The 57,311-nt window shown below is 68.8% G+C and carries 48 protein-coding genes and 1 pseudogene (2 of these 49 running past the window's edge); 16 read left to right on the forward strand and 33 right to left on the reverse strand.

Going from position 1 to position 57,311, the window contains the following annotated elements; genetic code table 11:
• The 9 genes from H9656_RS07385 to H9656_RS07425 form a co-directional block, all read right to left on the reverse strand.
• Positions 1–1,222: the 5' end (the start) of a bifunctional [glutamine synthetase] adenylyltransferase/[glutamine synthetase]-adenylyl-L-tyrosine phosphorylase gene (locus tag H9656_RS07385; RefSeq protein ID WP_191743510.1), read on the reverse strand. It extends 1,664 nt beyond the left edge of the window; the window shows 1,222 of its 2,886 coding nt (coding positions 1–1,222); the start codon lies at positions 1,220–1,222; its stop codon lies off the left edge, out of view.
• Positions 1,219–2,634 (reverse strand): sensor histidine kinase, encoded by a 1,416-nt coding sequence (locus H9656_RS07390; protein ID WP_191743511.1) that lies wholly within the window; start codon positions 2,632–2,634, stop codon positions 1,219–1,221. The genes H9656_RS07385 and H9656_RS07390 overlap by 4 nt, the downstream gene beginning before the upstream one ends.
• Before the next feature lie 9 nt (positions 2,635–2,643).
• The gene (locus tag H9656_RS07395) at positions 2,644–3,315 is read right to left on the reverse strand and encodes a response regulator transcription factor (RefSeq protein WP_046651685.1); all 672 of its coding nucleotides are present in this window, start codon (positions 3,313–3,315) and stop codon (positions 2,644–2,646) included.
• A gap of 65 nt (positions 3,316–3,380) precedes the next feature.
• A complete protein-coding gene (locus tag H9656_RS07400) occupies positions 3,381–4,928 on the reverse strand; it encodes a Do family serine endopeptidase (protein WP_191743512.1) in 1,548 nt (515 codons plus the stop codon).
• Between the two features lie 171 nt (positions 4,929–5,099).
• Entirely contained in the window at positions 5,100–5,579 is a 480-nt protein-coding gene (locus tag H9656_RS07405; RefSeq protein WP_191743513.1) for a cytochrome c-type biogenesis protein, read from the reverse strand.
• A complete protein-coding gene (locus tag H9656_RS07410) occupies positions 5,576–7,585 on the reverse strand; it encodes a heme lyase CcmF/NrfE family subunit (RefSeq protein WP_191743514.1) in 2,010 nt (669 codons plus the stop codon). Before H9656_RS07410 ends, H9656_RS07405 begins: the two co-directional genes overlap by 4 nt.
• Positions 7,586–7,589: 4 nt before the next feature.
• Positions 7,590–8,081 (reverse strand): cytochrome c maturation protein CcmE, encoded by a 492-nt coding sequence (gene ccmE, locus H9656_RS07415; RefSeq protein WP_191743515.1) that lies wholly within the window; start codon positions 8,079–8,081, stop codon positions 7,590–7,592.
• A gap of 67 nt (positions 8,082–8,148) precedes the next feature.
• Complete coding sequence (gene ccmI, locus H9656_RS07420; protein ID WP_191743516.1) at positions 8,149–8,967, reverse strand: c-type cytochrome biogenesis protein CcmI; 819 nt, start codon at positions 8,965–8,967, stop codon at positions 8,149–8,151.
• A gap of 18 nt (positions 8,968–8,985) precedes the next feature.
• Positions 8,986–10,329 carry a hypothetical protein gene (locus H9656_RS07425; RefSeq protein ID WP_191743517.1) on the reverse strand — a complete coding sequence of 448 codons (1,344 nt, stop codon included), beginning with the start codon at positions 10,327–10,329 and terminating at the stop codon, positions 8,986–8,988.
• A gap of 234 nt (positions 10,330–10,563) precedes the next feature.
• On the opposite strand from H9656_RS07425, the gene H9656_RS07430 reads away from it, so the two are divergent.
• Complete coding sequence (locus H9656_RS07430; protein ID WP_263598609.1) at positions 10,564–10,962, forward strand: acetyltransferase; 399 nt, start codon at positions 10,564–10,566, stop codon at positions 10,960–10,962.
• Here the strand turns inward: H9656_RS07430 and trhO are convergent.
• Positions 10,959–11,888, reverse strand: a complete 930-nt coding sequence (gene trhO, locus H9656_RS07435) for an oxygen-dependent tRNA uridine(34) hydroxylase TrhO (RefSeq protein WP_225212265.1) — start codon at positions 11,886–11,888, stop codon at positions 10,959–10,961. The genes H9656_RS07430 and trhO overlap by 4 nt on opposite strands.
• 212 nt (positions 11,889–12,100) lie before the next feature.
• Between trhO and H9656_RS07440 the strand changes: the two genes are divergently transcribed.
• The gene (locus H9656_RS07440) at positions 12,101–13,792 is read left to right on the forward strand and encodes an MFS transporter (protein WP_191743519.1); all 1,692 of its coding nucleotides are present in this window, start codon (positions 12,101–12,103) and stop codon (positions 13,790–13,792) included.
• Positions 13,793–13,945: 153 nt separating this feature from the next.
• Positions 13,946–15,226, forward strand: a complete 1,281-nt coding sequence (locus H9656_RS07445) for a D-amino acid dehydrogenase (RefSeq protein WP_404821557.1) — start codon at positions 13,946–13,948, stop codon at positions 15,224–15,226.
• A gap of 32 nt (positions 15,227–15,258) precedes the next feature.
• Here H9656_RS07445 and H9656_RS07450 read toward each other — a convergent pair whose 3' ends face one another.
• The 12 genes from H9656_RS07450 to H9656_RS07505 are packed head-to-tail and all read right to left on the reverse strand — an operon-like array spanning position 15,259 to position 24,982.
• Positions 15,259–15,711, reverse strand: a complete 453-nt coding sequence (locus H9656_RS07450; protein ID WP_191743521.1) for a chemotaxis protein CheE — start codon at positions 15,709–15,711, stop codon at positions 15,259–15,261.
• Positions 15,708–16,295, reverse strand: coding sequence for a response regulator (locus H9656_RS07455; protein WP_191743522.1), 588 nt, complete (start codon positions 16,293–16,295; stop codon positions 15,708–15,710). The genes H9656_RS07450 and H9656_RS07455 overlap by 4 nt, the downstream gene beginning before the upstream one ends.
• A gap of 4 nt (positions 16,296–16,299) precedes the next feature.
• Positions 16,300–16,677, reverse strand: a complete 378-nt coding sequence (locus H9656_RS07460) for a hypothetical protein (RefSeq protein ID WP_191743523.1) — start codon at positions 16,675–16,677, stop codon at positions 16,300–16,302.
• Positions 16,677–17,222: a chemotaxis protein CheD gene (locus H9656_RS07465; RefSeq protein ID WP_191743524.1), complete on the reverse strand. Its 546-nt coding sequence runs from the start codon at positions 17,220–17,222 to the stop codon at positions 16,677–16,679. Before H9656_RS07465 ends, H9656_RS07460 begins: the two co-directional genes overlap by 1 nt.
• Positions 17,219–17,608 (reverse strand): response regulator, encoded by a 390-nt coding sequence (locus tag H9656_RS07470; protein ID WP_191743525.1) that lies wholly within the window; start codon positions 17,606–17,608, stop codon positions 17,219–17,221. The genes H9656_RS07465 and H9656_RS07470 overlap by 4 nt, the downstream gene beginning before the upstream one ends.
• Before the next feature lie 8 nt (positions 17,609–17,616).
• A complete protein-coding gene (locus tag H9656_RS07475; protein WP_191743526.1) occupies positions 17,617–18,654 on the reverse strand; it encodes a protein-glutamate methylesterase/protein-glutamine glutaminase in 1,038 nt (345 codons plus the stop codon).
• The gene (locus H9656_RS07480; protein WP_191743527.1) at positions 18,651–19,517 is read right to left on the reverse strand and encodes a CheR family methyltransferase; all 867 of its coding nucleotides are present in this window, start codon (positions 19,515–19,517) and stop codon (positions 18,651–18,653) included. Before H9656_RS07480 ends, H9656_RS07475 begins: the two co-directional genes overlap by 4 nt.
• Complete coding sequence (locus tag H9656_RS07485) at positions 19,514–19,996, reverse strand: chemotaxis protein CheW (RefSeq protein WP_191743528.1); 483 nt, start codon at positions 19,994–19,996, stop codon at positions 19,514–19,516. The genes H9656_RS07480 and H9656_RS07485 overlap by 4 nt, the downstream gene beginning before the upstream one ends.
• 4 nt (positions 19,997–20,000) lie before the next feature.
• A complete protein-coding gene (locus tag H9656_RS07490) occupies positions 20,001–22,322 on the reverse strand; it encodes a chemotaxis protein CheA (protein ID WP_191743529.1) in 2,322 nt (773 codons plus the stop codon).
• 19 nt (positions 22,323–22,341) lie between these two features.
• Positions 22,342–22,707 (reverse strand): response regulator, encoded by a 366-nt coding sequence (locus tag H9656_RS07495; RefSeq protein WP_003169188.1) that lies wholly within the window; start codon positions 22,705–22,707, stop codon positions 22,342–22,344.
• 11 nt (positions 22,708–22,718) lie between these two features.
• Positions 22,719–22,985: an STAS domain-containing protein gene (locus tag H9656_RS07500; RefSeq protein ID WP_191743530.1), complete on the reverse strand. Its 267-nt coding sequence runs from the start codon at positions 22,983–22,985 to the stop codon at positions 22,719–22,721.
• Positions 22,985–24,982 carry a methyl-accepting chemotaxis protein gene (locus H9656_RS07505; protein ID WP_191743531.1) on the reverse strand — a complete coding sequence of 666 codons (1,998 nt, stop codon included), beginning with the start codon at positions 24,980–24,982 and terminating at the stop codon, positions 22,985–22,987. The genes H9656_RS07500 and H9656_RS07505 overlap by 1 nt, the downstream gene beginning before the upstream one ends.
• A 756-nt stretch (positions 24,983–25,738) precedes the next feature.
• Between H9656_RS07505 and H9656_RS07510 the strand changes: the two genes are divergently transcribed.
• The 5 genes from H9656_RS07510 to H9656_RS07530 all read left to right on the forward strand — a co-directional run bounded on the left by H9656_RS07510 (position 25,739) and on the right by H9656_RS07530 (position 34,694).
• Positions 25,739–27,019 (forward strand): two-component system sensor histidine kinase NtrB, encoded by a 1,281-nt coding sequence (locus H9656_RS07510; RefSeq protein WP_318240606.1) that lies wholly within the window; start codon positions 25,739–25,741, stop codon positions 27,017–27,019.
• Positions 27,016–27,618: a response regulator transcription factor gene (locus H9656_RS07515; protein ID WP_191743532.1), complete on the forward strand. Its 603-nt coding sequence runs from the start codon at positions 27,016–27,018 to the stop codon at positions 27,616–27,618. Before H9656_RS07510 ends, H9656_RS07515 begins: the two co-directional genes overlap by 4 nt.
• A gap of 67 nt (positions 27,619–27,685) precedes the next feature.
• The gene (locus H9656_RS07520; RefSeq protein ID WP_191743533.1) at positions 27,686–29,131 is read left to right on the forward strand and encodes an NAD-dependent succinate-semialdehyde dehydrogenase; all 1,446 of its coding nucleotides are present in this window, start codon (positions 27,686–27,688) and stop codon (positions 29,129–29,131) included.
• A 404-nt stretch (positions 29,132–29,535) separates the two neighbouring features.
• Positions 29,536–31,191 carry an MFS transporter gene (locus tag H9656_RS07525; RefSeq protein ID WP_404821558.1) on the forward strand — a complete coding sequence of 552 codons (1,656 nt, stop codon included), beginning with the start codon at positions 29,536–29,538 and terminating at the stop codon, positions 31,189–31,191.
• Positions 31,192–31,304: 113 nt separating this feature from the next.
• Complete coding sequence (locus H9656_RS07530) at positions 31,305–34,694, forward strand: hybrid sensor histidine kinase/response regulator (protein ID WP_191743535.1); 3,390 nt, start codon at positions 31,305–31,307, stop codon at positions 34,692–34,694.
• 25 nt (positions 34,695–34,719) lie between these two features.
• Here the strand turns inward: H9656_RS07530 and H9656_RS07535 are convergent, their stop codons facing one another.
• Positions 34,720–35,334, reverse strand: coding sequence for a response regulator transcription factor (locus H9656_RS07535; RefSeq protein ID WP_191743536.1), 615 nt, complete (start codon positions 35,332–35,334; stop codon positions 34,720–34,722).
• Positions 35,335–35,516: 182 nt separating this feature from the next.
• Here H9656_RS07535 and H9656_RS07540 point away from each other — a divergent pair, with 182 nt between their 5' ends.
• Both H9656_RS07540 and acs read left to right on the forward strand, forming a co-directional pair.
• Positions 35,517–36,875, forward strand: coding sequence for a DcaP family trimeric outer membrane transporter (locus H9656_RS07540; protein ID WP_191743537.1), 1,359 nt, complete (start codon positions 35,517–35,519; stop codon positions 36,873–36,875).
• Positions 36,876–36,910: 35 nt separating this feature from the next.
• Positions 36,911–38,848, forward strand: coding sequence for an acetate--CoA ligase (gene acs, locus H9656_RS07545; protein ID WP_191743538.1), 1,938 nt, complete (start codon positions 36,911–36,913; stop codon positions 38,846–38,848).
• A gap of 25 nt (positions 38,849–38,873) precedes the next feature.
• On the opposite strand, the gene H9656_RS07550 is transcribed toward acs, so the two are convergent.
• Positions 38,874–40,454 (reverse strand): bifunctional GNAT family N-acetyltransferase/carbon-nitrogen hydrolase family protein, encoded by a 1,581-nt coding sequence (locus tag H9656_RS07550; protein ID WP_191743539.1) that lies wholly within the window; start codon positions 40,452–40,454, stop codon positions 38,874–38,876.
• A gap of 89 nt (positions 40,455–40,543) precedes the next feature.
• Between H9656_RS07550 and H9656_RS14115 the strand changes: the two are divergent.
• The 4 genes and pseudogenes from H9656_RS14115 to alaS form a co-directional block, all read left to right on the forward strand.
• A pseudogene (locus H9656_RS14115) lies at positions 40,544–41,890 on the forward strand (CYTH and CHAD domain-containing protein); the annotation flags it as partial.
• 324 nt (positions 41,891–42,214) lie between these two features.
• Positions 42,215–43,294 carry a recombinase RecA gene (gene recA, locus H9656_RS14120; RefSeq protein ID WP_225212388.1) on the forward strand — a complete coding sequence of 360 codons (1,080 nt, stop codon included), beginning with the start codon at positions 42,215–42,217 and terminating at the stop codon, positions 43,292–43,294.
• 253 nt (positions 43,295–43,547) lie between these two features.
• Entirely contained in the window at positions 43,548–44,030 is a 483-nt protein-coding gene (gene rraA / locus H9656_RS07560) for a ribonuclease E activity regulator RraA (protein ID WP_191743541.1), read from the forward strand.
• 132 nt (positions 44,031–44,162) lie between these two features.
• Complete coding sequence (alaS, locus tag H9656_RS07565) at positions 44,163–46,808, forward strand: alanine--tRNA ligase (protein ID WP_191743542.1); 2,646 nt, start codon at positions 44,163–44,165, stop codon at positions 46,806–46,808.
• A 187-nt stretch (positions 46,809–46,995) separates the two neighbouring features.
• Here the strand turns inward: alaS and H9656_RS07570 are convergent, their stop codons facing one another.
• The gene (locus H9656_RS07570) at positions 46,996–47,547 is read right to left on the reverse strand and encodes a DUF2939 domain-containing protein (protein ID WP_191743543.1); all 552 of its coding nucleotides are present in this window, start codon (positions 47,545–47,547) and stop codon (positions 46,996–46,998) included.
• A gap of 262 nt (positions 47,548–47,809) precedes the next feature.
• Positions 47,810–49,030, reverse strand: coding sequence for an NADP-dependent isocitrate dehydrogenase (locus H9656_RS07575; RefSeq protein WP_191743544.1), 1,221 nt, complete (start codon positions 49,028–49,030; stop codon positions 47,810–47,812).
• Between the two features lie 190 nt (positions 49,031–49,220).
• Here H9656_RS07575 and H9656_RS07580 point away from each other — a divergent pair, with 190 nt between their 5' ends.
• Entirely contained in the window at positions 49,221–50,342 is a 1,122-nt protein-coding gene (locus tag H9656_RS07580) for a DUF1176 domain-containing protein (protein ID WP_191743545.1), read from the forward strand.
• 3 nt (positions 50,343–50,345) lie between these two features.
• A complete protein-coding gene (locus H9656_RS07585) occupies positions 50,346–50,909 on the forward strand; it encodes a DUF4189 domain-containing protein (RefSeq protein WP_191743546.1) in 564 nt (187 codons plus the stop codon).
• 69 nt (positions 50,910–50,978) lie between these two features.
• Here the strand turns inward: H9656_RS07585 and H9656_RS07590 are convergent, their stop codons facing one another.
• The 7 genes from H9656_RS07590 to H9656_RS07620 form a co-directional block, all read right to left on the reverse strand.
• Positions 50,979–52,778, reverse strand: a complete 1,800-nt coding sequence (locus H9656_RS07590; protein ID WP_191743547.1) for a DUF885 domain-containing protein — start codon at positions 52,776–52,778, stop codon at positions 50,979–50,981.
• Positions 52,779–52,874: 96 nt separating this feature from the next.
• Complete coding sequence (locus H9656_RS07595; RefSeq protein WP_191743548.1) at positions 52,875–54,698, reverse strand: DUF885 domain-containing protein; 1,824 nt, start codon at positions 54,696–54,698, stop codon at positions 52,875–52,877.
• Positions 54,699–54,819: 121 nt separating this feature from the next.
• Positions 54,820–55,047: a hypothetical protein gene (locus H9656_RS07600; protein WP_191743549.1), complete on the reverse strand. Its 228-nt coding sequence runs from the start codon at positions 55,045–55,047 to the stop codon at positions 54,820–54,822.
• A 5-nt stretch (positions 55,048–55,052) separates the two neighbouring features.
• Positions 55,053–55,886, reverse strand: coding sequence for an S-formylglutathione hydrolase (gene fghA, locus H9656_RS07605; RefSeq protein ID WP_191743550.1), 834 nt, complete (start codon positions 55,884–55,886; stop codon positions 55,053–55,055).
• An 18-nt stretch (positions 55,887–55,904) separates the two neighbouring features.
• Entirely contained in the window at positions 55,905–56,462 is a 558-nt protein-coding gene (locus H9656_RS07610; protein WP_191743551.1) for a hypothetical protein, read from the reverse strand.
• 11 nt (positions 56,463–56,473) lie between these two features.
• Positions 56,474–56,860: a VOC family protein gene (locus tag H9656_RS07615; RefSeq protein WP_191743552.1), complete on the reverse strand. Its 387-nt coding sequence runs from the start codon at positions 56,858–56,860 to the stop codon at positions 56,474–56,476.
• An 82-nt stretch (positions 56,861–56,942) separates the two neighbouring features.
• Positions 56,943–57,311: the 3' portion of an S-(hydroxymethyl)glutathione dehydrogenase/class III alcohol dehydrogenase gene (locus H9656_RS07620; protein ID WP_191743553.1), read on the reverse strand. 738 nt of this gene lie beyond the right edge of the window; only the last 369 of its 1,107 coding nucleotides appear in the window; its start codon lies off the right edge, out of view; its stop codon occupies positions 56,943–56,945.

Here is a 57,311-nt window from a genome sequence, read left to right on the forward strand (position 1 = left end):
GCTCGTCCGCCAGCATCTGCGCCCGATGCTCCAGCGCCCGCAGCTCGATATAGGCGGCGCGCAGTTCGTCGCGCGCCTCGGGCGCCACATGGCCCGCCTTGGTCAGCGCGTCCAACGCCTCCAGTGTGCGCGGCGAGCGCAAGGCGCGGTCGCGACCGCCCAGTATCAGTTGCTGGGTCTGGACATAGAATTCGATCTCGCGGATGCCGCCGCGACCCAGCTTCAGATTGGCGCCCGCCGCCTCCAGGCCCTCGCCGGTCTTGTGGACGTGGATCTGTTTCTTGATCGACTGAATGTCGAGCACCGCCTGATAATCCAGACTGCGGCGCCAGATGTAAGGGACCAACGCCTTCAGGAAGTCGGCGCCCTCGGCCGCATCGCCCGCGCAGACGCGGGCCTTGATGAAGGCTGCCCGCTCCCAGTTCTGGCCGACGGATTCATAGTAGGCCAGCGCCATCGGCGCCGCGACTACGGGCGGGGTCGAGGACGGGTCGGGCCGCAGCCGCAGATCGACCCTGAAGACGTAACCGTCGGCCGTCCGTTCAGCCAACAGAGCCGTCAGCCCCTGCGCCAGGCGATTGATGAAGCCCTGCATCTCGACGCCCTCGGACAGGGCGGTCTCCAGGACCTCCGGCTCGTAGAAGAGCGACAGATCGATGTCCGAGGAGTAGTTCAGCTCGAACGCGCCGCCCTTGCCCATGGCCAGGACGAACAGGCCGGGAACCGGCCCGCGCGGATCGTCGGGGGCGGAGATCAGCCGCCCGCGCCTGCGCCAGTCGTCGGCCGTGATCCGTAGCGCCGCACGCGCCGCGGCATCGGCGAAGCGCGACAGGGCGCCGGTCACCTGATCCAGATTCCAGACGCCGCCCAAATCGCACAGGGCCGTGAGCAGATGCAGTTCCGCCTTCAGCCAGCGCAGCGGCGCCTTGGCCTCGTCCGGCGAGCCGCTCAGGGCGTCCGTGGCCGCCAGAATTTCTCCCAGGCGCGGCTCGGGCTCGCTTTCCAGCGTTCGCCGCAGATGGTCCGGCCAGCGCCGCGCCAGACCGGCCAGGTAGGGCGAGGCGGCGAAGACCGGCAGCAGGGCGCCCCACGCCGCATCCAGCGTTGCGCGCCAGCCCTCGGCGTCCGCCGCCTCGATCACCCGCTCATACAGGCGTCGGGCGGCCTCGCCATCGCGAACGGGGCCGCAGGGCTGCAACCGCGTCGCCAGCCCTTGGCTCACGCCTCGGCCTCGGGCGCGCGCGTCGCGGCCGGCAGGATCAGGGCCACGCGCAGGCCCGGCCCGCGCCCGTCGAAGACCCCCGGCCCCTCGTCCAGCTGGATGCGGCCGCCGTGCGCCTCGGCCACCGCCGTGACCAGCGACAGGCCCAGGCCCGAGCCCGGCTCGGTGCGGCTGTTGTCCAGCCGCACGAAGCGCTGCAGCACCCGCTCGCGGTCGCCGTCGGGCACGCCCGGCCCGTTGTCGGTGACCGAGAACTCCACGTCGCCCGACGAGCGCCGCCGCGCGCGGAACATCACCGCCCCGCCCTCGGGCGTGTATTTGATCGCGTTGTCGATCAGATTGGCCAGGGCCTGGGCCAGGAAGGGCTGGTTGCCATCGATCATCAGCCCCTTCTCGATCTCGGCGGCGAACTCCAGCCCCTTGTCCTCGCCCGCCGGTTCGTAAAGCTCGGCCATGTCGGCGGCCAGGTCGGCGGCGTCGAACACCTTGGGCTCAGGCGAACCGCCCGCCTGCAGCCGGGCGATGGCCAGGACGGTGTTGAAGGTCTTCAGCAAGGCGTCCGCCTCGTCCAGGGCGACGCCCAGGGCCTCGACGCCCGACGTCCGCCCCGCCTCGGCGTCGATCAGGGCGACCTCCATCTTGGCCTTCATCCGGTTCAGCGGCGTGCGCAGGTCGTGGGCGATGGCGTCGCCGGCATGGCGGATCGAGGCCATGGAGCCTTCCAGCCGGTCCAGCATGCCGTTCAGGCCCTCGGCCAGTTCGTCCAGTTCGTCGCCGGAATGACGGATCGGGGCGCGGGCCTTCAGGTCCCCCTCCTGCACCGCCGTGACCACGCGGTTCAGGCCGGCCATCGCCCGCTCGACGCCCCGGCTGATCCACAGCCCCCCGCCGACGCCGAGCACCAGCACCATGACCATCGCCCCCCACAAAGCCTGGGTCAGCCGGGCGAGATAGGCCTCGATGTCGCCGATGTCCTCGCCCACGAACAGGTGTTCGCCGCCCGATAGCGGGGTGTTGACGCCGATCGACTGACGGCGCCGGACGCGGCCGTCCTCATCCGTATCCGTCAGACGGAAGCTTTCCCACTGACCCGGCTGCACCCCGTCGGGCACGTCGGTGATGTTGGCCGTGATGATGCGGCCTTCGGCGTCCTTGAAGACATAGAGGTAGGGCCCGTTGCGGATCGCCCGTTCGACCAAAGCCTGATTCAAGGCGTCGCGGCCGCGCGTGCGATAGATAGCGGTCAGGCTATCGACCTCTCCCTGCACGCTCGCCTCAGCCCGCGTCCGCGCCTCGGACGCCGAGGCGAAATAGACATAGGCCAGCACCGCGCTCGCCGTCGCCACGAACAGCGCCAGAAACAGCAGCGTCAGCCGAAAGGGCGTGCGCCGAAAGAGCGAGGGGAGTTTCATGCCGGAGCCTTACGCCTCCAGCCGGTACCCCGCGCCGCGCACGGTCTGCAGCATGGCCTTGTCGAAACCCTTGTCGATCTTGGAGCGCAGGCGGCTGATGTGCACGTCGATGACGTTGGTCTGAGGGTCGAAATGGTATTCCCAGACCTTCTCCAGCAGCATGGTGCGCGTCACCGACTGACCCGCGTGGCGCATCAGGAACTCCAGCAGCTGGAACTCGCGCGGCTGCAGGTCGATCTCCTGGCCGTCGCGGTGGACCGTGCGGGCGATCAGGTTCATCTCCAGATCGCCGACCTTGAGCACGGTCTGGACCCCGCCGGTCTCGCGACGGCGCGACAGCGCCTCGACCCGAGCGACCAGTTCAGCCAGGGCGTAGGGCTTGACCAGATAGTCGTCGCCGCCGGCCTTCAGACCCGTGACGCGGTCCTCGACCTCGCCGAGCGCCGACAGAAACAGGACCGGCGTCTGATCGCCGCCCTTGCGGATGGTCTCGACCATGCCGACGCCGTCCAGGCGCGGCATCATCCGATCTACGACGTAGACGTCATAGCCGCCCTTCTGCGATTCCAGCAGGCCGAAGGCGCCGTCCACGGCGTGGGTGACCTCGTGCCCGGCCTCGCTCAGGCCGCGCACCATGGCGGTCGCGGCCTCGGCGTCGTCCTCAACCACCAGAATACGCATGCAGCCTCCCAAGAAAGATTCGGCGGCGATGTTAGCGCATCGCCGCCGATCCTGGGAGTTACGCCTTATTCAGACTTGGCGAAGGGCAGAACCACCGAGGAGTTGGTTCCCTGCACCCGGATGAGCAGGAAGACTCCCGGCCGTCCCGCCGAGCGCGCCTCATCGACAGCCGCCTTCAGATCGGCCTCTGAACGCACGACGCGGTTGTTGGCGCGCTGGATGACCGTGCCGACCGGCATGCGCATCTTGCCCGCTTCCGAACGCGGAGCGACGGCGGTGACCACAACGCCCTGCATGTCGTCGGGGATGGAGTAGCGCTGACGCAGGGCCGAGGTGATCGGCGTCACCGTGATGCCCTCGATCGATTGGCCGACAGCCGCGCCGTCTTCGCCGGGTTGCTGGGCGCCTGAACCCTGATCGCCGTTCAGCTCGGCTTCCGACGGACGGGTGCCCGCGCGGATGTTGAGAGTCTGGCGCCGTCCGTCGCGCAGGACTTCAAGCCGCAGCGTATCGCCGGGCTTGGCGCGGGCGACGCGACGGGTCAGCTCGGTGGAGCTGTCGACCGCCTCGCCGTTAACGCTGGTGACCACGTCGCCGATCTGCATCCCGCCGCGGTCGCCCGGCGCGCCGGCCGTGACCTCGGCGACATAGGCGCCCTTGATGTCTTCGCTCAGGCCCAGGGCGGCGGCCGCATCCTTGGACAGGGTCTGGATCTGCACGCCCAGATAGCCGCGCTCGACCGTCTCGCCGCGCATCAGCTTGTCGGTGACGGCCTTGGCCGTGGTCGCGGGAATGGCGAAGCCGATGCCGACCGAGCCGCCCGACGGCGAGAAGATCGCCGTGTTCACGCCGATGACGCGGCCGTAGATGTCGAAGGTCGGACCGCCGGAGTTGCCCCGGTTGATGGCCGCGTCGATCTGCAGATATTCGTTGTAGCCGATCGGATCGATGTCGCGCGACTTGGCCGAGACGATGCCCGCCGTCGCCGTCCCGCCCAGGCCGAAGGGATTGCCCACGGCGATGACCCAGTCGCCGACGCGCGGCTCGGCGGCTTCTTCAAAGCTGACGAAGGGGAAGGCCGAACCCTCGACCTTGATGACGGCCAGGTCCGTGCCTTCATCGCGACCGATCAGCTTGGCCTTGAGTTCGCGGCCGTCGCTGAGCTTGACCGAGATCTCCTCGGCGTTCTCGACCACGTGGTTGTTCGTGACGATGAAGCCGTCGCCCGAGATGAAGAAGCCCGAGCCGGCGCCCGCGGCCAGTTGGGTGTTGTCATCCTCGCCCTCGCCCGAGCCGCCTGGCGCGCCGGGGATCGGCACGGCGCCGAAGCCGGGAATCTGGAACACGCCGCGCGGGCGCTGGACGCGGGTCTTCACGTCGATCTGCACCACGGCGGGGGCGACCTGCTGGAAGATGTCGGCGAAGCTGAGCGGCGCGCCCTGCGGCGGGGCGAACGCCAACGCTCCGGCCCCGGCCGAGGGAACCAGCTGTCCGACCTTGGCTGCCGGCGCCGCCTCGGCGCCCGGCCAGGTGATGACCCCGCCCGCCGTCGCGGCGGCGGCGAAGGTCAGGCCGACAGCGGCCCCCAGAATGAACTCCTTGCGTTTCAGCATCGTCGTCCTTGCAGTCTTTTACTGGCGTTCACGGAAAGCTCCGTTCGCCCATGGATATAGGGCGTCAAGGCTCAAGCCAATGCACGCCGTCGCAATGATTGACTTTGATCATCGTTCCGCGTGTGGCGCGTCTGCGTCAGGAAGGCGGCGAAAGGCTTTCCAAACGGACAGCTAGGCCTTTTCGTCGTCGCCCGTCAGGGCGGCCAGGGCGCGCTCTTCTTCAGGCGTCAGCGGCGCGGCTTCCGCAGTCTCGCGACGGCGTGCGCGCAGGACCAGCACGACCCCCGCCCCCGCCGCCAGCGCAAACGGGCCGAACCACAGCAGCCAGGTGCCGATCCGAACCGGCGGCTGGAACAGCACGTAATCGCCATAGCGCCGGATCAGGTCGTCCTTGATCTGGGCGTCCGTCTTTCCCGCCGCGATCTGCTCGCGCACCAGACCGCGCAGGTCGGCGGCGATGCCTGCCGGGCTGTCGGCGATCGATTCATGCTGACAGACGACGCAGCGGATGTCGCCGAACAGGGCGCGGGCGCGGGCCTCCTGCGCCGGGTCCGTCAGCGGCCGGTCGGGCGCGGGGGGCGGCTCGGCCAGAGCCGGCGCAGTTGCACTGGCCAGCAGGGCGGCGGCGAACAGGGCGGCGGCGCGCCTCATGCCTGCGCCTCCAGGGGCTCGGCCGGCTTGGCGGCCTTCTTGACGCGCGAACCCGCCCCGACGCGCAGGCGCCGGTCCAGCAGGGAGATCAGCCCGCCCAGCGCCATCAGCGCCGGCCCCAGGAAGATCAGCCGCGCCCACGGATTGTAATAGATGCGCACGATCCAGGCCCGCTCGCCGGCGTCCGTCGCCGCCCGGTCGCCCATGACGGCGTAGACGTCGTCCAGCCCGCGGAAGTCGAGGCCGACCTCGGTCGTGGTCTGGCCGCCCGCCGGGAAGAAGCGGCGCTCGGCAGTGATGACGCGCGCGGGCGCGCGGCCGTCGACGGGCATGATGGTCAGCCGGCCCTGCTCAGCCAGATAGTTGGGGCCTTCGATGACTTGGACCGCGTCCAGGCGCGCCTTCCACGGCCCGGCGGAGACTTCCCCGCCCAGCGGCAGGGCGGCGGCGGCCTCGGCCTTGAAGCTGGTCTCGACCACGGCGCCCAGGATGAAAACGCCCAGACCGGCGTGGGCCAGCGCCATGCCCCAGGCGCCCAGCGGCAGCCCCTTGGCGCGGCGCAGGGTTTCGGCCAAGGGCGCGCGGAAGGCCTTGGTCCGCTCGCCCAGTTCCGCCAGCGCCCCGCCGATCAGCCAGGCGCCGACGCCCAGCCCTGCCGCGGCCAGCGCCTTCTTCGGCTCAAACAGGACAAAGGCGGCGAAGGCGGCGATGATCGCCAGGGCGGCGGCCCACCACAGGCGCTGCAAAGCCCCCTTCAAGTCGCCCCGCTTCCATGCCAGCAGCGGCCCGGCGGGCAGGATCAGGCAGGCGATGATCATCAGCGGGTTGAAGACAGCGTTGAAATAGGGCGGGCCGACCGAGATGGTTGCGCCGGTCGCGGCTTCCAGGATCAGCGGATAGAGGGTGCCCAGCAGCACCGTCGCCGCCGCCGCCGTCAGGAACAGATTGTTCAGCACCAGCGCGCCTTCGCGGCTGATCGGCGCAAAGGCCGCGCCGGACCGGATCGCCGGGGCGCGAAGGGCGAACAGGATGAAGGCCGCGCCCGCCGCCAGCCCTAAAATGGCCAGCAGCATCATCCCCCGCTGAGGATCGACGGCGAAGGCGTGGACGGAGGTCAGCACGCCCGAACGCACCAGAAACGCGCCCAGCATGGAGAAGGTGAAGGCCAGGATCGCCAGGAACACCGTCCAACCGGCCAGCGCCCCGCGCCGCTCGGTGACGATGGCCGAGTGAAGCAGGGCCGCGCCCGCCAGCCAGGGCATGAAGCTGGCGTTCTCGACCGGGTCCCAGAACCACCAGCCGCCCCAGCCCAACTCGTAATAAGCCCAGAAGGAGCCCAGGGCGATGCCGACCGTCAGCAGCGCCCACGACGCCAGCGCCCACGGCCGCACCCAGCGCCCCCACGCCGGATCGACCCGCTTCTCGATCAGGGCGGCGACCGCCAGGGAGAAACAGACCGAGAAGCCGACATAGCCGCCGTACAGCAGCGGCGGGTGCACCGCCAGCGCCGGGTCCTGAAGCAGCGGGTTCAGGGACGCGCCCTGCACCGGCGCCGGGTCCAGCCGGAAGAAGGGGTTGGAGGTGAAGGCGGCGAAGGCCAGGAACAGGCTCGACAGGCCCGCCTGCACGGCCACGGCCGAGGTCTTCAGCCCGAACGGCAGGCCGCGCGCCAGGGCCAAGGCCCCGCCGAAGACCGTCATCACCAGGCACCACAGCAACAGGGAGCCTTCGTGGCTGCCCCAGGCCCCGGCGACCTTGTAGAGCATCGGCTTGTCGGTGTGGCTGTTCAGGGCCACGTTCGACACCGAGAAGTCGGAAACGACGAAGGCATAGATCAGGGCGGCGAAGGCCAGAAGGATCGCCCCGGCCGAGGCCAGCATGGCGCCGCCGCCGGCGCCCGCCAGCACGGGGCTGAGCCGCAGCCGCCCCGCCGTGGTCAGCGCCAGACTCAGCACCGACAGCGCCAGCGCCAGGATCAGGGCGAAGGCGCCCAGTTCGACGATCAAGCCTTTACGCTCCCTGCTGCGCGGCGACGGCGGGCGCCGGCGCCTCGTCGGGCCGCCACTCGCCCTTTTCCTTCAGCCGGTCGGCGACTTCGCGCGGCATATAGGTCTCGTCGTGCTTGGCCAGCACCTGACTGGCCTCGAACACCCGGTCGGGGCGGAACGACCCCTGCGCCACGATGCCCTGCCCCTCGCGGAACAGGTCGGGCAGGTCGCCGTGATAGATCACCTGCGCCGTCGCCCCGTTGTCAGTGACGACGAAGACGACCGAGCCGTCCGCGGCCTTGGTCACGCTGCCGGCCTCGACCAGACCGCCCAGGCGGATCATCTGGCCGGCCGGAACCTTCTGCGGCGTCACTTCCGAGGGAGAGTAGAAGAAGGTCACATTGTCCTTCATCGCCCATAGCGACAGGCCGACGGCCAGCGCCAGCACCGGCGCCGCAGCGATGACGACCCACAGGCGGCGGCGCGCCTTGGGCGATTTGGGCAACCAGCTCATCTCAACAATCCGGAAACGGCGGAAAACACCGCCGCGCATTGGGCGGGCGTCAGGGCGAACCAACGGCTCATCGTGGGGCCTCGGCCAGACGGGTCTGCAACTCGGCCCGGCGCGGGTCGGACGGGGCCAGCACGGCGATCAGCGGCCCCCACATGGCCTCGGCCTCGGCGCGGTCGCCGCGCGCCAGAGCCGCGTCGCCCAGATAGAAGCGCGCGCCCAACTGGTCAGGGTCCAGCCTGACCGCCTGACGGAAGGCCGCCTCGGCGTCGCCATCGACCGCCCCGCCGTTGGCCCGCACCAGGCTCTCGCCCAGCCGCGCCCAGCTCTGGGCGTCGTCGGGCTGGATGGCGAGGGCGCGGCGGAAGGCCGAGGCCGCGCCAATGGGATCGCCGGCCTCGAAGCGGGCGGCGCCCAGCATGGTCAGGGCCAGACGGTCGTCGGGCCGGTCCTTGACCACCTGCCCCAGCACCGCCGCGACCTGGGCGGGCTCCAGCGCCTCGGGCGCCGAGGCCCATTCGCGCACGCGCGTCTCATAGGCCTGATCCTTCATGCCCGGCGCGCCGAAAACGGCGTAGACGCCCAGCGACGCGGCGGCCGTCGCCGCGATGCCGCCGAGCACCCAATAGCGGTCGGCCGCGCCCGCAACGGGGCGGCGGTCGGCCCGGCGGGCGGCCAGCAAACGGCGGCCCGCCTCGGCCCGCGCGGCGGTCCAGCCCGCCTCGTCCAGCAGGCCGCGCGTCTTCAGCCGGTCCAGCTCGGCCAGCTCCAGCGCGCCCGCATCGCGGTCCGCAACGCTTTCGGCCTCAGCGCCGCGCCGGGCGGCCGACAGCACCGCCAACCCCGCCAGGGCGGTCACAAGGGCCGTCATGATCCAGAAGATCGTCATGGCCGCCGCTGTAGCGGATCAGGCGGCCGGAGGCGAGGCGCGCGACGACGCACCCGTGTTTGACCCTGCGATGGCCAGCCGCCGCCGCACGGTTCGCGACGCGTCCTTGGCTCCCAAGAGACCCAGAAGTTCGGCGGTCAGGCCGATCCGCTTGCGGGCCACGCCTTCGTCCGACGCCTGGCCGTCGTTCAACTGTTCGATCGCCTCATCGGCCCAGGTCGCGAGCCGGCCCGTCAGGGCCTCGGCCGTCTGCCTGCGCTCGGCCTCGCAGCCGAAGACGGCGGCGATGGGACGCACATCCCCCGTCAGCGTCAGCAGAACCCGCGCCCGCGCCGCCGCCGCCGCATCCGGCAGCTGGCTCAACAGAGGCGTCGGGCGCGTCATGCGTCCGGCCAGCGGCGTCCGCTGGACGGGCAAGACCGCATCAACCGCCTTCTCAGCCGCCTCGAAATGTTCAGACAGGCGCAGCGCGATCCTCAGGCGCGCCTGGCGCACGGCCTTGGCCCAGGCGCTGTCGGGCCGAAGCGGCAGGGACACGTCGATCTCTCCCAGGGTTTCGGCGCACCAGTCCAGGCCCGCGGCCAGCCGCTTGCGCTGTTCGTCATCCTCGAGATCAACAGCCGCGACATCGACGGCGCGACGTGCCAAGGCCGACACGATCCGATCGATCAGCAGATCCGCCTCCTCGCGGCCCGCTGTCGCCTCGCGTCCCGAAGCCCCGATAAGGGCCAGCACCCGCAGCATCAGCCTCGCATCAGCCATCTGCGCGAAGAGGATCTCCAGCAGCTTCTCGACCCCGCCCGGACCGGCCGCCGAGGCCTGGCGCAGGGCCAGCTTCAATTCCGCCAGCTCGGCGCCGCTGGGCCGACCCGTCCAGGCCGGCAGATGCGGCAGCGCCCGGCGCGCCACCGGCGCCAGGTCCAGACACGCCGCCAACGCCTCGACCTGCTCCGGCGCAGCGTCCGCCCAGACCGCGTCGGGCGCATCGCGCAGCACCACGGCGGCGCTGTGGCACAGGCGGTCGGCGACCATCCGCGACAGATCGTCGTCACGGTCCAGTTGCGGCAATAGCTCAGGCTCGCCCCGCGTCGCCGCGCGCCACAGCCGCGCGGGCAGACCCGCAGGAAAATTCAGGCCCTCCAGCGCATCCTCGCGCGCACGGAACAGCGGCGCCAGCGGACCGAAGGCGACCTCGCGGCGGCGGCGATCCAGCCGCTCGACCTCGACCATTTCGCGCAGGGCGGCCGCCCGATCGCCCGCCATCGTCCCCGCCAGCCCCATCAACTGAGGCAGGACCCGGTCCGGACACCGTTCGATCAAATGAGCCAGAGCGGCCCGCTGGGCGACCGACAGGTCCGCCATCCACGCATCCTCCGGCCCTACTGAGTTCCGGCCAAGGCCCCAAGACTGGCGCGTCACGGGTTAACAGGGGATTTTGAGGCGGAATGGCGAACGCAGCCGATCTGCAAGCCGACATCGGCTTTCGGCGCCTAAGTCGGGGACTTTAATCGACCCATAGCGGACGAATGGGAGCACCGGTAAAGGCAGAGCATGTTAGATTTTCGCCCTTCGAGCCCTTCCGATCTGCCTCGCGTCATGGACATCTGGCGCGCGGCCGTTGACGCCACCCACGACTTCCTTACCCCTGGCGACCACGATGCCATCGAGGCTGAGGTTCTAGGCTTTTTCCCGCAGGTGTCCCTGCTTCTTGCGGTTGATAGTTCTGATGCGCCGCTCGGCTTCATGTTCTTGCATGAAGGGCATCTGGAGGCGCTTTTCGTAGACCCGGATCAACATGGCCAGGGTATCGGCAAAGCCCTTGTCCGCAATGCTCTTGCCGCGCATCCAGGCCTGACGGTCGATGTGAACGAGCAGAATCCCAAAGCCCTCGGCTTTTACGAGCATCTAGGCTTCGAACGTATAGGGCGATCAGCTCAGGATGGTCAGGGAAGGCCCTATCCGCTCATACATCTCCGGCACCGAGCCGACTTCTAACCTTTCTGCGCCGCCCCCACGTGCGTCACGCCTCTGGCGCGGGCGATCTCCACCTGCTTGTGGCGCTCGGCGTAGCCCTCGCGCTGGGTCGCGTCGCGGTCGTCCCAACAGCGGTCGCAGGACACGCCCTCGACATAGCGCGCAGAACTCCGCCCCTCGGGGCTGACCGGCATGCGGCAAGCCCGGCACAGGCTGTGCTCGCCCTCGACCAGACCATGGCCCACGGCCACCCGCTCGTCGAAGACGAAGCATTCACCGCGCCACAGGCTTTCCGGCTCCGGCACCGTCTCCAGATATTTGAGGATGCCGCCCTCCAGGTGGTGCACGTCGCGCACCCCCTCGGCCTTCAGGAAGGCGGTGGCCTTTTCGCAGCGGATGCCGCCGGTGCAGTACATGGCGACCTTCGGCGGGGTCGGCCGGTCCAGCAGGGCGCGGCCCTCGGTGCGGAACCAGTCGGCGAACTCACGGAAGGTGCGGGTGTTGGGCTGGACCGCGCCCTCGAAGGCGCCGATCTCGCCTTCGTAGTCGTTGCGGGTGTCGATGACGACGGTGTCGGGGTCGGCGATCAGGGCGTTCCAGTCCTGGGCCGAGACATAGGTCCCGACGCCCTCGACCGGGTCGATGTCGGGCTGGCCCATGGTGACGATCTCGGCCTTCACCCGCACCTTCATGCGGTGGAAGGGCATGGCCGAGGCCGTCGAATATTTCAGCTCCAGCCGGTCGAACCCCGGCAGGGCCCGCACGCCGTCGATGACGCGGGCGATGGCGGCCTGCGGCCCCGCGATGGTGCCGTTGATCCCCTCATGCGCCACCAGCAGGGTGCCGCGCACCTCGCTCCCGCACAGGTCGAGCAGGTGCAGGCGCAGGGCCGCCGGGTCGGCCACGGCTGCGAAACGATACAGGGCCGCCACGGTAAACGGGGACAAGGGCGACATCGGGGGAACGGCTGAGACGGTCACGGCCTTCCTATAGCGTCCCGTCGCCCCCCTCGCGACGCCAATAATCCGGAACCCAGAGTGACCGCTTACCGGCTTGCTTCCCCCGCCGAAGCCGTGTGGATTGACCTCATGGTCGTCGTTGGTTCTTGCCTGCCCCCTATCGCCCATGCCCCGGTCGCCGATGCGAGGAGCCGTCAGGCATGAGTTCAACCGCCGACGCTCCGACTTCCGCCCCGCCGCCCGCCCCGCCCGAGCGCCCATCCGCCCTGGCGCCGCTGCGGCACCCGATCTTCCGGGCGGTGTGGATCACCAGTCTGGTGACCAATTTCGGCGGGCTGATCCAGTCGGTCGGCGCGGCCTGGATGATGACCTCCATCGCCTCGGCCCAGATGGTCGCCCTGGTGCAGGCGTCGGTCACCCTGCCGATCATGCTGCTGTCGCTGGCGGCCGGGGCGCTGGCCGACACGGTGGACCGGCGCAGGATCATGCTGGCGGCCCAGACCTTCATGCTGCTGGTCTCGGCCGGACTGGCGGCGATGACCTACATGGGTTGGATCACGCCCTGGGTGTTGCTGACCTTCACCTTCCTGATCGGCTGCGGCGTCGCCTTCAACGGCCCGGCGTGGCAGGCGTCGGTCGGCGACATGGTCCCGCGCGAAGACCTGGCCGGGGCCGTGACCATCAACTCCATGGGCTTCAACATGGCCCGCAGCGTGGGTCCAGCGCTGGGCGGCCTGATCGTGGCGGCGGCTGGCGCGGCGGCGGCCTTTGCGGTCAACGCCTTCAGCTATCTGGGCCTGCTGTTCGTGCTGTTCCGCTGGAAGCCCGAGCGGCCCAAGCAGACCCTGCCGCGCGAAGGCCTGCTGGCGGCCATGGCGGGGGGCGTGCGCTACGCCTTCCTGTCGCCGCGCGTGACGGCGGTGCTGCTGCGCGCCGTGGTGTTCGGCGTCGGCGCCAGCGCGGTCCAGGCCCTGATGCCCGTGGTGGCGCGCGAGAACGGCGGCGGGCCGCTGGCTTTCGGCCTGCTGCTGGGTTCGTTCGGCGTGGGCGCGGTGGGCGGCGCCCTGTTCGTCGGTCGGCTGCGCGCGAAATACGAGACGGAGACCATCGTCCGCGTCGCCGCCCTGGTCTTTGCGGCGGCTGCAGTGGGCCTGGGCTACATCCCCTGGCTGGCGGTCACCTTGCCGGCGCTGATGCTGGCCGGGGCGGGCTGGGTGCTGGTGCTGTCCAGCTTCAACGTCACGGTGCAGATGTCGGTGCCGCGCTGGGTCGTGGCGCGGGCGCTGTCGCTCTACCAGATGGCGGCCTTTGGCGGCATGGCCGGCGGCAGCTGGCTGTGGGGGGCGCTGGCCCAGTCCTATGGCGTCGAGATCGCCCTGGCGGTCTCGGCCGGAGTGCTGGTGTTCTGCGTGCTGATCGGCCTGAGGGTGCCGCTGCCGTCGACCGCCAATCTGAACATGGACCTGCTGCGCCGCTGGACCGAGCCGCAGACCACCCTGGCGATAGAGCCCCGCAGCGGGCCGATCATCGTCTCCATCGCCTATCGTATTCGCGAGGAGGACATCGACGCCTTCCTGGCCCTGATGGACGAGCGGCGCCGCATCCGCCGCCGCGACGGCGCGCGCCAATGGCGCGTGATGCGCGACCTGGCCGAGCCTCAGGTGTGGGTCGAGAAATATCAGACGCCGACCTGGCTGGACTACATCCGTCACAATCAGCGCATCACCCACGCCGACGCCGCGATCAACGAGGGCATCCGCGCCCTGCACCAGGGACCGGACAAGCCCGTCGTGCACCGCATGATCGAGCGCACCACCGTCCCCCTGGCCGCCAATCTGCACGGCGACCGCCACTATGGAGAGCCCCTGACCGACCCGACCCGATCCTCCTGAGACCGACCCGTCGCGCTTGCTCGATATGTTGAGCAAATAATCGACCGTGATCGCCCGAACACAGGCAGTCCTTATCAAGCCTGTCGATATTGCAGCGCACACAAACTGCGACTTGCACGATGGGCGCAAAATCTGGTCTAGGGAGCCACGCGTCTGGTTCGCGCAAGGTCAAGACCCATGAAGATCGCAATCCTCGGCGCCGGCGTGATCGGCGTGACCACCGCCCACTACCTGGCCCGCCAGGGGCACGAGGTCACCGTCATCGACCGCCAGAGCGGTCCCGCGCTGGAGACCAGCTTCGCCAACGCCGGCGAGATCTCGCCCGGCTATTCCTCGCCCTGGGCGGCGCCGGGCATCCCGGCCAAGGCGGTGAAGTGGCTGTTCATGCGCCACGCGCCGCTGATCCTGCACCCCCAGATCAACGCCCCGACCGTGCGCTGGCTTCTGGCCCTGCTGCGCAACTGCACCTCGGCCCGCTACGCGCTGAACAAGGCGCGCATGGTGCGTCTGGCCGATTACAGCCAGGTGGTGCAGACGGCGCTGAACGAGGAACTGGGCCTGGAGTACGACCACCGGACCCAGGGCACGCTGCAACTGTTCCGCACGCAAAAACAGCTGGACGGCATCTACAAGGACACCGAGGTCCTGCGCGAAGGCGGCGTTCCCTTCGAGGTGCTGGATCAGGACGGCTGCATCGCCGCCGAGCCGGGCCTGAAGGCCACCCGCGACCTGTTCGTCGGCGGCCTGCGTCTGCCGCGCGACGAGACGGGCGACTGCTTCAAGTTCACCGTCGCCCTGGCCGATCACGCCGCCGCGACGCAGGGCGTGACCTTCCAGTACGGCACGACCATTCAGGGCCTGATCGGCGAGGGCGGCCGGATCACCGGGGTCCAGACCGACAAGGGCGTGGTCACGGCCGACGCCTATGTGCTGGCGCTGGGCTCCTATTCGCCGATGATGGTCAAGCCGCTGGGCATGACCCTGCCGGTCTATCCGGTGAAGGGCTATTCGATCACCGCCCCGATCATCAATGAGCTGGCCGCGCCGGTCTCGACCATCATGGACGAGAGCTACAAGGTGGCCATCACCCGCCTGGGCGACCGCATCCGCGTCGGCGGCATGGCCGAGATCGCCGGCTTCTCCGACGCCCTGCCCGAGCGTCGCCGCAACACGCTGGAGCACTCGGTCGGCTCGCTGTTCCCCGGCGCGGGCGACCTGAAGGCGGCGAGCTACTGGTCGGGCCTGCGCCCGATGACGCCGGACGGCACGCCGGTCATCGGCAAGACCAAGATCGACAATCTGTTCCTGAACACCGGCCACGGCACGCTGGGCTGGACGATGGCGTGCGGCTCGGCCCGCGTCATCGCCGACCTGATCAGCGGCCAGACGCCCGACATCGAGACGGCCGACCTGGGCATCGCGCGTTACGGCTGACCCCACCCTTCTCCCGTTGCGGGAGAAGGCGCTCAGGCTCTGGCCTTCATCGCCACGGCCTTCAGGCCGGTCAGCAGCTGGTCCGTCGCCGCATCGCGTTCGCAGCCGGCGTTGAGGATCAGCCGCAGCGCCTGCACGTGCACCTGCACCGGCGGCCAGTCCCAGGCGTCCGCAGACGTCATGCGGTCCGCGACGTCGGCCAGGCTGTACCCCGCATCGAACAGCGGTCCGGTGTCGAAGAAGCCCGCCAGATCGACAACGCGCGACGCCAGCCGATAGACCTCAGCGGCGGACGCCTCCGGACGCGCGGCGCACAGGGCTTCCAAGCCAGCGACAGCCGCCTCGATCTCAGCCATGACCTCCGCCCTGTGATGGCCCAGGCGTTCGTTGGCGCGGCGCTCGACGTCGCTGAGCGTGCGACCGCCCGGCTGAGCCATCTGCTGCGCCAGGGAGGTCTGGATCTTGGTCGTCACGGCCTCGGTCACAGCGTCACCCTCTGCGGCTTCAACAGCATGTCGATATCGGCCTGGTCCATATTCTCCTCAACCGCGTGGCCGATATGGGCCGACAGGTCGCCCTTGCGGCGTCCCGCCATGCCTACAGGCGGGCCGAAATTGCGCACGCGCCGGTCCGGACCCACGTAGGTTTCGCACTCGACGAATTCGCGCTCATCGCGCGCCAGCCACAGGATGCGCTTCAACAGCACAGCCGGCGTCAGGGGCTTGGTGATGACGAAGCTGACGCCGCAGTCGCGGCCTTCCTGCACCTTGGACTGGGAAGCGTGGCCGGTGACCAGGATGACCGGCGTATAGCGCATCGGCGCCGGCGTCTCGCGCCTGAGCCAGCGGGTGAAGGCGTAGCCGTCCATCTCGGGGTCGCCGCAGTCGATCACGATCAGATCGACCGGACGCTTCTGCAGGACCTTCACCGCCTCCACGGCCGAGGGGCGTTTGATCTGCTCCTTGACACCGAAGCCCTGAAAAATCGAGCCGAGCATGTCCAGCGCCTGCGGCGTGTCGTCGACCAGCAAGACCGTCGACTGCTCCAGATTGATGCGGTCGTCGGCCATTAGCTCAGAACAGTTGCAGCACGCCCGCAGGCGGGGCGTCGGGGTCGGCGGCGTCCGGATCGTCGGCCGGCGTCGCTGCCGGGCGCGCGCGGTGCGCCGTTTCCTGCATCCGCTCGGCCATCTCGGCGAGCGGCAGGGCCGCCAGGGCGGTGTCCATCGGCTGTTCGTCGGCCACGGCCTGAGCCAGTCCGGCCAGGGCCTCGATGCGCTGGGACAGGACGTCGAAACTCTGGCTGCGCGTCAGATAGCTCAGCCGCGTCTCGGCCGGCAGCTGGCGCAGCAGCTCGGACACCAGGCCGCCGGCCGCCTCGATCTCGGCGCGGATGTCCGCCAGTTCGGCCGCCATGGCGGCCAGCAGGTCGCGATTGTCCGTCTCGGCCATCAAAACAGCTCCAGATTCCCGGTCGCCACGGGCGTGGGCGACGGCGTGGCGGGCGGCAGACTGGCGCCGTCCGTCACCGCGCGCTGCCGCGCCCGACCGCTGACCGGCCAATAGTGAAGGCGACGCCCCCCGGCGCCCCTCAGACTGCGGCTGACGACGGGGATGCCCTCGTCCGCCAGGAATTTCTCGGCGAAATCGGCGTTGGCCGCCCCGATGTCGGTCAGGGCGTCGAACATCCGGCCGCCGCCGAACAGCTTGGCCTCCAGCCGGTCGCGCCGTCCACCCGCTTTTAGCACGTCGTTGATCAGCACTTCCATCAGATAGGCGCCGTAGCGGCGGCTGGCGCCCGCGTCGGCCCCCGCGCCTTCGGGCAACAGGAAGTGATTCATGCCCCCGACGCCGGCTTCCGGATCGCGCAGGCAAAGGGCCACGCAGCTGCCCAGGACCGTAGTCAGCACCACCTCGGGATCGGACGACACATAGTGATCGCCCTGCCCCACGTGCACGCGCCGCTCGACCGGCTCCTGAGCGGCCGCGCCGATCACGTCAGCGGGCCGAAGACCGCTTCCAGCTTTTCTTTCAGCTGGGCGGTGGTGAAGGGCTTCACCAGATAGTTGTTCACGCCGAATTGCACGGCGCGCTGAACCAGTTCGCGGTCAGCCCGGCCGGTCAACATGATGAAGGCCGTCTTTGACAGCGGCGGATGCGCCCGGATGGCGCGCAGCAGGCTGAGCCCGTCCAGGTTCGGCATGTTGAAGTCCGAAATGACCAGGTGGACCGGCTGGACCAGCAGGGACCGCAGGGCGACCTCGCCGTCCGGCGCCTCCTCGATGTCGCGCATGCCGATCTGCTGCAGGCTGGTGCGGACCAAGGCGCGCATCGTCAGCTGATCGTCGACGACAAGGGTGCGGATGGCGGAGGCGGCGGGCATGAACGTCCTTACGCGACAGACTGGGGCGCGGCCGTGCGGGCGGCGCAGGATTCGAGGATGGCCGGGGCCATGCGGGACAGGGGCAACTGGCGCTCGACGGCGCCGATATCGAAGGCGGCGCGCGGCATCCCATAGACGACGCAGGACGCCTCGTCCTGGCCCAGGGTGCGCGCGCCGGCCTGGCGCATGGCCAGCAGCCCCTTGGCTCCGTCCTTGCCCATACCGGTCAGGATGACGCCCGTCATCGGGCGGCCCAGCTGGGCGACCGAACCGAACAGCACGTCGACCGAGGGGCGGTGGCCGTTGACCGGATCGGCGGCGACCAGGCGGCAGCGCCCGCCCGAGGCGACGAGGTGCGCGTCCCCGCCCGGCGCGATGTAGACATGACCCGGCTTCAGCGGCGCGCCGTCCTCGGCCTCGCTGACCGTGGCGGCCGAGGCCTTGTTCAGGCGGGCGGCGAAGTTCTTGGTGAAGCTGGCGGGCATGTGCTGGGTCACCAGCGTCGCCGGACAGTCGGCCGGGAAGGCCGACAGGATGGTCAGCAAGGCCTCGACCCCGCCCGTGGACGAACCGATGGCCAGCACATGGTTGGGGTCGGCGTGATAGACGCCCTCGTGCCCCTGAACCGCGCGGGTCTCCAGAGGCCGGACGCGCGAGCGGGCGGCCACCTTCACCTTCTCGGCCAGGTCGCCGAAGGCTTCCTGAACCGGCACGCCCGGCGCCGGCTTGGCTACGGCGTCGACGGCGCCGACCTCCAGCGCAGCCAGGGTCACGTCGGTCCCCGCATGGGTCAGGGTCGAGACCATGACCACCGGCATGGGCCGCAGCCGCATGATCTTCTCCAGGAACTCCAGCCCGTTCATATTGGGCATTTCGACGTCCAGGGTGAGGACGTCGGGGTTGAGCTCCTTGATCTTGGTGCGCGCCTCCAGCGGATCGGCGGCCGTGCCGACCACGGTGATCTCCGGATCGCGACGCAGGACGGCGCTGATCAGGCTGCGCATGGTGGCGCTGTCGTCCACCACCAGGACCGAGACGGCGCTCATGCCCCGGCTCCCTTGACGTAGGTGGTCAGTCCCGCCGGTTTCAGTGCAGCCGCAGCCGGACCCGTCACCCGCTCGGAATGGCCGATGTAGAGGACGCCGCCGGGGTTCAGGATCGGCGTGAACCGGCCCCAGACCCGCTGCTGGGTCGCGTCGTCGAAATAGATGACCACGTTGCGGCAGAAGATGACGTCGAAGCGGCCGCGCATCGGCCAGTCGCCGATCAGGTTCAGCTCCTTGAACGTCACCAGACGCCGCAGCGCCGCATCGGCGCTGAACCGGCCGGGCGCGCCTGCGACCGGCTCGAAATGCTTGCGGGCCGCCGCCGGAACCGGGGTCAGCAGGTCCTCGGAATAGACCCCCGTCGCGCCCTCCGCGACCATGTTGGGGTCGATGTCGGTGGCCAGGATGCGCACGTCCAGGTCGGCCGCTTCGGGCAGGACGTCCAGCACCGTCAGGGCCATTGAGTAAGGCTCCTGCCCGTTCGAGCACGCGGCGGACCACAGGCGCACGCGCCCGCCCGCCCGCGCCTTGGCGGCCAGCTCCGGCATCACCGTGTCGCGCAGATGATCGAAGTGGTGCGGTTCGCGGTAGAAGCGGGTGACGTTGGTGGTCAGGGCCGCCATCATCGCCTGGCGCTCGTCCACGCCCTCGACCCCGTCGATCAGGGCGCAGTAGTCGCGGAAGCTGCGCAGCCCCAGCAGGCGCAGCCGCTTGGCCAGGCGCGAATAGACCAGCGCGGCCTTGCCTTCGCTGAGGGCGATGCCCGCGTGGGCGTGCAGGGTCTGGGCGATGTGACGGAAATCCTCGGCCGTGAAGACGAACTCGCCTTCGACCAGAGCCTCCCGCCCGGCGACGCTCGTCATGCCGCTTCGGCCTCGCTTTCCGGCAGGACGTGGTCCAGGTCGATCAGGCTGATCATGCGGCCGCCCTCGACGGCGAAGATGCCCTTCACGAAGGACTTCACCTGCTCGCTGGCCACGTCCGGGGTCGGCTGGATGGCCGCGTCCGACAGCTGCACGATGTCCGACACCGCATCGACCAGCAGGCCGACCAGACGCGAACCGACATGGGCCACCATGATGACGTGGCGTTCGGTCGGCGCGCTGGTTTGCAGGCCGAAACGCGCGCCCAGGTCGATGATCGGCAGCACGACCCCGCGCAGGTTGATCACGCCCTTCATATAGGCCGGCGAGCGCGGCAGGGGCGTGGCCGGGGTCCAGCCGCGGATTTCGCGCACGCTCATGATGTCGACGCAGAATTCCTGCTCGCCAATGCGAAAGGCGATCAGTTCGCGGTCGGTCCCGGCGACGTTCGGGCTCAGGGTTTGTTCAATCGGGGTCATGGTCTCAGCTCGCCATCTGCAGGTCGGAACGCGACGGGGTTCGGGAACGCTTGGCGGTGACCAGGGCGTCGATGTCGAGGATCAGGGCCACGCGGCCGTCGCCCAGAATGGTGGCGGCGGCCACGCCCTCGACGTGGCGATAATGGGTTTCCAGGCTCTTGATGACGACCTGGCGCTGGCCGTGGATGGCGTCGACCAGCAGGGCGGCGCGCTGGCCGCTCTCGGTCTCGACGATCATCACCACCGCGCCCTTCAGGGCCGCCGGCTGGTCGCGGAAGCCCATGGCCTGCGCCACATCCACCAGCGGCACGAAGGCCTCGCGGAAGCGCAGCACTGGATCGACCCCGCCGACGTAGTGGATATCGGCTTCGCTCGGCGTCAGGCTTTCAACGATCGCCGCCAGCGGCGCGACCAGGGTTTGTTCGCCAGCGCCGACCACCATGCCGTCCAGCACGGCCAGCGTCAGCGGCAGGCTGAGGGTGAAGGTCGAGCCCTTGCCCAGCACGGAGCTGATCGAGATGCGCCCGCCCAGCGACTGGATCGAGCGGCGCACCACGTCCATGCCCACGCCCCGGCCCGACAGGTCCGACACCTCGGTTGCGGTCGAGAAGCCGGGCAGGAAGATCAGATTGTCGATCTCGTCGTCTGACAGGACCGCGTCTTCGGCGATCAGGCCGCGCTCGACGGCGATGCCTCTGACGCGCGGGCGGTTGATGCCCTTGCCGTCGTCTGAAATCTCAATGACGATCCGGCCCGAGCGGTGCAGCGCCGCCAGGCGGACGGTCCCTTCGGCCGGTTTGCCCGCCGCCAGACGCTCCTCCGGGCCTTCCAGCCCATGGTCGATGGCGTTGCGCAGCATGTGGGTGATCGGGTCGGACAGGCGCTCGACCACGGTCTTGTCGACCTCCGTGTCCTCGCCGGAAGTGACCAGCTTCACCTTCTTGCCGGTGGCCTCGGCCGCCTCGCGCACCAGGCGCGGCATCCGCTGGAACACCGACTTCACCGGCTGGGCGCGGATGGCCATGACGCTGTCCTGAATCTCGCGCGTCAGCAGCTCCAGGTCTTCGAGACCCAGGCCGATGTCGGACGAGCGGGCCAGACCGCTCTCGGTCACGCGCTGGGCCAGCATGGCCTGCTGGATGACCAGTTCCCCGACCGCATTGATCAGGCGGTCGACCCGCTCCAGATCGACGCGGATCGTCACCGGCGCCGCGGCGGCGGGCGCCGCCTGCACAGGCGCCGGAGCGGCGGGCGCAGGCTTGGCGGCGACCGGCGGCGGCGCGACAGGGTCAACCACAGGAGCGACCACAGGCGTCGCGGCGACAGGCGCGGGCGCCTCGGTCGGCGCAGCGCCGACCGAGGCCAGCAGGGCGGCGATGTCCAGTTCCGACGATGCAGCGCGCGCCAGAGCCGAGGCGTCGCTTTCCGCCTCAACAGCCGTAGGCGCAGCTTCGGCGGGGCCGTCGCCGGACAAAGGCGTGATGCTCAGGTCGCAGTCCATCTCCACGAAGTCGAAGACCTCGCGCACCTCCGCCTCGCTGGCGTCGCCGTCCAGTTCGATGGTCCAGATCAGATGGCTGTCGGTCGGCTCCAGCGCGTCCAGCAGCGGCAGGCCGCTGTCGTCCAGCTCGACCCGCGTCGGGCCCAGGCGCGCCAGTTCGCGCAGCAGCAGCCCGGTCTCATTGGCGCTGGCGTAGAGGCGCGGATGCGGGCGGAAGACGATCTTCCAGCCGCCCGCAGCGGCCGAAGCCGACAGGTCAGGCAGAGGCGCTGGAGCGGACAGGGGCGCCAAAGCGGCCAGATCCGGCAGCGGCGGCAGGTCGGGCAGATCCGGCAGGCCCGCCGGAGCCTCGAACGCCCCCAGATCCATCGCCACCGGGGTGAAGCCGAAGTCATCCTCTTCCGGCTCGGCGGCCGCGACCGGGGCGGTGCCGCCATAGGTCAGGGCCTCAAGCTCGGCGACCAGTCCCGCCGAACGCGCGGGATCGACGGGCGCGCCCGCGCCGCGCGCGGCGGCGACGTGGTCGGCCAGCACGTCGGACGCGCGCAGCAGGGTCTTCACCGTCGGATCGTCGCACGGCTTCCGGCCCGAGCGCAGCTCGTCCATCAGGGTCTCGAAAACGTGGGCGAAACGGACCAGATCTTCCAGCCCGAAGGCGCCCGCCCCGCCCTTGACCGAATGGACGGCGCGGAAGACGGCGTTGATCACCTCGATGTCCGTCGAACCGGACTCCAGCGTCAGCAGATTGCCTTCCAGATCGGCGAGCAGCTCCTCGCACTCCTGAAAGAAGGTCGCCTTGATCGCCTCGAACGGATCGTCGCTCATCGCCCCACGCCCCTTTTGCTTACGCCGCGACGCGACGCACAGCGTCAACCAGGCGCACGGGATCGAACGGCTTGACGATCCAGCCGGTGGCGCCGGCCTCGCGGGCGCGCTGCTTCTTGGCGGCGTCGCTCTCGGTCGTCAGGACCAGCACGGGAACGGCGCTGAAGGCCGGGTCGGCCCGCATCCCCTCGATGAAGCCGAAGCCGTCCATACGCGGCATGTTGATGTCGGTGATGACGATGTCGGGGCTTTCGGCCTGAAGCACCTCCAGACCGTGGACGCCGTCCTCGGCCTGGACCACCCGATAGCCGGCGTCCTTGAGCGCCAGCATCAGCATGTCGCGCATGGTGCGCGAGTCGTCGACGGTCAGAACGGTCTTGGTCATTGCGGGGCGTCCTATGCGCAAAGATCGGATGGCGAAGCGCCGAAGGCGCTCCATTGGGTCGTCATGGCCTCGGAGGCATTGATGAAGGTCAAAGCCTGGCCGTCGGCGCGCCACGTGCGGATCGCCGACAACAGCAGCTGAAGGCACAGCCCGCCCAGCCGCTCGACGCCCGAGCCGTCCAGCGTCAGGGCCTGCCCCCGCGCCGCCAGCAGCTCGCCCTTCAGCGGCTCGGCCGCGCGCAGGTCCAGAACCGAGGCCAGAACGACCGTGGCCGTCATCAGAACTCCTCCCAACCGTCTTCGACGAGATCGGCTTTCAGAGCCGCGCCGCCGCGCCCCATGGTGCGCAGGGCCGCCACCGTCTCCGCCACCGGCTGGGGCGCGCGCTGGACGGACGACGACGGTTCAATGCCGCCGAAGACAGCGACCGGCTCAGGCAAGGCCGGCTTGGCCGCGGGCGCGCGCAGGGACGCCGCCTGCGCTCCCTTGAGCTGGTCCACCTTGAAGTGCGCCACCGACGCGGCCAGGACGTCGGCTTCCTGAGCCAGCGAATGGCTGGCGGCGGTCGATTCCTCGACCATCGCGGCGTTCTGCTGGGTGACCTGATCCATCTGGTTCACGGCCGTGTTGACCTGTTGCAGGCCGGTCGCCTGCTCCTGAGCCGAGGCCGAAATTTCCGACATCAGCCCGTCGATCTCGGCCACGCCAGCGACGATGCGGCCCAGGGCCTGGCCGGTCTGGCCGACCAGGTTCACGCCCTGCTCCACCTGACGGCCCGAGGCCGTGATCAGGGTCTTGATCTCCTTGGCCGCCTCGGCCGAGCGCTGGGCCAGGGCCCGGACTTCCGAGGCCACCACGGCGAAGCCGCGACCGGCGTCGCCCGCACGCGCCGCTTCGACCCCTGCGTTCAGGGCCAGCAGGTTGGTCTGGAAGGCGATCTCGTCGATCACGCCGATGATGGCGCCGATCTGGTTGGACGACTGCTCGATGGCCGTCATGGCGGCGACGGCGTCGCTGACCACCACGCCCGAGGCCTCGGCCTCATTGCGCGCGGTCTGTACGGCGCGCGAAGCCTGACGGGCGCCGTCGGCCGTCCGGTTCACCGTGGCGGTGATTTCATCCAGAGCGGCGGCGGTCTCTTCCAGGCTGGCGGCCTGCTGCTCGGTGCGCCGCGACAGGTCGTCGGACGCCTGGCTGATTTCGCCGGAGCCCGAGCGGATGGCGGCGACGTTGCCGACCACCACGGCGACCGCCTCTTCCAACTGCGAGATGGCCGCGTTGAAATCGCTCTTCAACTGTTCAGCCTTGGGCGCGACGGCGACCGTCATCCGATGCGTCAGGTCGCCATTGGCCATCGCATTCAGGCCCTGGGCCAGGGCGGTGATGGCGACGCGGTCCTCTTCGGCCGCCTTGGCCTTTTCGGCCTCGACGCGGGCCCGCTCTTCTTCGACTGCGCGACGCTGGGCCGCTGTCTCGGCTTCGAGAGCGTCCTTGGCGATGGCGGCGTCCTTGAAGGTCTGCACGGCGGCGGCCATCTGGCCGACCTCGTCCTTGCGGCCGGCGGCCGGCACCGGAACGGAGGTGTCGCCTGACGCCAGGCGGCGCATGGCCGTCGTCATCGCCGTCAGCGGCTTGGCCAGGACATTGGTCAGCATCACCGCCATGCCCGCCGCGAGCGCCAAGGCCAGCACCAAGCCGCCGATCAGGACGGTGCGGGCGGTCCTGGCGGCCGACACCTGCTTCTCGGCGTAAACGCGGCTTTCCTCGACCTTGCGCGCGATCAGCCCGTTCAGCGCCGTCTCCGCCGGATCGATAAACTTGTCGGCCTGACCGTCGCGGCCCACCGCAGCGATGGCCTGCATCCAGCCGGACTGGTCCGCGACCATGACCCGACCGCGCTGGACCACCTGTTTATTCCACTCGTCCGCAGCCGTGCGGGCCGCGCGCGCCTGAGCGGCGCTCGAACGGTCCAGTTGGACCAGACGGTCCAGGCTCTGATTGAAGCTCTTGCGGTGCTCTTCCACCCGCTGCAGGTAGTAGGGGTCGCGCGACACCAGGAAGCCGCGATAGCTGGCTTCCTGGCGCGCCAGATAAAACTGCGCCGCCTCAGCTTCGCGCTGGACCACGCCTGCGCGCGCACGATCATTGCGCGCCGCATCGAGCGCATTGATCTGCAAAAACACCGTCAGCCCCATGGCGACGATGGCGAGGATCACGACCGCAAAGGCCGCCATCAGTTTCTTTTCGATCTTCAGGTCGCTCAACATGGCGTCCATCTAAGTCTTCCCCCGTGAAGATTCTCTTGAGAGCCGAACCGGCTTTCGATCAGAAGTTGCAGCTGGGCGCCCCCATCCGGCGCCCTTCATGGCCAGCGCCGACATCATGGCTGTCGCCGCCTCGCCGAGCGTTGGACGCCCGCCACCCGCTCAGGTTGTGTATTGCCGCGTGCGCTCTTGCCCGGCCGATAGCCGGCTTCGTCGCTGACGGCGTTGCGCCAGTCGCCGACCGACTGCGCCGTCTGGAGTTGCAGCAAAACCGGCTCTGTCCAGAGCCGCTGCGTAAAGCCCGCGCGCCGTTCTGGCGGGGACTGAAACATGAAAGGACATTCGGACCTCTTGTACGTGAGGCCTTCTTGCCGAGCAGTTCCGTATGGAATCGTAAACTGACGCCTACGTATAAACCCGCACTCCGGGGCGCAGAGCTATCGGCCGCAGGACGGACATCTGTTGATAGCGCCACTCGCCCCCACTGGACGGGTACAGTTAAGCAACAGCGTTAACGCTAAAAAGAGTATCGTCGTTATACTCAGAAATGACGCTTTCTGTCCTCTCAAAACGCAATGGCGCTTATTGCAACCTTCACAGCGAATATTTAGAACGCGCCGGCGGCTAGATTCCCGCGATGTCGCAACGAAAGATCTCGGCCCCGGTCGGGCGGCGCGAGGAGGACTTTCGATTTATTCCGCATTAGATCGTCACCCGGTCGCATCGTATCGCGCGCCTCACGCCTGGGCCGCGGCTCTGGCGTTTTCGGTGCTGACGGGGGTCGTCCTGCTGATCGCCATGGCGGCTCCGGCCGAACCCGAGGCGGGCGTTTGGGCGCCACGGACCGATCTGCCGATCCTGGCCGGCGCCGTGCTGACCCTGCTTTCGACGCTGAGCCTGATCGCGGCTTGGCGTCAGGACCGCGACATGGCGCGACAGCTGACGGCGCGCGACGCCATGCTGCATGCCGCCTTTCTATCCACCCCTGCCCTCACCTTGAGCCGGGACGGCCTGATCCAGCGGATGAACGGCGCCGCCGTCGCCCTGTTTGGCCTGCCGCGCGAGGCGGCGCTGGGGCGCGCCTTTGCGGATCTGACGACCGAGTTCGACATGGACGCGGTGCTGCGGGCCGGCGCCCAGGCGGGCCAGCTGGAGGCCCGTCACGGCCACTGGACCGGGCGCCGAGCGGACGGTTCGACCTTTCCTCTCAGCCTGCGTTTCGGCCTGATCCCGCCCACGCCCGGGCCGGGCGGCGCCGCGTTGGAGCATGTGGCGCTGGCCCTGACCGATCTGACGCGCTCGCACGCGGCCGAGGCCCAGGCGCGCGAACTGCACGCCCAGCTCAACAAGGTCTGGCGACTGAACTCCCTGGGCGAGATGGCGGCCACCCTGGCCCATGAGCTGAATCAGCCGCTCAGCGCCGCCACCGCCTATATGCACGCCAGCCGCGCGGAAATGCTCAAGGCGGGCGCCGCCGGCGAGGCCGCCCGGCGTCCGCTCGATCTGGCCAAGGAGCAACTGCTTCGCGCCGGCAGTCTCATTCATCGGATGCGCGAGCTCCTGACCATCGAAACCAGCGTGCTGGGGCGAGAGCGCGTCTCCTCCATGATCGAGGATCTTGCCCCGATCCTGCAGATGATCGGCCAGGACCGGAACGTGCAGGTTCGCCTCGACGCCGAGGCCGAGAACGACCATGTCCGCGCCGACCGGATCCAGTTCCAGCAGGCTCTGGTCAATCTGGTGCGCAACGCCGTCGAGGCGGCGGCGGAGCGACCTGGCGGCGGCGCGGTCAGCGTCACCGGACGGGTGGAAGGCCCCGTCTACCGCATCACCGTCGAGGACAACGGCCCCGGCATCGCCGAGGCGGACGCCGAACGCATCTTCCAGCCGCTGACGACCACCAAGTCGGGCGGGATGGGGCTGGGCCTGTCCGTCACGCGCACCATCGTGGAGCGTCACGGCGGCGCATTGTCGGCGCGCAGAAGTCCGACGATGGGGGGCGCCGCCTTCGCCTTCGCCCTGCGTCGTCATGAGGAAGCCGCGCAGTGAGCCGGTCCGTCTTTGTCATCGACGATGATCACGCCGTGCGGGACTCCCTGCTGGCCCTGCTCCGCGCCGACGGCGTGCGGGCGCGAGGCTTCGCCGGAGGCGCCGACTTCTTCGCCGCCTTGCCGGAGGACGCCGCCGCCTGCGTCATCACCGATGTTCGCATGCCCGGCATGGACGGCGCCGAACTGGTTCGCCGTTTGATCGAGCTGCGCGGCGACGCCTGGCCCATCATCGTCATCACCGGCCACGCCGACGTGACCATGGCGGTGCAGATGATGAAGTCCGGCATCGTCGACTTCATCGAGAAGCCGTTCGATCCCGAGCGTCTGATCGAGGCGGTGCGCGGGTGCCTGAACCGGCTGGATGACCTGGACCAGCGCCAGCAGGCCCGCCAATCGGCGCAGTTGCGTCTGGGACGCCTGACCCCACGCGAGCGGCAGGTTTTCGACGCCCTGGTCGCCGGCCTGTCCAACAAGGAGATCGCGTTGCAGCTGAAGATCAGCCCGCGCACGGTCGAAGTCTTCCGCGCCAAGGTCATGGCCAAGATGGAAGCCGACAGCCTGTCGGCCCTGGTGCGCATGGGGCTGATGCTGACCTAGACCATTGCAGCCCCGCCCGTCCCGGCGCGTTATGTCGGCTCCCCGATTCCGCCGAAGGAGCCGCCCGATGTCCGATCCCGCCCGCCTGCTGCGTCATCAGGCCTATGTCGACGGCCGCTGGATCGACGCCGACGGCGGCGGAACGATCGACGTGACCAACCCGGCCACGGGCGAGGTGCTGGCGACCGTGCCCGACATGGGCGCCCTTGAGACCCGTCGCGCCATCGCCGCCGCCGAAGCCGCGATGAAGCCCTGGGCCGCCAGGACCGCGGGCGAGCGCGCCCGCATCCTGCGCCGCTGGTTCGACCTGATGATGAGCGAGCAGGACGCGCTGGGGCGCCTGCTGACCCGCGAACAGGGCAAGAGCCTGACCGAGGCCAAGGGCGAGATCGCCTATGCCGCCAGCTTCATCGAATGGTTCGCCGAGGAGGCCAAACGCACCTATGGTGAGGTCATCCCGAGCCATGACGCCTCCAAGCGGCTGGTGACGCTGCGTCAGCCGGTCGGGGTGGTGGGGGCGATCACGCCGTGGAACTTCCCCGCCGCCATGATCACCCGCAAGGTCGGCCCGGCCCTGGCCGCCGGTTGCGCCGTCGTGCTGAAGCCCGCCAGCCAGACGCCGCTGTCGGCCCTGGCGCTGGCCGTACTGGCGGAAGAGGCGGGCCTGCCGCCCGGCCTGTTCAACGTCGTCACCGGCTCGGCCTCGGCCATCGGCGGCGAACTGACGTCCAATGAGACCGTGCGCAAGATCAGCTTCACCGGCTCGACCGAGATCGGCCGCCTGCTGATGCAGCAGTCGTCGCAGACCATCAAGAAGATGAGCCTGGAGCTGGGCGGCAACGCCCCCTTCCTGGTCTTCGACGACGCCGATGTGGGCGCGGCCGTGGCGGGCGCCGTGGCCTCCAAATACCGCAACGCGGGCCAGACCTGCGTCTGCACCAACCGCTTCTATGTGCAGTCCGCCGTCTACGATGAATTCGTCGCCAAGCTGACCCAGGCCACGCAGGCGCTGAAGATCGGAAACGGCCTGGACGACGGCGTCCAGATCGGCCCCCTGATCGACGAGAAGGCGGTGAAGAAGGTCGAGGAACACGTCGCCGACGCCCTGGCCAAGGGCGCGACCCTTTTGACCGGCGGCGCCCGCCACGAACTGGGCCGCACCTTCTACCAGCCGACGGTCCTATCGGGCGTGACCCAGGACATGCAGATGTGCCGCGAGGAGACCTTCGGTCCCGTCTCCGGCGTCGTCCGCTTCGAGACCGAAGAGGAAGGCGTTGCGCTGGCCAACGACACCATCTTCGGCCTGGCGGGCTATTTCTACGCCCGCGACCTGAGCCGCGTCTGGCGCGTGGCCGAGGCGATGCAGACCGGCATGATCGGCATCAACACCGGCCTGATCTCCACCGAGGTCGCGCCCTTCGGCGGGATCAAGCAATCCGGCCTCGGCCGCGAAGGCTCCAGCCACGGCATCGAGGACTATCTGGAGATCAAATACCTCTGCATGGGGATTTAAGTCCCTCTCCAGGTGGGAGAGGGCTTGAGCCTCCAAGAGCGTCAGCGATTGGAACAGGCGAAAGGGTGAGGGTTCGCGGTGAACGGCTTCGGCGCGCCGCTTAAACCACCCACCTAACCCACCGACAGACGCCTCGACGTTTTGCGACGGCTCACGCCGACTGACGGGACAAGCCCCTCACCCTTTCGCTTTGCGGATCGCCTTCGGCTCTCCGAAGCTCAAGCCCTCTCCCGCCGGGAGAGGGTTCCTTACTGCGATCATTCGACCAAGGTCGGTCTGCGCAAACCGCCGTTCCTGCTGTCACTCTCCCTTCCGACGCCTGGCGCGAAGTACGCCGGGCGCGAGGGAAACGCGCCGCGCATCGCGGCCGCACAGGAAGGGAACTGCCCATGACCGACCGCACCATGGATGCGGCGGAGGGCGCGGAGCACACGGTCGACAAGAACGACCGGCTGGTGATTCTCGCCTCCTCCGTCGGCACCGTCATCGAATGGTACGACTTCTATCTCTACGGCTCGCTGGCCGCGATCATCTCCGCCCAGTTCTTCTCGGGCGTGAACGAGACCACCGGCTTCATCTTCGCCCTGATGGCCTTCGCCGCAGGCTTTGCGGTCCGTCCGTTCGGGGCCATCGTCTTCGGCCGCATGGGCGATCTGTGGGGGCGCAAGAACACCTTCCTGGTGACCATGCTGCTGATGGGCGTCTCGACCTTCGTGGTCGGCCTGTTGCCGCCCTACGCCGCCATCGGCATCGCCGCCCCGATCATCCTGGTGCTGATGCGCCTGATCCAGGGCCTGGCGCTGGGCGGGGAATACGGCGGCGCCGCCACCTACGTCGCCGAGCACGCCCCCGAGGGCAAGCGCGGCTTCTACACCTCCTTCATCCAGATCACCGCCACCGTGGGCCTGCTGCTTAGCCTGGCCGTGATCCTGGGCGTCCGTTTCAGCGTCGGCGAAGAGGCCTTCGTCGCATGGGGCTGGCGCATCCCCTTCCTGGTCTCGATCCTGCTGCTGGGCGTGTCCCTGTGGATCCGCCTGAAGCTGTCGGAAAGCCCGGCGTTCAAGCGCATGAAGGCCGAGGGCAAGGGCTCGACCACGCCGCTGAAGGACAGCTTCATGAAGTGGCCGAACCTGAAGCTGGTGCTGATCGCCCTGTTCGGCCTGGCGGCCGGTCAGGCCGTGGTCTGGTACACGGGTCAGTTCTACGCCCTGTTCTTCCTGGAGAAGACGCTGAGGGTCGATCCGACCCTGGCCAATATCCTGATCGCCGCCGCCCTGGCGCTGGCGACGCCCTTCTTCATCATCTTCGGCTGGCTGTCGGACAAGATCGGGCGCAAGCCCATCATCATGGCCGGCTGCCTGCTGGCCGCCGTGACCTACTTCCCGCTGTTCGGTGCCCTGACGGAGGCGGCCAACCCGCGACTGGCCGCTGCAGCGGCCTCGTCGCCGGTGACCGTCGTCGCCGATCCGGCCGACTGCCACTTCCAGTTCGACCCCGTCGGCAAGACCGTCTTCAACAGCTCGTGCGACGTCGCCAAGACCCACCTGGCCAAGGCGGGCGTCACCTACGTCAATGAGGCCGCTCCCGCCGGGTCCGTAGCGCAGGTGCGCATCGGCGACCGCGTGGTCGACAGCTTCAACGGCAAGGCCATGGCCAAGGCCGACTTCGACGCCCAGAAGAAGACCTGGGACGCCGGCCTGACCGCCGCCCTCGCGGACGCCGGCTATCCGGCCAAGGCCGACAGCGAACTGGTCAACAAGCCGCTGGTGATCGGCATCCTGTTCCTGCTGGTCCTGTATGTGACCATGGTCTACGGCCCGATCGCCGCCGCCCTGGTCGAGATGTTCCCGACCAAGGTGCGCTACACCTCCATGTCGCTGCCCTATCACATCGGCAACGGCTGGTTCGGCGGCTTCCTGCCGACCACCGCCTTCGCCATGGTCGCGGCCACGGGCAACATCTACTACGGCCTGTGGTACCCCATCGCCATCGCCGTGCTGACCCTGATCATCGGCGTCCTCTTCGTGAAGGAAGGCAAGGACGTGAACATCCACGACTGATCGGAAACCTCCATAACAACTGACTTTCGCCAAACCTGCGGGCGGTCCGGCTTCGGCCTGGCCGCCCTCTTTTTCACTTGCCCGCGCGATCGCGCCCGGCCCAGATGACGCCCATGTTCAGCCTCGCCACCCTGGCCCTGACAGCCTTCTACATGGCCGCTCTGTTCGGCATCGCCTGGTGGTACGAGCGGCCGCAGATCAAGGCGCGACGCGGGATGCTGGGACCGTCGCTGTACGCCCTGTCGCTGGCCATCTACTGCACGTCGTGGACCTATTATGGCGCCGTCGGCACGGCGGCGCGGGACGGGTGGGAGTATCTGCCCATCTATGTCGGGCCGATCCTCGGGCTGACCCTGCTGCTGCCCCTGTGGCGGCGCATCGCCTCGGCGGCCCGGCGCGAGAACGTCGGCTCGATGGCGGACTTCATCTCATCCCGCTACGGCAAGAGCCCGGCGCTGGGCGCGGCGGTGGCCGGCGTCGCCATCCTCGGCTCGGTCCCCTACATCGCCCTTCAACTCAAGTCGCTGTCGATGGCGGGCGAGATGATCACGGCCGGCACCCCCGTCGCCGGGTCCGAGAGCCTGACCGTCCTGGTCATGGCGGCGGTCCTGGCCGGGTTCGCCATCCTGTTCGGCGCACGACGACCCGACCTGACCGAGCACAACCGCGGCCTGATCCAGGCGATCGGCATCGAGTCCATCGTCAAGCTGGCCGCCCTGCTGGCGGTGGCCGTCTTCGCGGTCTTGCTGTTGGCCGCCTCGCCCTCGCGGCAGGCCGTGACCGACAGTCTGGGACAGTTGAGCGCCTGGCCCCACATTGACGCCCGCTTCATGGCCATCACCCTGGTGGCGACCCTGGCCATCTTCTGCCTGCCGCGTCAGTTCCACGTCGCCTTCGTCGAGGGCGGCGATCCGGCCCAGGTGCGCCGCGCGCGCTGGATCTTCCCCCTGTACCTGATCCTGACCACCCTGGCCGTCCTCCCGCTGGTGGCGGCGGGGGGATTGTTCACCCCACAGACCAATCCCGACCTGCTGGTGCTGGCCCTGCCGCTGGGCGCGCGGCAGAGCCTGCTGACCGCCGTGGTCTTCGTCGGCGGCTTCTCGGCCGCCACCGCCATGGTCATCGTCGAGGCCGTGGCCCTGTCGGCCATGGTGTCCAACAACCTGGTCCTGCCGCTGATGGGCGCCGGCCGGCGACGCGGCGCGGCGCTGCCGGACATGCCCCCCCCGGACATGGCCAGAACCCTGCTGAACATCCGCCGCCTGGCCATCGTCGGCCTGCTGCTGCTCGCCTGGCTCTATTATCTGGCGATGGACCGGACCAGCGGACTGGCGGCCATGGGCCTGGTGTCGTTCGCAGCGCTGGCCCAGTTGGCGCCGTCGCTGTTCGGGGCGGTGCTGTGGCGCGGCGGGCGGGCCAGCGGGGCGCTGGCCGGGCTGGCGGCGGGCATGGCGGTCTGGGCCGTCATGCTGGCCGCGCCGCAGCTGGCGCCCGGCTTCGGCCTGAACGTGCCCGCCATGCTGGGGCTGGAAGACCCGTTCGCGGCCGGGGTCTTCCTCAGTCTGTCGCTGAATCTGGGCGTCTTCGTCCTGGTGTCGCGAGCGCGGCCGCCGCGCCTGATCGATCGGGTCCAGGCCCGCGCCTTCGTCGACCGGCTCGGCCCCGACTGGATGGAGGGGCGCGGCGGCTCGGCCGGGGCCTCGGTCGGCGACCTGCGCGCCCTGGTCGCCCGCTTCATCGGCGACGAGCGGGCCGAGCGCGCCTTCGCCGCCTGGGCGCGCGAAACCGACGTCAGGCTGAAGGACGCCGACCCCGCCGACGCCGCCCTGGCCCGCGCGGCCGAGCGGATGCTGGCGGGGGCCGTCGGCGCCGCCGCCGCTCGCCGCGTCCTGGCTGCGGCGCTGGCCGCCGGAGGCCGCGCGCCCGAGGACGTGGTGCGGATGCTCGACGAGGCGTCCCAGGCCGTCCAGTTCAACCGTGATCTGTTGCAGACCACGCTGGACAACATCGACCAGGGCGTCAGCGTGGTGGACGAGGACCTGCGCCTGACCGCCTGGAACCGCCGCTATGTCGAGATGTTCGACCTGCCCGCCGGCTTCGTCCACGTCGGCCTGCCCATCGCCGCCGTCTATCGCCTGAACGCCGAGCGCGGCGAGGCGGGCGTGCCGGATCATGAGATCGACAGTTGGGTCGAGCGACGGCTGGAGGCGCTGGCGCGCCGCATCCCCCACGACCACGAGCGCGAGCAGCCCGACGGCCGAATTCTACGGTCTTCCGGCGCGCCCATCCCCGGCGGCGGCTACGCCACCAGCTACACCGACATCACCGCCCTGCGCCGCGCCGCGCGCGAGCTGGAAGAGGCCAACGAGCGGCTGGAGGCCCGCGTCGCCGACCGCACCGAACGGCTGGAAGAGGCCCGTCGTCAGGCCGAGGACGCCACCGCCTCCAAGACCCGCTTCCTGGCCGCCGCCAGCCACGACCTGCTTCAGCCCCTGCACGCCGCCCGCCTGTTCATCGCCGCCCTGAGAGAAGACGCCGACCTGGCCGGATCGTCCGCACAGGGCCTCGCGACCAACGCCGACCGCGCCATCGACAGCGCGCACCGCCTGCTGACCGCCCTTCTGAACCTGTCCAAGCTGGAGGCGGGCGGGGTCCGGCCCGCCGTAGCGCCGCTGGCCCTGGGCGGCCTGTTCGACGAACTGGCGCGCGAGTTCGCCCCGGTCGCCCGCGCCAAGGGGCTGACGCTGACGGCGGCGCCGTCCAGCCTGTGGATCGCCTCGGACCGCGACCTGCTGCGCTCCATGCTGCAGAACCTGATCGCCAACGCCATCCGCTACACCGACCGGGGCCGTGTGCTGATCGGCGCCCGGCGCGACGGCGAGCGGGTGCGAATTCTGGTCTGCGACACCGGGCGCGGCATCGCCGAGGCCGACCGTCAGGCGGTCTTCGGGGAGTTCGTGCGCCTGCCCGGCGCCCCGGTGGACGAGCCTGGCGCGGGCCTGGGCCTGGCCATCGTGCAGAAGCTGTCGGACCTGCTGAGACACCCGCTGTCGCTGGCCTCCCACGTCGGGCGCGGAACGACCTTCCGCGTCGCCGTTCCCCGCGTCTCTGCCGCCCCCGAGCCAGAGATCACGCCCGACGACCTGCGCCTGCCCCTGATCGGTCTGCGGGTGCTGTGCGCGGACAACGAACCCGCCATTCTCGACGCCCTGACGGCCTTGCTGGACCGCTGGGGGGCGCAAGCCGTGACCGCGCGTTCGGTCGACGAGGCGCGCGCGGCCGTCGGCCCGTTCGATGCGGCCCTGGTCGACCTGCATCTGGGCGACGACGAACCAGACGGGCTGGCCGCCGTCGACGAACTGCGCGCGCAGGGGGTGAGGCGCATCGCGCTGGTCACCGCCGACACGCGCGACGGCCTGAAGGAGAAGGCGGCGGCCGCGGGCGCCGTGCTGCTGCCGAAACCGGTCAAGCCGGCGGCGTTGAAGGCCTTCCTCCGCAGCTAGCCTTCTCCCCTTGTGGGAGAGGGATTCAGATATCCAGCGACTGCGCCAGGATCACCGCCTGGGTCCGGTTCTGCACGCCCAGCTTGCGGAAAACGCTGGTCAGGTGCGCCTTGATGGTAGCCTCGGTCACGCCCAGGTCGAAGGCGATCTGCTTGTTCAGCCGCCCGACCTTCAGCCCCTCCAGAATTCGCAGCTGCGACGGCGTCAGGCTGGCGATGCGAGCCTGAAGGTCGGCCTCTTCCTCGCCTGCCGCCTCGACCTCGGGCGCCCAGGTCTCGCCCTCGAGGATGGCCTGGATGGCCTCGACCATTTCGGGCAGGGCGGCCGACTTGGGGATGAAGCCCGCCGCACCCAGCGACAGGGCGCGGCGGATGGTCGGCGCCTCCTCGCTGGCCGAGACGACGGCGACCGGCACCGCCGGATGATCGGCGCGGATCAGCGTCAGACCCGTCATGCCGTCCACGTCCGAAAGCTTCAGGTCCAGCAGCAGCAGATCGACCGGCCCCGCGCCCAGAGCGGCCTGCGCCTCGGCCAGGCTGGCGCATTCGACGATCTGCGCGTCCGCAGACGCCTTTTCGACGGCCGACCTCAAGGCCGCGCGAAACAGGGGATGGTCGTCGGCGACGACGATGCGATCCATGAAGGTCCTTCCCGCGCGCGGTTCTTGTTCACTCGGCCGCGTCGCGACGACACCATGCCGCGCCTCGACTTTGGTCGAAACTAGACGAATGGCTAATGGCCGCAAACCCTGACCAAGCGGAATGCTGGCGTCCTGAGGCCTGCGACAGACGGGCCCGGAACAACGGTCTGGGAGGACCTCGCATGGGAAGCTGCCGTCTGTTCGGCGGCGTGGCTGCGGCCGCGTTGCTGCTCGCGCCCGGCGCTGCACTGGCTCAGGACGCCAGCGCCGCACTGGAAGCCCGTATCGCCCAGCTCGAAGCCGAGCTGAACAGCCTGAAGTCCGAAGTCGCCGCTGCCCGAACGCAGCAGGCCTCGCAGGCGCAGGACATCGTCCGCCTTGAAGCCCGGCCCGCGCCCGTTTCGACACCTGCGCCGACGCCCGTCTCTGACGCCCCGCGCGAGGAAGGCTTCCGCATCGGCGACCACACGGTGAAGTTCGGCGGCTTCATCAAGACCGACTTCATGGCGTCGAAATATTCCGGCGGCGACCCGGCCAACGGCGATCCGTTGCGCGACTATCACCTGCCCGGCTCCATCCCGGTCGGCGGCGACAGCGAGGACGTGGCGACCGACTTCAACGCCCGCCAGACCCGCTTCTGGCTGACCACCGACGGCGTGGTCGGCGGCCGCAAGGTCGGCACGCGGCTGGAGATGGACTTCCAGACCCTGCCCGGCTCGGGCGATCAGCGCACCACCAGCGGCGCCAACCCCGCCCTGCGCCGCGCCTTCGTCACCATCGATGAGTGGCTGATCGGTCAGGAGTGGACCAACTTCCAGAACACCGCCGTCCTGCCGGAATCCGCGGACTTCGTCGGCGCGGCCGAGGGCACGGTCTTCGCCCGTCAGGCCCAGGTCCGTTATACGCGCGGCCCCTTCTCCATCGCGCTGGAGAACCCCGAGACCACCGTCACCCCTTTCGGCGGCGGCGCGCGGATCGTCGCCGACGACAACAGCCTGCCTGACCTGACCGCCCGCTATGGCCTCAGCCGCCCGTGGGGCGACATGCAGCTGTCCGGGCTGGTGCGCCAGCTGAAGTATCAGAACCCGGCGACCAACGTGGATTCCACCGCTGTGGGCTGGGGCCTGTCCGCCTCGGCCAGGTTCAAGGTCGGGGCGCAGGACGACGTCCGCTTGATGGTCACGGGGGGAGAAGGCATCGGCCGCTATGTCGGCCTGAACTTCTCCAACGACGCGGTGCTGGACGCCGCGGGCGATCTGGAAGCCATCGGCGTGGTCGCGGGCTTCGCCGCCTATCGCCACGTCTGGGCGCCGGGCTGGCGCTCCAGCCTGATCTGGTCGGCGCAGAGGGTGGACAACGACGTGCTGTTGACCGGGACCGGCGCCAATCGCTCGGCTCAGAGCCTTCACGCCAATCTGATCTGGTCGCCGGTCACGGCGTTTGATGTCGGCGCCGAGGTGATGTTCGCTGACCGCAAACTCGAGTCAGGACTGGACGGCGACATGACCCGTCTGATCCTGTTCGCCAAATACGGCTTCTAAGGCCGAACAAATAAAAGAACCTGGAGGAAAAACGCGTGTCTGATCCGGAAATCTATCCCGTCCCCGCTGAACTGGCCGCCCGCGCCCACATGGACCGCGACGGCTATGAAGCGGCCCGGATGCAGGCGCGCGAAACTCCCGAGGCCTTCTGGGCCACTCAGGCCGAGCGGCTGGACTGGATGACCTTCCCGACCAAGATCAAGGACGTCTCGTTCAACAAGGCCGACTTCCGCATCCGCTGGTTCGAGGACGGGGTGCTGAACGCCTCGGTCAACTGCATCGACCGCCACCTGCCCGCCCGCAAGGACGAGGTCGCCATCATCTGGGAAGGCGACGAGCCGACCGACAGCGAAACCGTCACCTTCGGGCAGCTTCATGAGCGTGTGTGCCGCCTGGCCAATGTGTTGAAGGCCAACGGCGTCCAGAAGGGCGACCGCGTCACCATCTATCTGCCGATGATCCCGGAGGCGGCCTACGCCATGCTGGCCTGCGCCCGCATCGGCGCGGTGCATTCGGTCATCTTCGGCGGCTTCTCGCCCGACAGCATCGCCGGGCGGATCGAGGACTGCGAATCCACCTTCGTCATCACCGCCGACGAGGGCTGCCGAGCCGGCAAGCGCGTGCCGCTGAAGGCCAATGTCGACAAGGCGCTGGAGAAGGTCGCGGGGGTGAAGACCGTCGTCGTCCTGCGCCACACCGGCGCCGACGTGCCCTTCGTCGAAGGCCGCGATCTGGACTGGGGCGTCGAGACGGACAAGGCCTCGCCCGACTGCGCGCCCGAGCCGATGAACGCCGAAGACCCGCTGTTCATCCTCTACACCTCCGGCTCGACCGGAAAGCCCAAGGGCGTGCTGCACACCACCGGCGGCTATCTGTTTTGGGCCAGCTATACGCATGAGCTGGTGTTCGACTACCGTCCCGGCGAGGTCTTCTGGTGCACAGCCGACGTGGGCTGGGTCACGGGCCACACCTATGTCGTCTACGGCGCCCTGGCCAATGCGGCGACCAGCCTGATGTTCGAGGGCGTGCCCAACTATCCGACCGTCAGCCGCTTCTGGGAGGTGGTGGACAAGCACCAGGTCAACATCTTCTACACCGCCCCCACGGCCCTGCGCGCCCTGATGCGCGAGGGCGACGCGCCCGTTAAGGCGTCCAGCCGCAAGTCGCTGCGCCTGCTGGGCACCGTCGGCGAGCCGATCAACCCCGAGGCCTGGCGCTGGTATCATGAGGTCGTCGGCGAGGGCCGCCTGCCCATCGTCGACACCTGGTGGCAGACCGAAACGGGCGGCGCCCTGATCTCGCCCCTGCCCGGCGCCACCGACCTGAAGCCCGGCTCGGCGACCAAGCCCCTGCCCGGCGTCGAGCTGCAGATCGTCGACGCGGACGGCGCGGTTCTGGAGGGCGCGACCGAAGGCAATCTGTGCATCACCGACAGCTGGCCGGGCCAGATGCGCACCGTCTATGGCGACGACCAACGCTTCTTCGAGACCTATTTCTCGACCTATCCGGGCAAGTATTTCACCGGCGACGGCTGCCGCCGCGACGAGGACGGCTACTACTGGATCACCGGCCGGGTCGATGACGTCATCAACGTCTCGGGCCACCGCATGGGCACGGCCGAGGTCGAGAGCGCCCTGGTCCTGCACGACGACGTGGCCGAGGCCGCCGTCGTCGGCTTCCCCCACGACATCAAGGGTCAGGGCATCTACGCCTATGTCACCCTGAACAAGGGGGTCGAGGCGAGCGACGCCCTGCGCAAAGCCCTGGTCGCCCAGGTCCGCGAGGAGATCGGCCCCATCGCCGCGCCCGACGTGATCCAGTGGGCGCCGGGCCTGCCCAAGACCCGATCCGGTAAGATCATGCGCCGCATCCTGCGCAAGATCGCCGAGAACGAACTGGGCGCCCTGGGCGACACTTCGACCCTGGCCGATCCGTCGGTGGTGGACGATCTGGTGAAGAACCGGGCGGCCTGAAAATCCAGGACGGACGGCGGGAGGATCACCCCCCGTCCGTCCACACCGTCTTGTACAGATCGAACCGGCGGTCGCGCAGGTTCCGCACCGTCCCCTGCGCCTTGGCCCAGGCCAGGTCTGACAGGTCCAGGTCCGCCACCGTCACCGTCTCGACGTTCTCGCTCGCCTCGGCCGCCACCCCGTCGCGCGCGAAGGGGAAGTCGCACGGCGTCAGGATGCAAGACTGGGCATACTGGATGTCCATGTTCTCGACGTTGGGCAGGTTGCCGACGTTGCCCGACAGCACGACGTAGCACTGGTTCTCGATGGCCCGCGCCTGCGAGCAGTAGCGCACGCGCAGATAGCCCTGCCGGTTGTCGGTGCAGAAGGGGGTGAACAGAATGCGCGCGCCCTCGTCCGCCAAGCGCCGCGCCAGTTCGGGGAACTCGGAATCGTAGCAGATCATCACCCCGATCGGCCCGCAGTCGGTAGGGATGGCGTGGACCCGATCGCCGCCCTTGATGTTCCACCAGTGGCGCTCATTCGGGGTCGGGTGGATCTTCTCCTGCTCATGCACCGAGCCGTCGCGCAGGAAGACATAGGCGACATTCTGGATCTCGCCGTCCTCGGTCCGCGTCGGGTGAGAGCCGCCGATGATGTTGACGTTGTAGCCGACCGCCAGCTCGCGCATCGCCTCGACGAAGCGCGGCGTGTAGCGGGTCAGAGCCTCGATGGATTCCGCCGGGGTCAGCTTCTTCGTCTCCAGCGACAGCAGCTGAAGCGTGAACAGCTCGGGAAAGACCACGAAGTCGGCGCGATAGTCCGACACCACGTCGACGAAATATTCAACGTTGTCCATGAACTCCTGGAAGCTCTCGACCTTGCGCATCTGCAGCTGGACCGTCGCCACCCGCACCGTCTCCTTGACCGCAAAGGCCGCCCCCTTGCCCGTCGCCTCGACATAGTAGGGGTTGCGCCAGACCCAGCGCGCCGCGTGACCCAGCGACGCCTTGTCCGACGGCAGATAGTTCAGCAGCACCCCCGCCGGCTCGAAGCCCGAACGCTGGTGAAAGGCCATGATCGGGTCCTTCACCTTGCGGTCGCGCACCGCCTCGACATAGGCGTTCGGGTCGGGATAGGCGGCGCGGCGCCGCGCCAGCCCGGGCATCCGGCCGCCGAAGACGACGCCCTTCAGGTTCTGCGCCTCGCACAGGTCGCGGCGCGCGTCATACAGGCGCTGGCCGATGCGCAGGCGGCGCCGGGCGGGGTCGACGCAGACCTCCATGCCGTACAGCCACTCGCCCGCCGGATCGTGCCGCGCGCCATAGCCGCCGCCGGTAATCTGGTCCCAGGTGTGCGGTCCCATCGCCGACTTCTCATCGATGCGGAAGCTGGCCGCGTAGCCGACGATCTCGCCTTCGAACTCGACCACGAACTGGCCGTCGGGATAGGTCGCGATCTGGCCCCGCAGCATCCCCGCCGTGTAGGGCGGCATGTCCTTGTAGACCCGCGCCACCAGGGCGTTGATCCCGGCCACGTCGCCCATGCGGGCGTTGCGGATGGTCAGGACGGCGGGCTTGGCCGGTTCGGCGTTCTGGGCGGTTTGGGCGGTCTGAAGATCAGTCATGCAACACCTAACGCTCGAGCTTGGCCGTTGGATCATTTCATCGTCTTGGACCGGCATGAGGATAGGCGCACAATGGCGACATGTCCGGCATGGCGCAGGAAGTTGAACTGAAATTTCGGCTCGGTCCCGGAGCCGCCGCGCGCCTGGACGCCCACCCGGCCCTGGCGGGCGAGGAGAGCGTGCACACCCTGCGCTCCGTCTATTTCGACACGCCTGACCAGGCGTTGCGGCGCGCGGGCTGGGGCCTGCGCGTGCGCGCGACCGGGCGCGGCTTCGTCCAGACGCTGAAGGGTCAGGCCGGCGGCGACGTCCTCAACCGCGCCGAATGGGACATGCCGGTCGCCAGCGAGGCCCTGGATTGGACGGCGTTGAAGCCGACGCCGGCGGCCGCCATTCTGAAAGGCCGCCGCCGCGACCTGGCCCCCCGCTTCGCCAGCACGGTGCGGCGCCGCACCCGTCTGGTCGCCTACGACGGCGCCGTGATCGAGGCCGCCTATGACGAGGGCGAACTGTCGGCGGGCGACCGCGCCGAGCCCTTGCGCGAACTGGAGCTGGAGTTGAAGGAGGGCCCGCCCGAGGCCCTGTTCGCCCTGGCCCGGCGCCTGTCGGCCGACATCGCCCTGGTTCCCCTGTTCGAGAGCAAGGCCGAACGCGGCTGGCGCCTGGCCGAGGGGCTTGAGCGCGCGCCCCGCTTCGCGGTCGCCGATTCCCTGCCCCGCGCCCTGAGCGCCGAGACGGCCCTGCGCCGCACCGCCCTGGCCGCCCTGGGCCAGGCGTCGGCCAACGCCGAGCTGCTGCGAAGGGTGCGCCGGCCCGAGGCCCTGCACCAGCTGAGGGTGGGCCTACGCCGCCTGCGCGCCGCCCTGTCGGTGTTCGCCCCGCTGCTGGGCCAGGACGCCGAACCCGTCGTCGCCGAGCTCAAATGGCTGGCGCACGAAACCGACGCCGCTCGCGATCTGGACGTCTTCATCCGCGACGTCTTCCACCCGGCCGTGCTGGAGACGCCCGATCCCGGCTTCGCCCCCTTGGGCCTGCGCCTCTTGGCGGCGCGCAGCGGCGCCTATCGCCGGGCCCTGGCGGCGATCGACTCGCCGCGCTACGCCGCCCTGATGCTCGAGACCCTGGCCTGGATCGAGGTTGGCGCCTGGCGCAGCGACCCCGACCCGGTGCGGACATGGCGGCGGCGGCGGCCCGTCGCCGACTTCGCCGCCGAGGCTTTGGAGCGGCTCAACCGGCGTGTGCGACGAGGCGGTCGTCGCCTCGACCGGCTGGACGCCGCGGGCCGCCACCGCCTGCGCATCCGGGTGAAACGCCTGCGTTATGCGGCCGAGTTCTTCGCCGGCCTGTTCGACCGTCCCCGCCGCGAAACAGGCTTCCTTGACGCGCTCGAGACGACGCAGGACGCCTTCGGCGCCCTCAACGACCTGGCCGTCGCCCGCGACCGCATCCCCGCCGACGCCCGCCTGACCTCGCCCGAGATCGCCTTCGCCGCCGGGCGCCCGCCGCGAACAGAGCGCCGCTGCGCTTCACGCCGCCTCAAGCCGCGCCTTCGTCCGCCTGTCCCGCGCCCGGCCCTTCTGGCGCGGCTAAGGAAGACACGACAAAATCGGTCGCAGGGTGATGAATGTTCTTGTTCAGTTCACGAGAACATCTTGCGAACAAGAACAAACCGTGTCCATAGTCCGCTTCACCAAGGGAGCGGGTCCGTGGCGGGTCTCTCCCGAAGTCAGATGGGAATCATGGCAAGGGAGAGAAAACCAATGTCACAGGCGGCACTGAAGCTCGTGGGTAAAGAAGACAGCGACAAACAACGCGCTCTAGAGGCGGCGATCGCGCAGATCGATCGCGCCTTCGGCAAGGGCTCGGTCATGAAACTGGGTAAGGCCGGACAGGTGGCCGAGATCGAGAGCGTCTCGACCGGCTCGCTCGGCCTCGACATGGCGCTCGGCATCGGCGGCTTGCCGGTCGGCCGGGTGATCGAGGTGTTCGGTCCGGAATCCTCGGGCAAGACCACCCTGGCCCTGCACACCGTAGCCGAGGTCCAGAAGAAGGGCGGCGTGGCCGCCTTCGTCGACGCCGAACATGCGCTGGATCCGGTCTACGCCCAGAAGTTGGGCGTCAACCTGGACGACCTGCTGGTGTCGCAGCCCGACACGGGCGAACAGGCGCTGGAGATCGTCGACACCCTGGTGCGTTCCGGCGCCGTGGACATCGTGGTGGTCGACTCCGTCGCCGCCCTGACGCCCCGCGCCGAAATCGAAGGCGAGATGGGCGACAGCCTGCCCGGCCTTCAGGCCCGTCTGATGTCGCAGGCCCTGCGCAAGCTGACGGCCTCGATCTCCAAGTCGAAGTGCATCGTCCTGTTCATCAACCAGATCCGTCACAAGATCGGCGTGATGTACGGCTCGCCGGAAACGACGACGGGCGGCAATGCGCTGAAGTTCTACGCCTCGGTGCGCCTGGACATCCGCCGCACCGGCGCGATCAAGAACCGCGACGAGGTGGTCGGCAACACCACCCGGGTCAAGGTGGTCAAGAACAAGGTCGCCCCGCCGTTCCGCGAGGTCATCTTCGACATCATGTACGGCGAAGGCATCTCCAAGATCGGCGAGATCATCGACCTGGGCGTCAAGGCGGGCATCGTGGAGAAGTCCGGCTCCTGGTTCTCCTACGACTCCACCCGCATCGGTCAGGGCCGCGAGAACGCCAAGGAGTTCCTCAAGAACAACCCCGACATGGCCGCCTCGATCGAAAAGGCGGTGCGCCAGTCCACCGCCAAGATCGCCGACGACATGCTGGGCGCCCCCGAACCCGACGAGGGCCAAGACCTGGAGGGCTGATCGCCCTCTTCAGGACCTGAACAGAGCTTCTCCGTTCGCCGCCTCGCGACCCGCCTACCGACCCCGCGGGGCCGGTCGGACGGAGACCGGCCCGCCCGACCTGCTTCGGGCGGGCCTCTTTTTTTTGGCGACCACAGCTGCTCCGCTCATCTCGGCGGGCTAAGTCTTCGCTGCGCTTGGGCTTTCGCAGCCCACGGCTTGTTTCCCATCACGACGCACGGGCAAGCTGCGCGCAAATATACGGAGCCTGCCCATGACCTTCGCCACCGCCGACCTGTGCGACGCCCACGTTGACGTCGTGAAGGTCTGCCAGACGCCCTTCCGCAGCTTCGGCCAGGTCGCGGCCTTCCACGGTCCGATCCGCACGTTGAGCGTGCTGGACGACAACGCCCTGGTCCGCCAGACGCTGGAGCGGCCCGGCCAGGGCGCGGTTCTGGTCGTTAACGGCGGCGGTTCGTTGAAACGAGCCCTAGTCGGCGACAATCTGGCGAGGCTGGCGATCGCCAACGGCTGGGCGGGGATCGTCGTCCACGGCGCCATCCGCGACCGCGCCGTCATCGATGCCATGGACGTGGGCGTCAAAGCTCTGGGGACGATCCCCCTGCGCGCCGACCGCGACGCCATCGGCGAGATCGACATTCCCACCGCCTTCGGCGGCGTGATCTTCACGCCCGGCGACTGGCTCTATGCCGACGCCGACGGCCTGATCGTCGCGCCCCGTCGCCTGCACGATTAGGCCGCGCCTCGCCAGAAAACGCCGCCCCCTCCGGTCGCCTCAAGCGTCAGTGATGCGTTCGGCGCAAAATCCCTATATGACGCCGGTTCCGATATTTCCTCCCGCGCGCCCGAGTTCCAGAGCGATACGCCCATGACCAGCCTGAAGCAGATCCGTTCCACCTTCCTCGACTACTTCGCCGCCGACGGCCACGAGAAGGTGCAGTCGGCTCCGCTCGTGCCGCAGAACGACCCGACCCTGCTGTTCGTCAACGCGGGCATGGTGCCGTTCAAGGACTATTTCACTGGCGGCGCCGTCCCGCCCTACAAGCGCGCGACCAGCTCGCAGAAATGCGTGCGCGCCGGCGGCAAGCACAACGACCTGGACAACGTCGGCTACACCGCGCGCCACCACACCTTCTTTGAAATGCTGGGCAATTTCTCGTTCGGGGACTACTTCAAGGACCACGCCATCGAGCGCGCCTGGACCCTGCTGACCAAGGAATTCGGCCTGGACCCCGCCCGCCTGCTGGTCACCGTCTATCATACCGACGACGAAGCCTTCGACATCTGGAAGAAGGTCACCGGCTTTGCGGACGAGAAGATCATCCGCATCCCCACCAACGATAACTTCTGGGCCATGGGCGACTCCGGTCCGTGCGGCCCCTGCACCGAGATCTTCTACGACCACGGCGACCACATCTTCGGCGGCCCTCCCGGCTCGCCGGACGAGGACGGCGATCGCTTCGTCGAGATCTGGAACAACGTCTTCATGCAGTTCGAAAAGGAGAACGACGAGATCGTTCGCGAACTGCCCAAGAAGTCGGTCGACACCGGCATGGGTCTGGAGCGCATCGCCGCCGTGCTGCAGGGCGTCCACTCCAACTATGACGTCGATCTGTTCAAGAGCCTGATCCACGCCTCCGAGGAACTGACCAGCACCAAGGCCGAGGGCGAGCGCGCCCCGTCGCACCGGGTCATCGCCGACCACCTGCGCTCGACCGCCTTCCTGATCGCCGACGGCGTGACCCCGTCGAACGAGGGCCGGGGCTATGTCCTTCGCCGCATCATGCGCCGCGCCATGCGCCACGCCCACCTGCTGGGCGCCCAGGACCCGCTGATGCACCGTCTGGTGCCGACCCTGGTCGAGGAGATGGGCGAGGCCTATCCCGAGCTGGGCCGCGCCCAGGCCTTCATCGAGGACACGCTGAAGCAGGAAGAGATCCGCTTCCGCACCACGCTGGGTCGCGGCATGAACCTGTTCGATCAAGCGACGACCGGCTTCAAGGCGGGCGACATGCTGGACGGCCAGACGGCCTTCACCCTGTACGACACCTACGGCTTCCCGCTGGACCTGACGCAGGACGAGGCCCGCCGTCGCGGCTTCACCGTCAACGTCGACGGCTTCGAGACGGCCATGACCGAGCAGCGCGACCGCTCGCGCGAGCATTGGAAGGGTTCGGGCCAGACCGCCTCGGCCGGCGCCTGGCTGGCTCTGCGCGACCAGCACGGCGCGACCGAGTTCACCGGCTATGAGTCCGAGACCGGCGAAGGCAAGGTCCTGGCCATCGTCAAGGACGGCGTGGAAAGCCCCTCCGCCGCGACCGGCGAGACGGTCGAGGTGCTGCTGGACAAGACCCCCTTCTACGGCGAAGGCGGCGGTCAGGCGGGCGACAAGGGCGCCTTGGTTTGGAGCGGCGGCGAAGGCCGCGTGCTGGACACCAAGAAGCACGCTGGCGACCTGCACGTGCACACCGTCGAGGTGACGCAAGGCGCGCTGACGACCGGCGCGAGCGTGACCGCCACGGTCGAGGAGGGCTCGCGCCCGACCACCCGCGCCAACCACTCGGCCGCCCACCTGTTCCACGCCGCCGTGAAGAACGTGCTGGGCGCCCACGTCGCCCAGAAGGGTCAGATGGTCGACGCCGAGCGCATGCGCTTCGACTTCAGCCACAACGCCCCGCTGACGGACGAGGAGATCGCCCGCATCGAGGACGAGGTGAACGCCGTCATCCGCCAGAACGTGCCGGCCACGACCGAGCTGATGACGCCCGACGCCGCCATCGCGGCCGGCGCCGTGGCCCTGTTCGGCGAGAAGTACGGCGACGAGGTCCGCGTCCTGACTCTGGGCCACGCGCTGAACGGTCCGGGCGCCTATTCGGTCGAACTGTGCGGCGGTACCCACGTCTTCCGCACCGGCGACATCGCCCTGTTCAAGATCGTCTCGGAAGGCGGCGTGGCCGCCGGCGTGCGCCGTGTCGAGGCCCTGACCGGCGACGCGGCCCGCCGCTTCCTGCAGGAACAGGCCAACGTCGCCCGCCACCTGGCCCAGAGCTTCAAGATTCAGCCCGCGGAAGTTCCGGCGCGCGTCGAGGGCCTGCAGGCCTCGGTCAAGACGCTGGAGAAGCAGGTCGCCGAGCTGAAGAAGCAGCTGGCCCTGGGCGGCGGCGCGGGCGCCAACGCCGCGCCTGAGGAGATCGGCGGGATCAAGCTGATCGCCCGCGTGCTGGACGGCGTCGACGGCAAGGGCCTGCGCGGCGTGGCCGAGGACTTCAAGAAGCAGATCGGCTCGGGCGTAGTCGCCCTGGTCGGCGTCACCGACGGCAAGGCGGCCATCACGGTCGCCGCGACGCCGGACATGGCCGGCAAGGTCGATGCGGCCGACCTGGCCCGCGACGCGGTCATCGCCATGGGCGGCAAGGGCGCGGGCGGCAAGCCCGACTTCGCCCAGGGCGGCGCCCCGGACGGATCGAAGGCCGAGGACGGCCTGAACGCCATCCGCGCCGCGCTGAAGGGCTGATCGCCCTTTCAGGCTGAACGACAAAGGGCGGCGCATCCGATGCGCCGCCCTTTTTCTTTCCTCCCCATGAAATGGGGAGGGGGACCGCGAAGTGGTGGAGGGGCCTTGGGACTGCGGAACCAGGCGGCCCCTCCGTCTCGTCGGCTGCGCCGCCGATCCACCTCCCCATGGCATGGGGAGGAGAAGCCTACTCCGGCGTCCCCAGATCGATCGCCGCCAGCTTCCAGTCGAACAGGTTGCGACGCTTCATCAGCAGGGAGACCTGCTCGTCCGGCTGGTCGTCGCGGGTCAGGGTGACGGCGAAGGTGTCCAGGTCGCGATAGCCCCACGACTGGCGCACGCGCTTGTCGTCGGACTTCGGCTCCTGCGGCTCCTGACGCTTGATCTCCGCCTTGGGCGCGCGGCCCTCTTGCACCATCAGGGCGATCGCCTGAGGCGTGACGAAGGCGTCGACCGCCCCGCCCACGAGGGCCGGCGCAAACAGCATCCCCAGCCCCGACAGGCCGCTGTCGCCGAGGCGTTTGTCCTTGCGCATCTCGACCATCATGCGGGCGTTCAGCTCGTCTTTCAGGCTGGCGCGAAAGGCGGGAAAGTCGACCTGGCGCTCCAGCGCCTTTTCGTCACCGGTCTTGGCCGCCTGGATCAGCGACCGCGCCGCCAGCAGGGGCGAGACGCCGTAGGCGACCACGAAGACGGCCGCCGCCGCCAATCCCAGACGTATGATCAGTTTGCGGTTCATCGGCCCTCCCCTGCCTTACGAACGCGACGGGACGACGACGAAACGGCGCCAAAATCCCCAAGCGGATTAGGGACATGGATCACAGGCGGGTTCAATGCGTGTTTTCACGGGCCTGAAGGCTTCCCACAGGCACCAGTGGGCGAACCGCCCGCCCGACGGATGGCGGCCAGGGCACGCCCAACAAAAAGGCCCGCCGGATCGCTCCGGCGGGCCGTGATGCTCACAGCGACGCGCTCAAGCAGCGCGAAGCGCGGTAGCGCACTTAACCAATGCCCGGCAGGGCCTTCTTCAGGTTCTCGGACACCTTGTCCAGGAAGCCTTCGGTCGTCAGCCAGGACTGCTGATCGCCGACCAGCAGGGCCAGGTCCTTGGTCATGAAGCCCGACTCGACGGTCTCGACGACCACGCGCTCCAGCGTGTCGGCGAACTCGGCCAGTTGAGCGTTGTCGTCCAGCTTGGCGCGGTGCTTGAAGCCGCGCGTCCAGGCGAAGATCGAGGCGATCGAGTTGGTCGAGGTGGCCTCGCCCTTCTGGTGCTGGCGGTAGTGACGGGTCACGGTGCCGTGGGCGGCCTCGGTTTCCATGACCTTGCCGTCCGGCGTCATCAGCACCGAGGTCATCAGGCCCAGCGAGCCGAAGCCCTGCGCCACGATGTCCGACTGCACGTCGCCGTCGTAGTTCTTGCACGCCCAGACGAAGCCGCCCGACCACTTGATCGCGGCCGCGACCATGTCGTCGATCAGGCGGTGCTCATAGGTCAGGCCGCGCTTCTTGAATTCCTCGGCGTAGTCGGCGTCGAAGACTTCCTGGAAGATGTCCTTGAAGCGGCCGTCATAGGCTTTGAGGATGGTGTTCTTGGTCGACAGATAGACCGGGTAGTTGCGCTGCAGGCCATAGGCGAACGAGGCGTGGGCGAACTCGCGGATCGACGAGTCGAGGTTGTACATGCCCATGGCGACGCCCGCGCCCGGCGACTTGTAGACCTCGTGCTCGATCACTTCGCCGTCGTCGCCGACGAACTTGATCGACAGGGTGCCGGCGCCCGGCATCAGGAAGTCGGTGGCCTTGTACTGGTCGCCGAAGGCGTGACGGCCGACGACGATCGGCTGGGTCCAGCCCGGCACCAGGCGCGGCACGTTCGAGCAGATGATCGGCTCGCGGAAGACCACGCCGCCCAGAATGTTGCGGATGGTGCCGTTCGGCGACTTCCACATCTTCTTCAGGCCGAATTCGGCGACGCGCGCCTCGTCCGGGGTGATGGTGGCGCACTTCACGCCGACGCCGTGCTTCTGGATGGCGTGGGCCGCGTCGATCGTGATCTGATCGTCGGTGGCGTCACGGCTTTCCATGCCGAGGTCGTAATAGTCGAGTTCGAGGTCCAGGTACGGGAAGACCAGCTTGTCCTTGATCATCTGCCAGATGATCCGGGTCATTTCGTCGCCGTCGATGTCCACGATGGGGTTGGCGACCTTGATCTTGGCCATGCTTACGCCTCTGTCTCTCAAATCAGGGAAGGAATTCGGTGCAGGGGATATAGCGACCCCCGCGCGCGGGCGCAAAGGGGACGAAAGCCGCAGCGCCCGAACCGCACCCCCGGAACGAAATGGCGCCCCGGCCGCTACGCTTTTCACGGCTACGCTTGGTCCCGCCGGTCCGTCGCATATGGAGTCCCTGATGACGCCTCGCCATCTCCGGTTCGCCGCTGTCGCCCTGCTCCCCCTGGCGCTGGCCGCCTGCAAGGGACGTGAGGCCGCCCCCGCGACAGAGGGACCGACGGTTCAGCCTGTCGCCGAAGCCGCCTCGGCGGCGCCCCCGGCCCAGGGCGGCGCCAATCCGCCCAGCGTGACGCGCGAGTTCCGCGAGTGGACGGCGACCTGCGACAACACCAATAGCTGCGTCGCCTTCGGCGCGGCCCATGAAAACATGGGCTTCGTGCTGATCTCCCTGGGGGCCGGCCCGGACGCACGGCCGGTCGTCCACATGGGCGGTTGGGGCCTGGATGAGGGCCAGGGCGAGATCTACGCCGTCATCGACGGCCGGCGTTACGCGGGCGACAACTTCAAGATGGACGAGGAAGGCGACGTCATCGCCTTCACGACGCCCTCGGCGCAGCTTGTGCATGACCTGGGCAACGGCTCCTTCATGGCGCTGAGGCGCGGCGACGAGCAGATGAAGGTCAGCCTGGGCGGGGCCGCCGCAGCCTTCCTGTGGATCGACGAGCGCCAGGGCCGCCTGGGCGCCGCCACCGCCCTGATCCGGCGCGGCGACCGGCCCGCCTCCAGCGTGCCCGCCGCCCCCGCCGCGCCGCGCGTGACGCTGGCGGCCGCCGTTGCTCAGAACGGCCTGCCGCAGGATGACCTGTCGCAGGCGCTGCTGGCTCATCCCAAGGTCAAGGAATGCCTGGCTGAGACCCGCATCGGCGAACGGTTCGAGCCGGACGTTGAGGTCGCTCGCCTGGCCTCCGACAAGCTGCTGTGGAGCGTGCCGTGCGGTTCGGGCGCCTACAACTTCACCCAGGTCTATTTCATCACTGCCGCGGACGGGAACGCGCCTCAGCCGGTCGTCTTCCCCACGTCCGCGGAAAGTCAGGATGGTCTGGTCAACAGCCGCTACGACCCCACGACCCGAACCCTGTTCGCCTTCGCCAAGGGACGAGGCCTAGGCGACTGCGGCCGCATGGGTGTCTGGGGCTGGACCGGCGCGCGCTTCGCCCTTCTGGAAGAGAAGACCATGCCGACCTGCACCGCCATGCCGCAGGACCTGTGGCCGTCCACCTGGCGCGCGATCAAGGATTAAACCATGAAATTCATAATGCTTTCAGGCGTCATGACCGCCGGCCTTCTGCTGATGGCGGGACTACCCGCTGATGAAGCCTCGGCCCAGACCCAATGTCCGGTAGGCACTGTGGCCGGCTCGGCGACCTGCGCGCCGGACGCCCCGCAGGGCGTGGACACCAGCACGATGGGCTATCGCGAACGTGTCGAGGGCCTGGGGGCCTTTGCGTTCAATACGGACACCGGCGCAGTCTATGCCTATGTCCTGCAGGGCCGCAGCATCGACGCCGCCATGTTCAACGCCATGCGCAAGTGCGAACAGCCGGATCACGCCTGGGGCGTCAGCATGCGCGCGCCGACCGAACCCGACGCCAACTGTGCGCCTGTGGCCTCCTGGCGCAACGCCTGCTCGGCCGTGGCCTCCGGTCAGGTCGGCGGCGTGACCCGCTATTTCTCAACGCCTGCGCGCAACGCCCGCTCGGCCCGCGCCGACGCGATCAGCCAGTGCCAGGCCAACGGCGGATCCGATTGCGCAATGGCCCATGACGCCGTCTGCACCTCGCGATCCACCCGCGTGACCCGCTACTGACAGGGCGGCCCAGGGCCAAGAAAAAGGGCCGGAGGATGATCCTCCGGCCCTTCTTGTTTCTGCAGGCGATTAGCCGCGCATCCGCCCTTCCAGCACCGCCAGCGGCATGGAGCCGTCGCCCAGCACCTTGTCGTGGAAGGCGCGCAGGTCGAAGCCGTCCTTGGCCTGAGCCTCCTCGCGCAGGCGGGCGATGACCGTATGGCCGACCTTGTAGGCGCAGGCCTGGCCCGGCCACACCGAATAGCGGTTGATCTCGCTGTTCGAGGCGTCCAGCGGCTTGGCGCCCGAGGCCGCCATATATTCGACCGCCCGCTCACGGCTCCAGCGCTCCGAATGGATGCCGGTGTCGACCACCAGACGCACCGCGCGGAACAGATAGGACATCAGGAAGCCGACCCGGCCCAGCGGATCGGTCGCATAGGCGTCCAGGTCGTTGGCCGCCACGGCCTCGGCGTACAACGCCCAGCCCTCGTTGAAGGCCGAGAAGCCGCCAGCGCGGCGCCATTGCGGCAGCTCGCCCGACTCGCGCTGCAGAGCCACCTGCAGATGGTGGCCCGGCGAGGCCTCGTGATAGGTCAGGGTCGGCAGGGCGAAGCGCGGCCAGTTCCCGCTGTCGCGCAGGTTGATGTAGTAGGCGCCCGGACGCGAGCCATCCAGCGGCGGCCCCTGATAGTAGCCGCCCGGCGCGCCCGACTGGATCGACACCGGCACGCGGCGCACTTCGACATGGGTCTTGGGCAGGCGGCCGAAGACGGACGGCAGCTTGGGCTCCAGCGCCGCGACCTGTTCGTTCAGCCACTTCAGCAGCTCTTCCTTGCCCGCGTCGGTGTTGGGGAACAGCTGCGCCGGGTCCTTGTTCAGGGCCTGAACCCGTTCGCCGACGGTGCCCTGGGTCATGCCCTGCGACTTCAGGATAGTGTCGATCTCGGCAGTGATCTCGGCCACCTGTTCGACGCCCATGGCGTGGATTTCCTTGGCCGACAGGGTGGTCGTGGTGTTCGACTTCAGCCCGGCGGCGTAGAAGGCTTCGCCGTCCGGCAGACGCCACACCCCCGCGTCGTGCACCGCCTTCGGCCGGACGGCCTCCAGCGCCTCGATCTGGCGGGTCAGGGCCGGCTTGACCTTCTCGTCCACCAGGGCGGCGGCGCGCGCGTCATAGCCCGACAGGCTCAGCGCCCCGGCCTTGCGGACCAGCGACTGGATCATCGCCATGTCGGCGGCGGGCGTGTCGCGCAGCGTGCGGATCTGCGGCAGCATCCGGTCGATGATGAAGTCCGGCGCGATCACGCCCAGACCGGCGTCTTCCTTGATCTTGTCCGTCTCGCCGTCCAGCACGCCGGCGAAGGCCTCCAGCCGCGACAGGAAGGCGTCGGCGCCGGCGGCGTCCTCGATGCGGTGCTGGTTGTCCATGAAGTCAGGCGTCGAGAAATAGGCGCCCGACAGCTGGGTCACCACATAGGGCGACGGACGGCCCGGCCCCGCGCCATAGTCGAAGCGCGACGTCTGCGCCGCCGTTTCGCGCCCGAAGGCGGCGATGGCGTAGTTCAGCGCCCCGGCCTCGGACAGGCCCTTCTGATCGAAGGCCTTCAGCTCGTCCCAGCGCTTGATGGCCTTCTCGCGATCCTTGCGGATGGCGTCCGGCCCGGCCTCGCTGAGCTTGGACGACAGGCCCGCGCGGGCGTCCTTGTCCAGACCCAGGTTGGTGGCGCGCTCGGGCGCCTCGTCGATGTCGGCCTCGAACCAGCCGTCCAGCAGGGCGTTCAAGCGCGCGTCGGCGTCGCTGGCGGCGGCGGCGGCGCACTGGGCCAGCATGGGCGCAACGGCGGCGGTCGCGGCGGCGCTCAGCAAGAGATTGCGGCGATTGATCATTCAGGTACTCCCCCCAAAAGGAGCCGCGCCGCGCCGGGCGTTGCTCCACACTCACGCTCATGAAGGACCGGCGCGTCCGGGAAGATCAGGTCGCCGTCAGACCGGCGTCCAGGCGTTCATGGTCCGCTCCAGCACCGTCAGCGGCACGCCGCCCAGCGCCAGGCCCGTGTCATGGAAGCCCTTGATGTCGAAGCGACTGCCCAGACGCTTCTTGGCGTTCTCGCGCAGCTTGACCCAGGTGGTGTGCCCGACCTTGTAGCTGGACGCTTGCCCCGGCCAGACGCAGTAGCGTTCAATCTCGGTGGCGATGGTGCTTTCCTTGTCGCCCAGAACATCGACCATGTAGCGGATGGCCTGTTCGCGGCTCCAGCGCTTGTGATGCAGGCCGGAGTCCGCCACCAGCCGCGCCGCCCGGAACATCAACGACTGCAGATAGCCCACCTGGCCGAAGGGGTCGTTCTCATAGACCCCCATCTCGTCCGCCAGTTGCTCAGAATACAGGCCCCAGCCTTCCGAATAGGCCGAGAAGCCCATCACCTTCATCAACAGCGGCGTGTCCGGCTGCTCCATCTGCAGGGCGATCTGATGGTGATGGCCCGGCGTCGCCTCGTGATAGGTCAGCGTCGGCAGCATCCATTTGGGCCACTCGGCTGTGTCGCGCAGGTTGATGTAGTAGGCGCCCGGCCGCGACCCATCCAGCGCCGGGGCCTGATAGTAGCCGCCCGGCGCGCCCGCCTCGATGGCCTTGGGCACGCGCTTGATCTCGCACGGCGACTTGGGCAGGCGGCCGAAATAATCCGGCAGGCGCGCCTGCATGGCGGCCATCTGGACATTCAGTTCCTGCAGCAGCTCTTCCTTCGCCTCGTCCGTGTTCGGATAGACGAAGCGCGGGTCCACGCCGATGGCGGCGATGCGTTCCCCCACGCTTCCTTGCGTCATCCCCTGCGCCTTCAACAGGGCGTCGGCGCGGGCGGAGATCTCGGCCACCTGCTCCAGCCCCATCTGATGCACCTCGTCCGGACTGAGCGAGGAGGTGGTGTAGTACTTCAGGCCGTAGCGATAATAGGCCTCGCCGTCCGGCAGGCGCCACACGCCCGCGTCATGGGTCGCCCCGGCGCGAACCGCCTTCAGCGCCTCGGCCTGCCGCTGGATCGCCGGATAGACGGCGTCGGTCAGGATCGCCTCGGCGCGCGTAGCCCAGTCGCCGGGAATGTTCTTCTCGGCCGTTCGCCGGGCGATGGACTGGGTCATGACCGACTGAGCGGCCGCCGTGCCGGTGATGGCCTCCATCTGCGTCAGGGTGCGGTCGATGACGAAATCCGGCGGCACGGCCCCGGCGGCGTAGTCGATCTGCATCCGCTCGCGCTCGTCGTCCAGGCTGCGGGCGAAGTCGGACAGACGCGCCAGATAGGCCTCTGCGTCGTCCGCCGCCTCGATGCGGTGCTGGCTGTCGAGGAAGTCTGGGATCTGCCGGTAGGACCCGCCCAACTGGCTGATCGTATAGGGCGAGGGATACATGCCGCCGCCGTACGGGAAGGCGTAGCCCTGCATCGCCGTCTCGCCAAAGAAGCTCAGAGAGTCGTGATAGACCTGCTCCTTGGCCGGCAGGGCGTCGCGGTCGATCGCCGCCATGTCCTTCATGCCGGCGATGAATTTCGCCTTGTCAGCCTCGACCTTGGCCTTGCTGCGATCGGCCAGTTTGAAGCGGGCGTCAGCCATCGGCCCCCGGTCCATGCCCAGCATGGTGAGGGTTTCTGGATTGCTCAGGAGCATCTCCTGGGCGATCCGGTCCATCAGGGCGTTGAAGGCGGCAGAAGCGTCCTGCGTCTCTGTCGCGCTGGCCAGGGCGCGCACCGGCCCGATCGCCGCCAGCGCTCCCCCCGCTGCGGCCGCTGCCAGAAGACGGCGCCGATCCATCATGGCTTTCCTCCCAAAAAGCGATGGGCCGGGATGCTAGCTCAGCAGTCGAAGCCCGCAAGCCATGATCGTCACATATGGGTAGTTTCCCGCCCTCGATGTCGCGAGGGCGGGCCTTGAGGCCTCAGCGCTTCACATGGGCCTTGATGCAGTCGCGCACGGCGCGCTTCAGGTCGCCCGGCGCGTTCGGCTCGTCCACGCCCTCGGCGGCGAAGACGGCGCGCACGGCGGCGTCCAGCCCCTTGGACAGGGCGGCGATCACCTTCTTCTGTCCCTTTTCATGCAGGCAGAATCCGACCTGGTTGCACAGGTCAGCGAACATGGCGTCGAAATCAGGGGCGGCGTCGGTCATTGCATTCAGGCTTTCAGCCGCTTGGCGTGGAAGGCCACATGGTCGTCCACGAAGCTGGCCATGAAGAAGTAGGAGTGGTCATAGCCCGGCTGCATCCGCAGGGTCAGCCCCTGGCCGGCCTTTTGCGCCGCCGCCGTCAGCAGTTCCGGCTTCAGCTGATCGGTCAGGAAGGAATCGGCGTCGCCCTGATCCACCAGGATGTCGTCGAACACGCCTTTCGCCGCCCCGCTCTCGATCAGCAGGGCCGCGTCATGTTTGGCCCATTCCGCCCGGTCCTCGCCCAGATAGGCGGTGAAGGCCTTCTCGCCCCAGGGACAGCGCGTCGGCGAAGCGATCGGCGCAAAGGCCGAGACCGACTTGAACAGCTCGGGATGACGCAGGGCTAGGGTCAGCGCGCCGTGCCCGCCCATCGAATGGCCGAAGATGGAGCGCGTCTTCGTCGTCGGGAACTGGGCGTCGATCAGATCGATCAGTTCGCCCGTGACATAGCTCTCCATGCGGAAATGCGGCGCCCACGGCGCTTGGGTCGCGTCGACGTAGAAGCCCGCGCCCTGGCCCAGATCATAGGCGGGGTCGTCCGCCACGCCTTCCCCGCGCGGCGAAGTGTCGGGCGCGACGATGATGACGCCGTGTTCCGCGGCGGCCTTATAGGCCCCGGCCTTGGTGGTGAAGTTGTCCTCGGTGCAGGTCAGGCCCGACAGCCAGATCAGGAGCGGGAACGGCCCCTCGCCAGCCGGAACAAAGATCGACAGCGTCATGGGCGTGCCCGTCGTCGCGCTGTCGTGCTTCAGATAGCGCAGCGTGCCGCCGTGAACGACGTGGCTCTTGACCGTTTCCATAAGCTCTACTCCTGAAGATCAGTCCGGCCAGACCTTGGCCATGAAGTCGTCGTCGAGGACGCCGCCGTCCTCGGAGAAATGCGCGTACCAGTCGCGCGGGATCGGCGCGACCGCGCCCTCGGGCTGAGCGCCGCCGCCCCAGGCGTCGAACTGCAGACCCACCAGGATCGGCCCCTGCCGCACCTTCGGCGCCGGCACGGCCTCGGCCGCGGCCGTCAGAGCGGTGACGACATCCGCCTTCATCGGCGGCTCGCCGGTTACGATCCAGGCTCTGGATCGCTCGCCCGGCTTGATCATCAGCAGCATCATGCCCGAGGCGCCCGCTTGCGTCGGCTGGGCCGTGGCGGCGGCGCTGACCGCCTCCTCGACCCTCAGAAGATAGGGCGAGAGGTCGGAGACCTCGATCCGCGCCTTCATCAGGCGGTCGGGCAGATAGAGCACCACCTGCGTTCGAACCCACGCCTGCGCGGACCCTTCGGCCGCAGGCGGCGTCTCGCCCCCGCCCGGCGTGCAGGCGGCCAGCGCCCCGACCGCCGCAACAGTCACGATCGCCGCGATAGCCGCCCTGTTCTTCATCGCTTCAGCCCTCAGCCCGGCCGGTGAACGGCGCAGATCTTGTTGCCCGCCGGATCGCGCAGATAGGCCAGATGCACGACACCGAAGGGTGAATTGCGCGGCCCGGCCGGATCCTCGATCGCCGTGCCGCCCGCTGCGACCCCGGCCTCGGCGAAGGCGACGACCGCCTCGGGGCTGCTGGCGAAAAAGCCGATGGTGCCGCCGTTGGCGTGACAGGCCGCCTGGCCGTCGCGCGGTTTGACCACGCCCAGCATTCCGCGCGGCGTCATATACCAGACGCCCGGCATCGGCGCTTCGCTCAGCGTGCCCGGCTGGTGGCCCAGGGCGCCCAGCACGGCGTCATAGAACTTGTGCGAAGCCTCGAGATCGTTGGCCCCAAGGGTGACGTGCGTGAACATGATCTTCCTCCCGATTGTGCTCCCGGCCGGCTGGCCGGGAGCCGCAAGCTAGGCGGACTTAGTTTCGTTTGGCAACGCTCTTTTAGAAGACGATCACCGAGCGGATGCTCTTGCCTTCGTGCATCAGGTCGAAGGCCTTGTTGATGTCTTCCAGGGCGAAGGTGTGGGTGATCATCGGATCGATCTCGATCTTGCCGTCCATGTACCAGTCGACGATCTTGGGCGTGTCGGTGCGGCCGCGCGCCCCGCCGAAGGCCGAGCCCTTCCAGACGCGGCCGGTGACCAGCTGGAACGGACGGGTGGCGATCTCCTTGCCCGCCTCGGCCACGCCGATGATGATGCTCTCGCCCCAGCCGCGGTGGCAGGATTCCAGCGCTTGGCGCATGACGTCGGTGTTGCCGGTGCAGTCGAAGGTGTAGTCGGCGCCGCCATCGGTCAGGCGCACCACCTC

The sequence above is a fragment of the Brevundimonas guildfordensis genome, from assembly GCF_014836405.1.
GTDB classification, from domain to species: Bacteria; Pseudomonadota; Alphaproteobacteria; order Caulobacterales; family Caulobacteraceae; genus Brevundimonas; species Brevundimonas guildfordensis.

What these genes read in the sequence shown, in the direction of transcription:
- alaS (WP_191743542.1), top strand. Translation starts at nt 44,163, where the DNA reads ATGACCAGCCTGAAGCAGATCCGTTCCACCTTCCTCGACTACTTCGCC.
- H9656_RS07495 (WP_003169188.1), bottom strand. Translation starts at nt 22,707, where the DNA reads ATGACCAAGACCGTTCTGACCGTCGACGACTCGCGCACCATGCGCGAC.
- H9656_RS07405 (WP_191743513.1), bottom strand. Translation starts at nt 5,579, where the DNA reads ATGAGGCGCGCCGCCGCCCTGTTCGCCGCCGCCCTGCTGGCCAGTGCA.
- H9656_RS07460 (WP_191743523.1), bottom strand. Translation starts at nt 16,677, where the DNA reads ATGGCCGAGACGGACAATCGCGACCTGCTGGCCGCCATGGCGGCCGAA.
- H9656_RS07610 (WP_191743551.1), bottom strand. Translation starts at nt 56,462, where the DNA reads ATGAAGAACAGGGCGGCTATCGCGGCGATCGTGACTGTTGCGGCGGTC.
- H9656_RS07595 (WP_191743548.1), bottom strand. Translation starts at nt 54,698, where the DNA reads ATGATGGATCGGCGCCGTCTTCTGGCAGCGGCCGCAGCGGGGGGAGCG.
- H9656_RS07575 (WP_191743544.1), bottom strand. Translation starts at nt 49,030, where the DNA reads ATGGCCAAGATCAAGGTCGCCAACCCCATCGTGGACATCGACGGCGAC.
- H9656_RS07540 (WP_191743537.1), top strand. Translation starts at nt 35,517, where the DNA reads ATGGGAAGCTGCCGTCTGTTCGGCGGCGTGGCTGCGGCCGCGTTGCTG.
- H9656_RS07475 (WP_191743526.1), bottom strand. Translation starts at nt 18,654, where the DNA reads ATGAGCGCCGTCTCGGTCCTGGTGGTGGACGACAGCGCCACCATGCGC.
- ccmE (WP_191743515.1), bottom strand. Translation starts at nt 8,081, where the DNA reads ATGAGCTGGTTGCCCAAATCGCCCAAGGCGCGCCGCCGCCTGTGGGTC.
- H9656_RS07525 (WP_404821558.1), top strand. Translation starts at nt 29,536, where the DNA reads ATGGATGCGGCGGAGGGCGCGGAGCACACGGTCGACAAGAACGACCGG.
- H9656_RS07440 (WP_191743519.1), top strand. Translation starts at nt 12,101, where the DNA reads ATGAGTTCAACCGCCGACGCTCCGACTTCCGCCCCGCCGCCCGCCCCG.
- H9656_RS07600 (WP_191743549.1), bottom strand. Translation starts at nt 55,047, where the DNA reads ATGACCGACGCCGCCCCTGATTTCGACGCCATGTTCGCTGACCTGTGC.
- H9656_RS07585 (WP_191743546.1), top strand. Translation starts at nt 50,346, where the DNA reads ATGAAATTCATAATGCTTTCAGGCGTCATGACCGCCGGCCTTCTGCTG.
- H9656_RS07580 (WP_191743545.1), top strand. Translation starts at nt 49,221, where the DNA reads ATGACGCCTCGCCATCTCCGGTTCGCCGCTGTCGCCCTGCTCCCCCTG.
- H9656_RS07490 (WP_191743529.1), bottom strand. Translation starts at nt 22,322, where the DNA reads ATGAGCGACGATCCGTTCGAGGCGATCAAGGCGACCTTCTTTCAGGAG.
- H9656_RS07395 (WP_046651685.1), bottom strand. Translation starts at nt 3,315, where the DNA reads ATGCGTATTCTGGTGGTTGAGGACGACGCCGAGGCCGCGACCGCCATG.
- H9656_RS07550 (WP_191743539.1), bottom strand. Translation starts at nt 40,454, where the DNA reads ATGACTGATCTTCAGACCGCCCAAACCGCCCAGAACGCCGAACCGGCC.
- fghA (WP_191743550.1), bottom strand. Translation starts at nt 55,886, where the DNA reads ATGGAAACGGTCAAGAGCCACGTCGTTCACGGCGGCACGCTGCGCTAT.
- H9656_RS07505 (WP_191743531.1), bottom strand. Translation starts at nt 24,982, where the DNA reads ATGGACGCCATGTTGAGCGACCTGAAGATCGAAAAGAAACTGATGGCG.
- H9656_RS07535 (WP_191743536.1), bottom strand. Translation starts at nt 35,334, where the DNA reads ATGGATCGCATCGTCGTCGCCGACGACCATCCCCTGTTTCGCGCGGCC.
- H9656_RS07425 (WP_191743517.1), bottom strand. Translation starts at nt 10,329, where the DNA reads ATGGCGGACCTGTCGGTCGCCCAGCGGGCCGCTCTGGCTCATTTGATC.
- ccmI (WP_191743516.1), bottom strand. Translation starts at nt 8,967, where the DNA reads ATGACGATCTTCTGGATCATGACGGCCCTTGTGACCGCCCTGGCGGGG.
- rraA (WP_191743541.1), top strand. Translation starts at nt 43,548, where the DNA reads ATGACCTTCGCCACCGCCGACCTGTGCGACGCCCACGTTGACGTCGTG.
- H9656_RS07520 (WP_191743533.1), top strand. Translation starts at nt 27,686, where the DNA reads ATGTCCGATCCCGCCCGCCTGCTGCGTCATCAGGCCTATGTCGACGGC.
- H9656_RS07530 (WP_191743535.1), top strand. Translation starts at nt 31,305, where the DNA reads ATGTTCAGCCTCGCCACCCTGGCCCTGACAGCCTTCTACATGGCCGCT.
- recA (WP_225212388.1), top strand. Translation starts at nt 42,215, where the DNA reads ATGTCACAGGCGGCACTGAAGCTCGTGGGTAAAGAAGACAGCGACAAA.
- H9656_RS07485 (WP_191743528.1), bottom strand. Translation starts at nt 19,996, where the DNA reads ATGACCCCGATTGAACAAACCCTGAGCCCGAACGTCGCCGGGACCGAC.
- H9656_RS07570 (WP_191743543.1), bottom strand. Translation starts at nt 47,547, where the DNA reads ATGAACCGCAAACTGATCATACGTCTGGGATTGGCGGCGGCGGCCGTC.
- H9656_RS07400 (WP_191743512.1), bottom strand. Translation starts at nt 4,928, where the DNA reads ATGCTGAAACGCAAGGAGTTCATTCTGGGGGCCGCTGTCGGCCTGACC.
- H9656_RS07390 (WP_191743511.1), bottom strand. Translation starts at nt 2,634, where the DNA reads ATGAAACTCCCCTCGCTCTTTCGGCGCACGCCCTTTCGGCTGACGCTG.
- H9656_RS07470 (WP_191743525.1), bottom strand. Translation starts at nt 17,608, where the DNA reads ATGCCCGCCGCCTCCGCCATCCGCACCCTTGTCGTCGACGATCAGCTG.
- H9656_RS07430 (WP_263598609.1), top strand. Translation starts at nt 10,564, where the DNA reads ATGGACATCTGGCGCGCGGCCGTTGACGCCACCCACGACTTCCTTACC.
- H9656_RS07615 (WP_191743552.1), bottom strand. Translation starts at nt 56,860, where the DNA reads ATGTTCACGCACGTCACCCTTGGGGCCAACGATCTCGAGGCTTCGCAC.
- H9656_RS07590 (WP_191743547.1), bottom strand. Translation starts at nt 52,778, where the DNA reads ATGATCAATCGCCGCAATCTCTTGCTGAGCGCCGCCGCGACCGCCGCC.
- H9656_RS07480 (WP_191743527.1), bottom strand. Translation starts at nt 19,517, where the DNA reads ATGACGAGCGTCGCCGGGCGGGAGGCTCTGGTCGAAGGCGAGTTCGTC.
- H9656_RS07500 (WP_191743530.1), bottom strand. Translation starts at nt 22,985, where the DNA reads ATGACGGCCACGGTCGTTCTGGCCTCGGTTCTGGACCTGCGCGCGGCC.
- H9656_RS07455 (WP_191743522.1), bottom strand. Translation starts at nt 16,295, where the DNA reads ATGGCCGACGACCGCATCAATCTGGAGCAGTCGACGGTCTTGCTGGTC.